This window comes from Maribacter aquimaris (genome assembly GCF_014596745.1).
Lineage (GTDB): Bacteria > Bacteroidota > Bacteroidia > Flavobacteriales > Flavobacteriaceae > Maribacter_A > Maribacter_A aquimaris.
The window spans coordinates 57,672-115,342 of the sequence record NZ_JABTCF010000012.1; the positions used below are offsets into that span (position 1 = coordinate 57,672).

The 57,671-nt window shown below is 40.4% G+C and carries 48 protein-coding genes (2 of these 48 cut by a window edge); 29 read left to right on the forward strand and 19 right to left on the reverse strand.

What is annotated here, in order from left to right; translation table 11 throughout:
* Positions 1–647, reverse strand: the 5' end (the start) of a protein-coding gene (locus HPE56_RS16665) for an adenosylcobalamin-dependent ribonucleoside-diphosphate reductase (protein ID WP_188244889.1). The gene continues 1,897 nt to the left of window position 1, outside the view; the window shows 647 of its 2,544 coding nt (coding positions 1–647); its start codon is at positions 645–647; its stop codon lies beyond the left edge, outside the window.
* 288 nt (positions 648–935) lie between these two features.
* On the opposite strand from HPE56_RS16665, the gene HPE56_RS16670 reads away from it, so the two are divergent.
* Genes HPE56_RS16670 through HPE56_RS16685 form a run of 4 tightly spaced genes read left to right on the forward strand, consistent with a single transcriptional unit; the run spans position 936 to position 4,995 of the window.
* Complete coding sequence (locus tag HPE56_RS16670) at positions 936–2,075, forward strand: SPFH domain-containing protein (RefSeq protein ID WP_188244890.1); 1,140 nt, start codon at positions 936–938, stop codon at positions 2,073–2,075.
* Between the two features lie 59 nt (positions 2,076–2,134).
* Positions 2,135–3,217 (forward strand): DNA helicase PriA, encoded by a 1,083-nt coding sequence (locus HPE56_RS16675; protein ID WP_188244891.1) that lies wholly within the window; start codon positions 2,135–2,137, stop codon positions 3,215–3,217.
* On the forward strand, positions 3,214–3,939 hold the full coding sequence (locus HPE56_RS16680) for a metallophosphoesterase (RefSeq protein ID WP_188244892.1): 726 nt from the start codon (positions 3,214–3,216) through the stop codon (positions 3,937–3,939). The genes HPE56_RS16675 and HPE56_RS16680 overlap by 4 nt, the downstream gene beginning before the upstream one ends.
* Before the next feature lie 60 nt (positions 3,940–3,999).
* Entirely contained in the window at positions 4,000–4,995 is a 996-nt protein-coding gene (locus HPE56_RS16685) for an acyl-ACP desaturase (RefSeq protein WP_188244893.1), read from the forward strand.
* A 43-nt stretch (positions 4,996–5,038) separates the two neighbouring features.
* Here HPE56_RS16685 and HPE56_RS16690 read toward each other — a convergent pair whose 3' ends face one another.
* From HPE56_RS16690 to HPE56_RS16715, 6 genes are all read right to left on the reverse strand, one after another.
* Entirely contained in the window at positions 5,039–5,611 is a 573-nt protein-coding gene (locus tag HPE56_RS16690) for a hypothetical protein (RefSeq protein ID WP_188244894.1), read from the reverse strand.
* Between the two features lie 26 nt (positions 5,612–5,637).
* Positions 5,638–6,543, reverse strand: a complete 906-nt coding sequence (locus tag HPE56_RS16695) for an OmpA family protein (RefSeq protein WP_188244895.1) — start codon at positions 6,541–6,543, stop codon at positions 5,638–5,640.
* Positions 6,544–7,193: 650 nt separating this feature from the next.
* Positions 7,194–8,747 carry an L-piperidine-6-carboxylate dehydrogenase gene (amaB, locus tag HPE56_RS16700; RefSeq protein WP_188244896.1) on the reverse strand — a complete coding sequence of 518 codons (1,554 nt, stop codon included), beginning with the start codon at positions 8,745–8,747 and terminating at the stop codon, positions 7,194–7,196.
* 101 nt (positions 8,748–8,848) lie between these two features.
* Positions 8,849–9,211, reverse strand: a complete 363-nt coding sequence (locus tag HPE56_RS16705) for a DUF1304 domain-containing protein (RefSeq protein WP_188244897.1) — start codon at positions 9,209–9,211, stop codon at positions 8,849–8,851.
* Between the two features lie 3 nt (positions 9,212–9,214).
* Positions 9,215–9,754: a 3-hydroxyanthranilate 3,4-dioxygenase gene (locus HPE56_RS16710; RefSeq protein ID WP_188244898.1), complete on the reverse strand. Its 540-nt coding sequence runs from the start codon at positions 9,752–9,754 to the stop codon at positions 9,215–9,217.
* 105 nt (positions 9,755–9,859) lie between these two features.
* On the reverse strand, positions 9,860–10,336 hold the full coding sequence (locus HPE56_RS16715) for a CAP domain-containing protein (RefSeq protein WP_188244899.1): 477 nt from the start codon (positions 10,334–10,336) through the stop codon (positions 9,860–9,862).
* Positions 10,337–10,673: 337 nt separating this feature from the next.
* On the opposite strand from HPE56_RS16715, the gene HPE56_RS16720 reads away from it, so the two are divergent.
* Positions 10,674–16,193 carry an alpha-2-macroglobulin family protein gene (locus tag HPE56_RS16720; RefSeq protein WP_188244900.1) on the forward strand — a complete coding sequence of 1,840 codons (5,520 nt, stop codon included), beginning with the start codon at positions 10,674–10,676 and terminating at the stop codon, positions 16,191–16,193.
* Between the two features lie 50 nt (positions 16,194–16,243).
* On the opposite strand, the gene HPE56_RS16725 is transcribed toward HPE56_RS16720, so the two are convergent.
* Together HPE56_RS16725 and HPE56_RS16730 are read right to left on the reverse strand one after the other, a co-directional pair.
* Positions 16,244–16,696 carry a hypothetical protein gene (locus tag HPE56_RS16725; protein ID WP_188244901.1) on the reverse strand — a complete coding sequence of 151 codons (453 nt, stop codon included), beginning with the start codon at positions 16,694–16,696 and terminating at the stop codon, positions 16,244–16,246.
* Between the two features lie 407 nt (positions 16,697–17,103).
* Positions 17,104–17,613 (reverse strand): CvpA family protein, encoded by a 510-nt coding sequence (locus HPE56_RS16730; protein ID WP_188244902.1) that lies wholly within the window; start codon positions 17,611–17,613, stop codon positions 17,104–17,106.
* A gap of 140 nt (positions 17,614–17,753) precedes the next feature.
* On the opposite strand from HPE56_RS16730, the gene HPE56_RS16735 reads away from it, so the two are divergent.
* The 3 genes from HPE56_RS16735 (at position 17,754) to pbpC (ending at position 20,879) form a co-directional block, all read left to right on the forward strand.
* Complete coding sequence (locus tag HPE56_RS16735) at positions 17,754–18,110, forward strand: hypothetical protein (protein ID WP_188244903.1); 357 nt, start codon at positions 17,754–17,756, stop codon at positions 18,108–18,110.
* Positions 18,111–18,214: 104 nt separating this feature from the next.
* Entirely contained in the window at positions 18,215–18,517 is a 303-nt protein-coding gene (locus HPE56_RS16740) for an antibiotic biosynthesis monooxygenase family protein (RefSeq protein WP_188244904.1), read from the forward strand.
* Positions 18,501–20,879 carry a penicillin-binding protein 1C gene (pbpC, locus tag HPE56_RS16745; RefSeq protein ID WP_188244905.1) on the forward strand — a complete coding sequence of 793 codons (2,379 nt, stop codon included), beginning with the start codon at positions 18,501–18,503 and terminating at the stop codon, positions 20,877–20,879. The genes HPE56_RS16740 and pbpC overlap by 17 nt, the downstream gene beginning before the upstream one ends.
* A 64-nt stretch (positions 20,880–20,943) precedes the next feature.
* Here the strand turns inward: pbpC and HPE56_RS16750 are convergent, their stop codons facing one another.
* The gene (locus tag HPE56_RS16750) at positions 20,944–21,945 is read right to left on the reverse strand and encodes an NAD(P)H-dependent glycerol-3-phosphate dehydrogenase (protein WP_188244906.1); all 1,002 of its coding nucleotides are present in this window, start codon (positions 21,943–21,945) and stop codon (positions 20,944–20,946) included.
* A 200-nt stretch (positions 21,946–22,145) separates the two neighbouring features.
* Here HPE56_RS16750 and HPE56_RS16755 point away from each other — a divergent pair, with 200 nt between their 5' ends.
* Positions 22,146–23,069, forward strand: a complete 924-nt coding sequence (locus HPE56_RS16755; protein WP_188244907.1) for a nicotinic acid mononucleotide adenyltransferase — start codon at positions 22,146–22,148, stop codon at positions 23,067–23,069.
* A 235-nt stretch (positions 23,070–23,304) separates the two neighbouring features.
* On the opposite strand, the gene HPE56_RS16760 is transcribed toward HPE56_RS16755, so the two are convergent.
* Positions 23,305–24,153, reverse strand: coding sequence for an AraC family transcriptional regulator (locus tag HPE56_RS16760; protein ID WP_188244908.1), 849 nt, complete (start codon positions 24,151–24,153; stop codon positions 23,305–23,307).
* A 141-nt stretch (positions 24,154–24,294) separates the two neighbouring features.
* Here HPE56_RS16760 and HPE56_RS16765 point away from each other — a divergent pair, with 141 nt between their 5' ends.
* Positions 24,295–25,269 (forward strand): phytanoyl-CoA dioxygenase family protein, encoded by a 975-nt coding sequence (locus HPE56_RS16765; protein ID WP_188244909.1) that lies wholly within the window; start codon positions 24,295–24,297, stop codon positions 25,267–25,269.
* An 80-nt stretch (positions 25,270–25,349) separates the two neighbouring features.
* Positions 25,350–26,927 carry a SulP family inorganic anion transporter gene (locus HPE56_RS16770; RefSeq protein ID WP_188244910.1) on the forward strand — a complete coding sequence of 526 codons (1,578 nt, stop codon included), beginning with the start codon at positions 25,350–25,352 and terminating at the stop codon, positions 26,925–26,927.
* A 64-nt stretch (positions 26,928–26,991) separates the two neighbouring features.
* On the opposite strand, the gene HPE56_RS16775 is transcribed toward HPE56_RS16770, so the two are convergent.
* The 3 genes from HPE56_RS16775 to HPE56_RS16785 form a co-directional block, all read right to left on the reverse strand.
* A complete protein-coding gene (locus HPE56_RS16775) occupies positions 26,992–27,471 on the reverse strand; it encodes a c-type cytochrome (protein ID WP_188244911.1) in 480 nt (159 codons plus the stop codon).
* A 75-nt stretch (positions 27,472–27,546) separates the two neighbouring features.
* A complete protein-coding gene (locus HPE56_RS16780; RefSeq protein ID WP_188244912.1) occupies positions 27,547–28,506 on the reverse strand; it encodes a YheT family hydrolase in 960 nt (319 codons plus the stop codon).
* 26 nt (positions 28,507–28,532) lie between these two features.
* The gene (locus tag HPE56_RS16785) at positions 28,533–29,507 is read right to left on the reverse strand and encodes an NAD(P)H-dependent flavin oxidoreductase (RefSeq protein ID WP_188244913.1); all 975 of its coding nucleotides are present in this window, start codon (positions 29,505–29,507) and stop codon (positions 28,533–28,535) included.
* 120 nt (positions 29,508–29,627) lie between these two features.
* Between HPE56_RS16785 and HPE56_RS16790 the strand changes: the two genes are divergently transcribed.
* Positions 29,628–30,104: an acyl-CoA thioesterase gene (locus tag HPE56_RS16790; protein ID WP_188244914.1), complete on the forward strand. Its 477-nt coding sequence runs from the start codon at positions 29,628–29,630 to the stop codon at positions 30,102–30,104.
* Here HPE56_RS16790 and HPE56_RS16795 read toward each other — a convergent pair.
* Both HPE56_RS16795 and HPE56_RS16800 read right to left on the reverse strand, forming a co-directional pair.
* Positions 30,088–30,981: a DMT family transporter gene (locus tag HPE56_RS16795; RefSeq protein ID WP_188244915.1), complete on the reverse strand. Its 894-nt coding sequence runs from the start codon at positions 30,979–30,981 to the stop codon at positions 30,088–30,090. The two genes, HPE56_RS16790 and HPE56_RS16795, sit on opposite strands and share 17 nt — an antisense overlap.
* Positions 30,978–31,331 (reverse strand): arsenate reductase family protein, encoded by a 354-nt coding sequence (locus HPE56_RS16800; protein WP_223170355.1) that lies wholly within the window; start codon positions 31,329–31,331, stop codon positions 30,978–30,980. The genes HPE56_RS16795 and HPE56_RS16800 overlap by 4 nt, the downstream gene beginning before the upstream one ends.
* A 100-nt stretch (positions 31,332–31,431) precedes the next feature.
* Between HPE56_RS16800 and HPE56_RS16805 the strand changes: the two genes are divergently transcribed.
* Positions 31,432–31,899 carry a DinB family protein gene (locus tag HPE56_RS16805; protein ID WP_188244916.1) on the forward strand — a complete coding sequence of 156 codons (468 nt, stop codon included), beginning with the start codon at positions 31,432–31,434 and terminating at the stop codon, positions 31,897–31,899.
* 2 nt (positions 31,900–31,901) lie between these two features.
* Here HPE56_RS16805 and HPE56_RS16810 read toward each other — a convergent pair whose 3' ends face one another.
* Positions 31,902–32,645 (reverse strand): DUF3298 and DUF4163 domain-containing protein, encoded by a 744-nt coding sequence (locus HPE56_RS16810; RefSeq protein WP_188244917.1) that lies wholly within the window; start codon positions 32,643–32,645, stop codon positions 31,902–31,904.
* An 88-nt stretch (positions 32,646–32,733) separates the two neighbouring features.
* On the opposite strand from HPE56_RS16810, the gene HPE56_RS16815 reads away from it, so the two are divergent.
* From HPE56_RS16815 to HPE56_RS16830, 4 genes are all read left to right on the forward strand, one after another.
* Positions 32,734–33,888: a cystathionine gamma-synthase gene (locus tag HPE56_RS16815; protein WP_188244918.1), complete on the forward strand. Its 1,155-nt coding sequence runs from the start codon at positions 32,734–32,736 to the stop codon at positions 33,886–33,888.
* A gap of 179 nt (positions 33,889–34,067) precedes the next feature.
* Positions 34,068–35,411 (forward strand): NADP-specific glutamate dehydrogenase, encoded by a 1,344-nt coding sequence (gene gdhA / locus HPE56_RS16820; RefSeq protein WP_188244919.1) that lies wholly within the window; start codon positions 34,068–34,070, stop codon positions 35,409–35,411.
* A 110-nt stretch (positions 35,412–35,521) separates the two neighbouring features.
* Entirely contained in the window at positions 35,522–36,241 is a 720-nt protein-coding gene (recO, locus tag HPE56_RS16825) for a DNA repair protein RecO (RefSeq protein WP_188244920.1), read from the forward strand.
* Entirely contained in the window at positions 36,225–38,654 is a 2,430-nt protein-coding gene (locus HPE56_RS16830) for a TonB-dependent receptor plug domain-containing protein (RefSeq protein WP_188244921.1), read from the forward strand. Before recO ends, HPE56_RS16830 begins: the two co-directional genes overlap by 17 nt.
* A gap of 610 nt (positions 38,655–39,264) precedes the next feature.
* On the opposite strand, the gene HPE56_RS16835 is transcribed toward HPE56_RS16830, so the two are convergent.
* Positions 39,265–39,645 carry a hypothetical protein gene (locus HPE56_RS16835; RefSeq protein ID WP_188244922.1) on the reverse strand — a complete coding sequence of 127 codons (381 nt, stop codon included), beginning with the start codon at positions 39,643–39,645 and terminating at the stop codon, positions 39,265–39,267.
* A 224-nt stretch (positions 39,646–39,869) separates the two neighbouring features.
* Here HPE56_RS16835 and ileS point away from each other — a divergent pair, with 224 nt between their 5' ends.
* The 4 genes from ileS to HPE56_RS16855 all read left to right on the forward strand — a co-directional run bounded on the left by ileS (position 39,870) and on the right by HPE56_RS16855 (position 45,017).
* Positions 39,870–43,274 carry an isoleucine--tRNA ligase gene (ileS, locus tag HPE56_RS16840; RefSeq protein WP_188244923.1) on the forward strand — a complete coding sequence of 1,135 codons (3,405 nt, stop codon included), beginning with the start codon at positions 39,870–39,872 and terminating at the stop codon, positions 43,272–43,274.
* 2 nt (positions 43,275–43,276) lie between these two features.
* Positions 43,277–43,660: a TraR/DksA family transcriptional regulator gene (locus HPE56_RS16845; protein WP_109648652.1), complete on the forward strand. Its 384-nt coding sequence runs from the start codon at positions 43,277–43,279 to the stop codon at positions 43,658–43,660.
* Positions 43,661–43,733: 73 nt separating this feature from the next.
* The gene (locus HPE56_RS16850; RefSeq protein ID WP_223170356.1) at positions 43,734–44,324 is read left to right on the forward strand and encodes a DUF4097 family beta strand repeat-containing protein; all 591 of its coding nucleotides are present in this window, start codon (positions 43,734–43,736) and stop codon (positions 44,322–44,324) included.
* Between the two features lie 33 nt (positions 44,325–44,357).
* A complete protein-coding gene (locus HPE56_RS16855) occupies positions 44,358–45,017 on the forward strand; it encodes a lipoprotein signal peptidase (RefSeq protein WP_188244924.1) in 660 nt (219 codons plus the stop codon).
* Here HPE56_RS16855 and HPE56_RS16860 read toward each other — a convergent pair.
* The gene (locus HPE56_RS16860; RefSeq protein ID WP_188244925.1) at positions 44,996–45,562 is read right to left on the reverse strand and encodes a 5-formyltetrahydrofolate cyclo-ligase; all 567 of its coding nucleotides are present in this window, start codon (positions 45,560–45,562) and stop codon (positions 44,996–44,998) included. The two genes, HPE56_RS16855 and HPE56_RS16860, sit on opposite strands and share 22 nt — an antisense overlap.
* 549 nt (positions 45,563–46,111) lie before the next feature.
* Between HPE56_RS16860 and uvrC the strand changes: the two genes are divergently transcribed.
* The 8 genes from uvrC to HPE56_RS16900 form a co-directional block, all read left to right on the forward strand.
* Positions 46,112–47,899, forward strand: coding sequence for an excinuclease ABC subunit UvrC (gene uvrC / locus HPE56_RS16865; protein WP_188244926.1), 1,788 nt, complete (start codon positions 46,112–46,114; stop codon positions 47,897–47,899).
* A 21-nt stretch (positions 47,900–47,920) separates the two neighbouring features.
* On the forward strand, positions 47,921–50,194 hold the full coding sequence (locus HPE56_RS16870; RefSeq protein ID WP_188244927.1) for a patatin-like phospholipase family protein: 2,274 nt from the start codon (positions 47,921–47,923) through the stop codon (positions 50,192–50,194).
* A 187-nt stretch (positions 50,195–50,381) separates the two neighbouring features.
* On the forward strand, positions 50,382–51,524 hold the full coding sequence (hppD, locus tag HPE56_RS16875; RefSeq protein ID WP_188244928.1) for a 4-hydroxyphenylpyruvate dioxygenase: 1,143 nt from the start codon (positions 50,382–50,384) through the stop codon (positions 51,522–51,524).
* 318 nt (positions 51,525–51,842) lie between these two features.
* Positions 51,843–52,622, forward strand: a complete 780-nt coding sequence (locus HPE56_RS16880) for a DUF3108 domain-containing protein (protein WP_188244929.1) — start codon at positions 51,843–51,845, stop codon at positions 52,620–52,622.
* Positions 52,623–52,629: 7 nt separating this feature from the next.
* Positions 52,630–53,601: a tryptophan 2,3-dioxygenase family protein gene (locus HPE56_RS16885; RefSeq protein ID WP_188244930.1), complete on the forward strand. Its 972-nt coding sequence runs from the start codon at positions 52,630–52,632 to the stop codon at positions 53,599–53,601.
* Positions 53,601–54,884 (forward strand): peptidoglycan DD-metalloendopeptidase family protein, encoded by a 1,284-nt coding sequence (locus tag HPE56_RS16890; protein WP_188244931.1) that lies wholly within the window; start codon positions 53,601–53,603, stop codon positions 54,882–54,884. Before HPE56_RS16885 ends, HPE56_RS16890 begins: the two co-directional genes overlap by 1 nt.
* A gap of 1 nt (position 54,885) precedes the next feature.
* A complete protein-coding gene (gene pgi, locus HPE56_RS16895; RefSeq protein WP_188244932.1) occupies positions 54,886–56,523 on the forward strand; it encodes a glucose-6-phosphate isomerase in 1,638 nt (545 codons plus the stop codon).
* Positions 56,524–56,695: 172 nt separating this feature from the next.
* Positions 56,696–57,671, forward strand: partial view of a TonB-dependent receptor gene (locus tag HPE56_RS16900; protein ID WP_188244933.1) — the 5' end (the start) only. It continues 1,634 nt past the right edge of the window; the window shows 976 of its 2,610 coding nt (coding positions 1–976); the start codon lies at positions 56,696–56,698; its stop codon lies beyond the right edge, outside the window.

Sequence of the window (57,671 nt, forward strand, 5' to 3'; positions counted from 1 at the left end):
ACCTTGCCTTGTTCCATCTTGGCATCGATAAAATCCTCTGCATCGGGATGATTGATGGAAACCGATAGCATTAAGGCTCCCCTTCGGCCATCTTGGGCCACTTCCCTTGTCGAATTGGAGTAACGCTCCATAAAAGGAACAAGTCCGGTTGAGGTCAAGGCCGAATTCTTAACGGCTGATCCCTTAGGTCTGATGTGTGAAAGGTCATGACCAACCCCACCACGACGTTTCATTAGTTGTACTTGTTCTTGGTCAATTTTCATGATTCCACCATAGGAATCGGAATCCCCTTCGTTTCCGATCACAAAACAATTGGACAGGGAAGCGATTTGGTAAGGATTACCAATGCCGGCCATGGGACTACCTTGGGGAACGATGTACTTAAAGTTCTTGATTAAATCATAAACCTCCTTTTCCGAGAGGGGATTTGGATATTTTTTTTCAATACGACTTATTTCCTTGGCGATTCTGCGGTGCATATCGTCGGGATTAAGTTCGTAGATATTCCCTTCGGAATCTTTAAGGGCATATTTGTTTACCCATACTTGGGCTGCTAGGTCATCGCCTTTGAAATAGGCCAAGCTGGACTGGTAGGCTTCTTCTTGGGAAAAAGTTTTCCTACTGGACTGGACTGTTTTTAATTGCATTTGTGGATAATATGGTTTTAAGTGCTTAGAAAGAAAGTGTAAAAGTATGTAAAAAGAAAAGAATCGAATTATGACAGATATCATAAAGTGTACAAGAAAAAGTATCTAAAACCCTGTTATACAGTAAAGTAAAAATTTATCAACAAAAAGAAGTTAACAAATTTATTTAATTTTCTTTATTTTTTGGCATTCGACGAAACACTGTTGTTTTCTAATATTTATTGTGTTTTCCCCTTTGGAACATATAAAGAATTCCTTATCTTTTAACAAAATAAAAACACTGACAACATGAGCTTATTTGATGAAATAAAAAACAAATTAAGTCACGAATTTATCGATATCATCGAATGGATGGATACTTCAAACGATACGATCGTACATCGATTTGAGAGATATCAGAATGAAATAAAGAATAATGCGAAGCTTATTGTTCGCGAAGGTCAAACGGCAGTTTTTGTAAATGAAGGGCAATTGGCCGATGTCTTTACACCCGGCACATATACCTTGAGTACGAAGAACCTTCCCATTCTAACAACGTTAAAAGGATGGAAATACGGATTTAACAGCCCATTTAAGGCAGAGGTGTATTTTGTGAACACCCGATTGTTCACAGATGAGAAATGGGGTACTAAAAATCCCTTTATCCTCAGCGATGAGCGTTTTGGTTTGGTCGAGATAAGAGCATTTGGAACCTATAGTTTTAGAATCAACGATCCAGGTAAATTTGTGGTCGATGTCGTTGGTACCGATGGTAATTTTACCAACTATGAGGTTAATGAGCACTTGAAAAGTTTAATTGTCACCCGTTTTACCGACACTGTGGGAGAGGCCAATTTGCCCATTGAGTTGTATGCCGCCAACACCAGTGAGCTTTCTGAAACCTGTCAGGATGTGATGCAGCCCGAATTTGGTCGTGTGGGTATTGAATTGGAGAAATTCTATATAGAGAACGTTTCCATGCCCGAAGAGCTCAAAAAAGAAATCTTTGAGTATAGTAGGTTGGATAAACTTGATATGACCAAGCTTGCACAATTTAAGGCCGCCAAGGCCATGGAGGCCGCCGCCAAGAACGAAGGAGGTACGGCAGGTGCCGGTATGGGCATGGGTATGGGATTTGTGTTGGCACAACAGATGGGCAGCATGATGGGTCAGCCAACATCACAGCAACCTTTTGGGGGTCAACCCCAGCAAGTGGCTTCAGTGCCGCCACCAATGCCTACACAGGTTTTGTACCACTATGCCGTAAACGGGCAACAGGGTGGTCCGGTTACTTTTGATAAATTAAAGGAACTTTTTGCTAGTAGAACTATCAATAGGGATACCCTTATTTGGAAACAGGGTATGGCCGATTGGGTCGCCTTAAAGGATGTTGAGGAATTGAAGGTGTTCTTGGGAGGTAATACCCCACCGCCATTACCAACCGCTTAAACAGCCATATAGCTATTTATTGAATTTTCACATATTTGTGGAAAATGCAACATTTGTTTATGGAAAAAACCCTTAATTCCGAAGTTAATAAATCCTGTGCCAATTGTGGTGCGGAACTTAAATTCAAACCAGGTTCGCACCAGCTTACCTGCGAGTATTGCGGTTATGAGGAGTTTATTGAACAGGCCAAAAGCAGTTTTGAAGAGCTGGAACTTGAGCACTATCTTAAGGTAGTCGGGGAAAATGCCTATACGGAAACCATAGATTTGCTGCACTGCAAAAACTGTGGGGCCAACCAACATGTTGAGGAAAATTATAAGTCACTCCAATGTGTCTACTGTGGGGAACCCTTGATTCGTGAGGATATAGAGAAAGAAGGCTGGATCCTCCCCGGGGCATTGGTGCCTTTTCAATTGGACACCAAAAAAGCCCGATCGATCTTTAAGAAATGGGTGGGTCAAATCTGGTTTGCACCCAATAATCTAAAGCGGGCCGCCCTGGACCCTGAAAGTATGCGGGGGCTGTATATTCCTTATTGGACCTTTGATGCGAACATGTTTGCCGACTATCAAGGAAAACGTGGGGATTATTATTACGAAACACAAAGGATTAGAACCAAAAATGGAATGCAGAACCGACAGGTTCGAAAGACAAGATGGTCGTCGGCCACTGGTACGGTAAATGGTTTTGTAGATGATATTCTCATAAATGCCTCAGAAAAAAAACGAAGGGAGATTCCCGGTAAGATCGCCTATTGGAATTTAAAGGAATTGGTTGTTTTCAATTCAAAATATTTGGCAGGTTTTGTTACCGAGAAATATACGATATCGTTGAAAGAAGGCCACCATCAATCTTTCCAAAAAGCCAAGGAAATTGCATATAGTTGGATCCGTAGGGATATCGGTGGGGACACCCAACGCATCAACCATGCCGATATTAAGTTGACCGATGAGACTTTTAAGCACATATTACTTCCTGTGTATATTAGTTCGTACCGGTTTAACGGAAAGGAATTCCTTTTTTATATCAATGGGCAAACAGGGGTTTTGAGTGGTACAAGACCCTATTCGTTCTGGAAAATTTTCTTTTTAGTGCTATTTATTCTTGTAATAATAGCGCTTATTGCGATTTTTGCACAATGAGGACTTTAGTAATAGGTGACATTCATTCCGGATTAAAGGCGCTCGAACAAGTATTGTCCCGAGCCAAGGTTTCACGTACCGATAAATTGATTTTTTTAGGGGATTACGTTGACGGGTGGAGTACCGCCGTAGAAACAATTGAATTTTTAATCGGTTTGGAACAGACCCATGATTGTATTTTTATAAGGGGAAACCATGACGAACTTTGTTTAAATTGGCTTCAAACGGGGGAAGATAATCCTGTTTGGTTGCAACACGGGGGGGCATCAAGCGTAGCATCCTATGCAAAGGCCAATACATCGACTATTGATGCGCATATGGGGTTTTTCAATCGATTGGTCAACTATCACTTGGATTCGAATAACCGCATGTTCCTTCATGCTGGCTTTACGAATATCAAAGGGGTCGAACACGAATATTTCACAAAAACCTTTTATTGGGATCGAACCTTATGGGAATTGGCACTTTGTTTAAATCCCTTACTACATAAAGACCACCCATACTATCCAAAAAGGTTAGTGCACTACGATGAAATATTCATTGGACATACCCCGGTAACACGCATAGGGGAAACCACACCCCAAAAGGCGGCCAATGTTTGGAATATTGATACGGGAGCTGCTTTTGATGGACCTCTGTCAATCATTGATGCACATACCAAAGAGGTCTGGCAAAGTGATCCAGTACATACTTTTTATCCCAATGAAAAGGGCAGGAACTAAAATTTAGGACAACTTTATCTAAATATTATTGATATAATTGTACATTAATAAAAAGAAAATATGGTAAAGAAGAATATAAGATTAGAGGTAATGCAGTCTATTGAGCCTAAAGTTGGGGAGTTTATGGACTCATTTTTAATCCCCATCGATGATATTTGGCAACCATCTGATTTTCTTCCAGACCCTAAAAGTGATAGTTTTTTGAATGATATTGAGCAATTGCGTGAAGAATCCAAGGAATTGGGATACGACTTTTGGGTAACCATGGTAGCCGACACTATTACGGAGGAGGCCTTACCTACCTATGAAGCGTGGTTGATGGATGTTGAGGGGGTAAACCAACATGATGGAAAACAAAATGGTTGGTCTAAATGGGTGCGGGCCTGGACCGCAGAAGAAAATCGCCATGGTGACGTCCTGAATAAATATTTGTATTTGTCTGGGCGCGTTAATATGCGTGAAGTGGAAATTACCACACAGCATTTGATTGCCGATGGTTTCGATATTGGCACCGATAGGGATCCCTATAAGAATTTTGTCTATACCTCATTTCAGGAATTGGCGACCAACATATCACATAAACGGGTCGGACAAATGGCTAAAAAAAGGGGTAACGCCCTTTTGGGTAAGATGTGTACCATTATTGCCGGTGACGAAATGCGACATCATTTGGCGTATCGTGAGTTTGTGAAGCATATTTTCGGGGAAGATCCCTCGGGAATGATGTTGGCTTTTGCCGATATGATGAAGAAAAAAATTGTTATGCCCGCACATTTTTTGCGTGAATCTGGTGGGAGTATAGGTACGGCCTTTGAGAATTTTTCCAATTGTGCACAACGTCTAGGGGTTTATACGGCACAGGATTATATCGATATTCTTAGGAAATTGAATTCGTATTGGCAATTGGATACTGTCAGGCATCTTAATGATGAGGCTGAAAAGGCCCGTGATTATTTAATGAAATTACCAGATAGATTACAACGTATTTCAGAGAGGATGTCATTTCCTGAAGATCAATACCATTTTAAATGGGTTGAGGCCAACGGAACTTTATAGCATAAAAAAAGCCCTGATAATTTTATCAGGGCTTTTTGTTGATTTATAGTTTTCCATGGTCGTGTTCATCTTGCCACTTGGCGAGTTCCTTCCATTTACCTTCGTAACACATTCTAGCTTGCATAGGCCATGAGGCGGGATCGTGAACCTTATAACGATCACCCCCACCATTAAGGATTTTTTGACAATCCGAAACTGCGGTCTCAGAAAGGGCTTTCCATGTTTTGATACCCGCATCATTGAACATTCCTGATATTTTAGGGCCTATGCCTTCAACAACTTTTAAATCATCTTTCTTAATGACTTTCCCTATGGCGGCTTTTGCGGCAGCCGCATCAAAAGGAATTTCCTTTTCTTTTACGGGTTCAGAGGTTAATGAGGCAGCGGCTACGGCCCCACCAGCTGCGGCCATTGCGGCACCGGCTGATAATTTCCCTTTACAGGCATCCAAATCGGCTTTAAGTTTTACATTTTTATCCTGCAATAGTTTCAAATCCTGGGAATTGTCTATCGTCTTGGTATTGCCCTTACCTATAAGGTATCCGAAATAGGCACATAGTAAGCCCACCAATAGCGGAATTAACCAGCACCAAATATTCATTGTTGAAAAATCCATTTTTTTTATATTTTTAGGTTAGTGATTTAATTTAAAGTAATTACTGTTCGTCTGTTCTGTGCTTTTCCTTCTTCGGTTGCATTGCTGACCAATGGTTCATCCGGGCCTTTTGAAGTGGCGTTTATTTTACTTTCGGAAATTCCATTGCGCATCATATAGGCTTTAGCGAAATCAGCCCTTTCTTGACCTAATGCGATGTTGGTTGCCCGCTGCCCGGTATTGTCTGTATGGCCCACAACATTTGCCGTAGCACCTTCCACCTTGTCTAAATAGGTAGAGATATCGGCAAATTTTTGACGCTGTTCCGATGAGAGGTTTATAGAAGCCTCGGCGGTATTGAACTTAAGTGTTAATGGGTTGCTATTGATACGGTTGTATAGCGCTTTCAATTTGTCATCGGCATCTTCGGGCCTTTCGGTAAGGTTATATCCTAAAGGTCCCAGATAGATATTTCCCTTAGGAACAAGTTCGTTCTTTAAGGTTCCATAGATGTTTATTAACCTGGAAGGAATGCCCTTGGAGACAAAATAATTCTTTACCGCATTGGCACGTGCCAATCCTAAATTAGGGAAGGCAGAGTCATTTTCCTCATCACTTTTATAATATCCGGTGACATCCATCACTTTATTCGGATTTTCGGTCAGGAAGGAGTTCAAACGGCCTATACCGTCTTCAATATCTTGGGTGACCGGCATAAGGATGGTCGATGAAGATGGATTGAAGTTAAAGTTGTTGTTTGAACTGTACGCAAATTCACCTTCGTTAAAAGCAAACGGATAGGACGTAGCCTCATCTGCTACCGGGGCCATTACTTCTTTGTCGGGTTCTTTTTTGGACGACATTCCACATTCACTGCAACAGGTAATGTAAAAATACGTCCCCGCCAGAATAGTAATGATTATCCCTAGTAGGTTTGTAGTTTTTTTTGTCATTGTTTATAATGATTTAGTGTTTAGTTTACAATGTATTAAAAAAATCTTAAAATTTTTTATAAAGCGGACACTAAATCCTCAAAATCAACAAGGTAGAATCGGGTTTTCCGGACCATGCATAATGCATTCATGCAGATGTTCGAATCATAGGTGGCTTTAATGTACAGGTTGTGCCAAAATATCAGGATTAAACCCACTCCTTCCGACAAGGTTCCGGCATCGCAATAGGCATCGGGTTTATACAAAGAATGCCAAAAAGAGGGTTAAACATGACATTTATACAAAAGGCGTAACCACTTGTACATAAAAACTTGATTTCAGGCAATTGAACTAGTAAATTTAAGTATTCAGTAATGTTAGAACGCATCATTATGAAAGCAAGAATAAAAAACATTATCACCTTTTGTTGTATGGTAATTGTCTTGGGTACCCAGGCTTTGCTTGAAGGTAGTTGGAAAGTGGAGCCGCATGAAAGCAACAACTTGGAATCTTGAGCTATAAGGTGATGATCGGAACAGTGTAACTTTTATTTATTTCTTTATAATTTGGGTTAGTTAGTTTAGTTGGTTATTAAAACCCGCTGACGATTTTGGGATGGTCTCACCTATGGCAAGACGGATTCCTTGAACGGTCAGCGGGTTTTTTACGTACTATAAATCAAATTTAATCCCTTGGGCCAAAGGTAGTTCGGTGGTGTAATTTATGGTATTGGTTTGTCTTCGCATATATACTTTCCATGCATCGGAACCCGATTCACGGCCTCCACCAGTTTCTTTTTCGCCCCCAAAAGCACCTCCGATTTCAGCACCGGAAGTACCAATATTCACATTAGCGATACCACAGTCGCTACCCGCACAGGAAAGGAAATTTTCAGCTTCACGCAAATTATTGGTCATTATGGCTGAAGATAAACCTTGAACCACCCCGTTTTGTATTTCTATGGCATTATTGACATCCCCTGAATATTTAAGCAGATACAATACGGGCGCAAAAGTTTCATGCTGTACTATTTCGAAATCATTATTGGCCTCGGCAATGGCTGGTTTTACATAACATCCACTTTCATAGCCTGCTCCATTTAAAACCCCTCCCTCTACAATCAATTTTCCACCTTCTTCCACAACCTTGGTTAAGGCACTTTGATAATTGGCAACAGCATCGGTATCGATTAAAGGTCCTACGTGATTCTTTTCATCCAAGGGATTTCCAATCCGCAATTGGTTGTAAGCTTTCACTAGTGCTTCTTTGACGGTCTCGTACATTGATTCATGTATGATCAATCGACGTGTTGAGGTACACCGTTGTCCTGCAGTACCTACGGCTCCAAAGACAGCACCGATTACGGTCATTTTTATGTCGGCGTCAGGAGTTACGATAATGGCATTGTTCCCGCCAAGTTCAAGTAATGATTTGCCTAATCGGGCGGCTACCGCTTGCGCTACGATCTTCCCCATTCTTATGGATCCCGTTGCAGAGATCAAAGGTATACGCGGATCTTGGGTCATCATTTGCCCAACTTTATAATCACCGTTGATCAGACATGAGATTCCCTCGGGAAGCCCATTGGATTTAAGTACCGAAGCTGCTATATGTTGACATGCAATACCGCATAATGGTGTTTTTTCTGAAGGTTTCCAGATACATACGTCTCCACATACCCAAGCCAAGGCAGTGTTCCATGCCCATACGGCAACCGGAAAATTGAAGGCTGAGATAATACCGACCACTCCTAAAGGATGGTACTGCTCATACATACGGTGGCCGGGACGCTCGGAGTGCATGGTCAAGCCGTGGAGTTGCCTTGAAAGTCCGACGGCAAAATCACAGATATCGATCATTTCCTGAACCTCGCCTAAACCCTCTTGGTAGCTTTTCCCCATTTCATAGGAAACCAATTTACCTAGGGGTTCTTTAAGTTCACGTATCTTATTGCCAAATTGCCTAACAACCTCACCACGTTGGGGGGCGGGCATTTTTCGCCAAGGTTTAAAGGCTTGGGTAGCGGTAACCATGGCCTGCTCATAGTCGGTTTTTGTGGTGCTTTTTACTTTCCCGATAAGGGCGCCGTCTACAGGTGAATGTGAGGCAATAACCTCGCCAGATCCAAAATTGTTTGAGCCCGTAGAGGTACCTTGATTGATATCCTGGATGCCCAATTTTTTAAGGGCATCGTTGATGCCGAATTCCATTGCTATTTTTGACATAATATAACTTTTTAACCACGAATTGTTAAATATATGACAAAGCTACGAATAATCATGCGGTTTGTCATTGGGCGGGTTTTAATATAAAGGGTTTACGGGAACTATTTGACCAAGAGTAGGATTATTGCTATCATCGCAGGTGCTGCCTGGAAAAGGAATATTTTTTTATCTGCTGTCATTGCCCCGTAAATACCGGCAACGGTGACGCATCCTAAAAAGAAAAGGGCAATATTCGATTTCCATATGGGATCTGTGATAAAAAAGGTCCATAGGAGTCCAGCTGCCAGAAAGCCATTATATAATCCTTGATTGGCTGCAAGGGGTTTTGTAGGCTCGAATAGTTCCGGCGGAAAATTCTTAAAGATCCGCTTACCCCGTGTTGTCCAGGCAAACATTTCGAACCAAAGGAAATAGAGGTGCAATATTGCGACCAGACCTACAAGAATGTCTATAGCTGTTCCCATGGTTTAATCCTCCGAAGTAAAACGTTCATCAACGGGCATTACCGTGCCACAATTGTCACAGGTGCGTAATTCCTTGGAACCGTAAAAGTGTTTAAAGTGTGCTAAAAAATCCTTTTCTATGTCGTTCAAGGTAAAATATGCCTCGTATAATTTGTGGTTGCAATTGTCACAGAACCATAGCAAGCCATCATCAACGTCCATATTGGCCCTTTTACGTTCAATGACCAATCCTATCGATCCTTCATGCCGAACAGGGGAATGTGGTACTTTTGCTGGGTGTAGATACATGTCGCCCGGTCCAAGCTTCATGGTTTTTTTTTGTCCATTTTCTTGAATATGGACTTCTATATGGCCTTCCAATTGGAAGAAAAGTTCCTCGGTTTCATTGTAATGATAGTCTTTACGGGCATTTGGCCCAGCAACGATCATTACAATATAATCACCTGATTCCTTATACAGATTCTTATTCCCTATGGGGGGTTTTAGTGAATCCCGATTTTGTTCGATCCACTTTAATAGATTAAAAGGGGGTGAAATGGCCATAATTAAAATTTGAATATTAATAACTAGCCCGTTGGATCCCACACCAAACTTATACAAGCCAGTAATTCAAATGTAAGAAAAGAAAATTGGACTTTAGGCTATCTTTTATCGATAGAAGAGCTGCGTAAAGTATAAATGGCCTTCATTATCTTTTTTAACGCTAACCGCTGTATGGGTAAAGTTGCCTTCCATGGTTTTTTTATGTTCGGTACTGGCCAACCATTTTTCAAATGCCTCATAAGCGGACGCATAGTCCTTGGCAACATTTTCGGCAACCATTTCGGCATTGACCTCGGAAGAGATACTTGAGGCCCTAGAACTAAAACCATCGTGGCTAAGACTACCGGTCGCTATCATGTGGTCGTTGTGTTGGTTGGCGTACTCATAGGCAATGGCACTGAATTCCATGGAGGAATAGCCCATAGACAGCCTGTGGCCATTTACAATATCCAAAAGGTCATTCTCTACTTCAATGGCATTCTTTGCCTCGATAATATCTGTATCATCCAATGATTCTTGTGAACAAGAATTTAGAATTAAAACAGATATAATGAGGAATGCTTGTGACAATCTCATTTTCATACAATGTTCTAAATTGTAAGTAGGTGTGTTCTTAAATAAGTAGGTGGAGAATTGGGGTCTCGTGTTCTAAAGTCGAATGGGGTGTCTCAACTGCCGTAATGATAGAAAATTTTGTGGTAACAACCTACTAGAAGATGTTTTTTTTCGATGAACTGCAACCTACTTTTGGATATATGTTATTAGTTGAGCCTGTTTTTTGTCAATTTGTAATTAAATAGGGGCTATATGGAAAGGAATTTTCACTCTTTTTCATGTATGATATTTTAAGCTCGAATTTTATTCTTTTAGAATTGGTTTTTATAAAATCCCTATTACTTTTATGGTAAATATCCATTTTATGAAATTTGCCCATTTAGTGCGTTTGGCACTTCTTTCAATACTACTTGTTGGATGTACCTCTAAAAAGGAATCTTCCATTGAACAATTCGATGATCTTAGCAAATACCAATCGTATATATCCGAGGTAACCCATGGTATTATTTCCGCAAAAAGTGATGTTCGGGTTGTGTTGAACCAACCTGTTGGATCTTGGGAAAATGGTGATGGATTGGACAATGGCCTACTTAAGGTAAACCCCAAGGTAAAGGGAAAGGTGGTTGCATTGAACAATAGGACAATAGCTTTTGTTCCCGAAGAAGGTTTTGATCAGGATACGGATTACACATTTACCTTGGCGTTGAAGGGTATTATAGACGAAGTCCCAAAAGAACTGAAGACCATGGTTTTCGGCGTAAAAACGCAAAAGCAACAGTTTAATGTTTACACGGAGCCATTGCAGTCCTATTCCAAAGACTTACAATACATAACCGGTCATGTGCGAAGTTCTGATATCATGCCTTTACAGGAATTGAAAGAGCTCATATCGGTAAGGCAGAACGGGAAGGATGTAAAACTCAAATTTGAAGGTGCGGTAACAGAAGGCACGCAGTTTTTTTTTAAGATCGACAGTATACAGCGATTTGAAGAGGATTCGTCCCTGGAAGTTGTCTGGGATGGAACAAAAAAAAATATCGAAAGCTCAGGCAAGAATACCATAAAGATTCCTGGTAAGAACAACTTTACGGTTTTGGAAGCCTTGGTACAAACCGGAGAAGATCAATTGGTTTTGATCAATTTTTCCGACCCCATAAAAAAAGGTCAAAATTTAAAGGGCTTGGTGGTTTTGGAAGGAGCTTCCAATCCAAGATTGGTCGTAGATGGCAATGTTTTGAGGGTCTATCCCAACCAAGAAATTAAAGGAACGGCATTGCTAGAGGTTTTTGATGGGATCCAAAGTGCCGATGGGTATAAACTCATGTCCAAATTTGAGGAGCGTGTGGCCTTTGAACAGATTAAACCTGAAATACGGTTATTGGGCAATGGAACAATATTACCATCATCGAACAACCTAAAGATAAATTTCGAAACGGTAAATCTTAAGGCTGTGGACATATCTGTTTTGAAGATTTACGAAAACAATGTCCTTCAATTCCTTCAGGGGAATACCATTGACGGCAATAATAACTTGCGCTCGGTAGCCCGTCCCATCGTCAGAAAGAAAATCAAACTACAAACCCAATTATCAAATACCAATGAGAAATGGACGGCACATGCGTTGGATCTTAAAACTTTGATAACACCCGATCCTGGGGCCATTTATAGGGTAGAGTTCAATATTAAACCCTCATACAGTTCTTATAAATGCAGCACTACCAATTTTGATTCTGATTCGGAAACAGTCGAGGATTTTGATGAAGCACAGGAAGATAGTTCCTGGGATGGTATAGAAACCTATTATGAGGACTACTATTATAACTATGACTGGAACGAGCGAGACAATCCATGCCATACGTCCTATTACTACAATAAAACTGTCGGCATCAATGTTTTGGCCAGTGATCTTGGTGTTACGGTAAAAAAGGGAGTGAATAACAGTTATTTTGTGGCTGTCAATGATATTTTAAATACGAGCCCTGTTCCTGGGGCAAAGGTTACCTTCTATAATTTTCAACAACAACCCTTGGGGAATGTCGTTACCGATGCTGATGGCACATCTATTTTCGATGCCGAAAAGCTGGCTTATTTTGCCATTGTTGAGAAAAATGGACAGAAAACCTATGTTAAACTCAACGATGGTAATTCCCTGTCGGTGAGTAAATTCAATGTATCTGGGGTACAACTGCAGAAAGGCATTAAAGGTTTCATTTTTGGGGAACGCGGGGTATGGCGTCCTGGAGATCAAATCTTCCTTTCGTTTTTGTTGAATGATAATGCGAATAAATTACCTGACAATCATCCCGTTAAACTTGAGCTATTGGACCCCTACAATAAAGTGGTCTTGCGTGAGGTCCGAACTTCCGGCCTGAACAATTTTTATCATTTTACGATCAAGACCGATGAAAATGCACCGACGGGCAATTGGTTGGCAAAAGTGTCGGTTGGTGGGGCAACCTTTACGAAGTCCATCAAGATTGAGACCATTAAACCCAATAGGTTAAAGATAAAGACAACATTCAAGGAGGAGGTACTCTCCAGTGCCAAACCTATTTTGGGCAATTTGGAAGTGAAGTGGCTCCATGGGGCTATTGCCAAGAATCTTAAAACAGATGTTACGGCTAAGTTCAATGCACAGAACACAAGTTTTAAATCCTTCCCAGGTTATGTTTTTGATGACCCAACAAGAACCTTTACTTCGGAAGAACAACGTGTTTTTGATGGTAGATTGAATGCAGAGGGCAAGGTGGATTTCAGTATGAATGTCCAATTATCGAATAGGGCGCCAGGAATGCTCAATGCCGCTTTTATAACAAAGGTGTATGAAAATGGAGGCGATTTCAGCACCGATGTATTTGTAAAACCGTATTCCCCATATGCAACCTACATTGGATTGAATACCCCCAAAGGGGATAAAAACAGGGGGATGTTACTGACAGATACCAAGCATCTTTTTGAAGTGGTATCGGTTGATGAAAAAGGAAATCCGAAAGCCGCCAAAAACCTTAAGGTGACCATCCACAAAATTAATTGGAGATGGTGGTGGGATACTTCTGCGGATAATCTTAGCAATTTTAGCAGTAGTAATTACCGTGAGAAAGTTTTTGATAAGACAATAAGCACCAATGCCAAAGGGATTGCCACCTTTGATTTTGAATTGAAATACCCTAATTGGGGTCGCTATTTAGTGCGTGTAGAGGATGTCAACGGAGGCCATGCAACCGGAAAGACCATTTATATCGACTGGCCAGGTTGGGCTGGTAAATCAAGGAAAAATGATCCTTCGGCGGCTACCATGTTGGTCTTTTCCGCGGATAAGGAAGTTTATAATGTAGGGGAAAAGGCCAAAGTGACTTTTCCTAGTTCCGAAGGGGGAAGAGCCTTGGTTACCATTGAAAATGGCAGTGAAGTCTTAGAGTCCCTCTGGGTAGAAACCACCAAGGGAGAGACACAATTCGAGTTGCCCATAAAGGATCTTTATACGCCAAACGTATTTATCCATATTTCATTATTACAACCGCACGCTTCAACCCTGAATGATTCCCCGCTTCGATTGTACGGTCTAATACCCATTTCGGTAGAGAATCCCACTACCAAATTAGAGCCTGTTATTGCGATGCCCGAGGTGTTGCGACCAGAGGAGAGTATCACATTAAAAGTAAGTGAGGCGAACAAAAAAGCAATGACCTATAGTGTTGCCATTGTAGATGAAGGGTTATTGGACCTAACCCGTTTCAAAACCCCTAACCCATGGGATACATTTTATGCCCATGAAGCCCTAGGGGTAAAAACATGGGATGTCTATGATGATGTTATTGGTGCTTTCGGCGGTCGTATAGACCAAGTGTTTGCTATAGGGGGTGATAGTGAATTGGCGGGGGCCAAGAACAAAAAGGCAAACAGGTTTGAGCCTATGGTCGTTTATTTGGGACCTTTTGAACTAAAAGAAGGTCAAACACGTTCACATAAGATTAAAATTCCAAAATATGTAGGGTCGGTCCGAACCATGATCGTCGCAGGGGAAAATACCAATGGGGCTTATGGCAGTGTAGAGAAGACCACTCCGGTTCGAAAGCCATTGATGGTATTGGCTTCTTTGCCCCGAAAAATAACACAAGGTGAAAAAGTAACCCTTCCGATAACGGTTTTTGCGATGGAAAAGAAGGTGCGTAATGTCACCGTTTCCATCAAAGGGGATCAAGCGTTCACCATCGAGGGAGCGGCTTCCCAAACCATTTCGTTTGCCCAGCCCGATGAGAAAATGGTCTATTTTAAGTTAAATGTGTCCGATTTTAAGGGTATAGGGAAAGTAAGGATAGAAGCTACGGGCAATGGGGAAAAGGCTTCGTTTGAAATTCCGATTGATGTGGTCAATCCCAATCCGATGACCTCTACGGTACAGGATTTGGTCCTTGATGCCCAAGGCAGTCAAACGTTGGATCTTCAAACTTTTGGAATTGCAGGAAGCAATTCGGCCCAAGTAGAATTTTCGACCATACCACCGATGAATTTCAATGGGCGTATGAAATATTTGATTCGGTATCCCCATGGTTGTGTAGAGCAGACCACTTCGGCTGCTTTCCCCCAACTGTTCTTGTCGGATATCTTTGATTTGGATGCCAATCGTAAAAGCCAGGTGCAAAAGCACGTAGAAAGTGCCATTCAGCGATTGGGAGGCTATCAATTGCCTAACGGGGGATTCCCGTATTGGCCTGGAGAGGGAAGGGTCAACGATTGGGGTACTTCCTTTGCCGGTCATTTCTTGATCGAGGCCGAAAGCAAAGGCTATGTGTTGCCTATTGGGTTTAAGTCGAGCTGGGTAAGTTACCAACAACAGGTTGCGAAACAATGGAGAAGTGGTTCGGAAAATTCTGATTTGGCACAGGCCTATCGTTTGTATACCCTCGCTTTATCGGGGAATGCCGATGTAGCTTCAATGAACCGTTTAAGGGAGACCCGTGGACTTACCAACGAATCAAAATACCGCCTAGCCGCAACCTATGCCTTAATCGGTCAAAAGCGGGTTGCAGAAGAGGTGCTTTCCAATACCAAGATGGATTTTACGAACGATGAATACAACTATTATACGTTTGGTTCCGAAAGTAGAAATAGAGCTATGGCTTTGGAAACATATGTATTGCTCAATGATAAATCCAAGGCAAGGGAATTAGCCAAAACCGTAGCCCAACGATTGGGGGAAAAACAATGGATGAGTACGCAAAGCACTGCTTATAGTCTCTTGGCAATGGCCAAATTCGCTGGCATGGTAGGAGGCAAAGGCATCAAGGCCAAATTAACGGTAAATGGTGCGATAACAGATGTAAATATGGCTAAGACCTTGGCAGAACATGAATTGAAAATCAAAGAAGGTAGCAATAGTATTGTGATATCAAATTTGGATCGGAACACATTGTATGTTTCAATTGTGAATAATGGAAAACTACCGGTAGGTGAGGATCGGGAATTTCAGCGAAACCTTAAGGTTAGTTCGGTATATAAAGGAAGGGATGGTTCGCGTATCGATATTTCGAGAATCATGCAGGGCACCGATTTTGTAGCCGAGGTTACCTTGACCAATACCACGGGAAATAAGATTGAAAATGTGGCTTTGACACAAATATTCCCAAGTGGGTGGGAAATTGTAAATACACGATTTACCGATTTTGGGGCGTTTGAACAAAATCAAGTAGACTATACCGATATACGGGACGATAGGGCTAATTTCTATTTTGATCTCAATAAGAATGAAACAAAAACCTTTAGGGTGTTATTGAATGCCTCTTATTTGGGAACTTATTATTTGCCTGGGGTACAGGCAGAGGCCATGTATGACAATGATTATGCTGTAAGGACCAAGGGAAGATGGGTCGAGGTGGTACAATAAAGAAGGAGTGAATGTGCTCGGAATGGGGATACTGTAAAAGGTCTAAAAAATTAAAGGGAAACCCTCTTTTTCTTGGATTTCAATACTTCGGTATTCGAAATTTTATCGACCCAGATTATGGAATCCTCTAGGGAGTTGAACCAACGTGATTTTGTGTTCACGAACATTCTTTCGAGCATGGCATTAAAATAACCTGTCTTGGTATGGCTTATGATTCCGTATGCTTTTAGGTTATAACTCAATTTAAAAAATATCTTCCAATCGGTAGGCACCAAGGAATAGTCGTTCACCCTATTCGAAATGTAGATGATATCCTTACCGTTATTATCATATAAATTAGACAATTCCTCGGCAATCATCTTTCCGTGTTCTTTCCAAGAAACATGGACATTATCATGGATTTCACCTACGACAAAAGTGTCAAATAGGTAAAAATCACCGAAACTATAATTGATTTCGTGAATTGCCCTATAATAATATGGAGTATCTTTTAATTTTTTCAATGCGTCATCATTACCTCGTTAACACTTACAAAAGAATACAATCTGATTTAACCTAAGGTTTTAAATCGTTAAATAGCCATTAAAATCCCTAAACTGTATTTATTAGTGTTCTTCAATCATTCGTAAATTAAATGTCATTCAATATTTCGGGCCTTAACGTAGACCAAGGTCATGGTTGCTGGATGGCCTGACCGAGTGGTTAAAAGATATGGCTTAGCGACAATTTACTTCAATATAACGAATAGTGGGGCAAGGAAAACACTATTATTTACAGACTATTCCCTTGGTTTAGATAAGGTTTGGAAGTATAGGGGTTTGGTTTCCCCTAAATTGATGGTATTTGAATATGGCAGTAGGGGTCTTTTTAGGAAGGAATATGGCCTTATTATATTCAAAGTAATGACGCCCTATTCTTCTTGGGATTCGTTTTCATCCTTTTCCTTCAAGACCTTGGAGAAGACCAAGGCACCTATTTCCTTTACGGGTTCATAGAGTACGGACTCTTCCAACGTTTCGTTTTTCACCAAATTAACCGAGGAGTTGGCACGTTCAAAGAATACCAAAAGAGCACCAATGATCACAGCTACTTTTAAAGCGCCAAAAATAGCCCCTGCCAATTTGTTCAACAGTCCCAACATGGCAAAATTAGCGATTTTGGTCAGGAATTTTCCGGCTAGGTGCACTATAATGACAATGATGATAAAGGTGATGATAAACGCGGTAATATTCATATAACGTTCATTCCACTCCATGTTTGAAGAAAGGTAATCCCCTGCTATATATGAGAAATGTATCGCGCCATACAGTCCGGCAACCAATGCGATGATTGAGGCGATTTCAACAAATAGGCCGTTTATAAAACCTTTATAAAGTCCGTAAACCAATAATAGCCCCAAAATAATATCCAATACTCCCATCCTGATTGTTTTTAAAAAGAGACCCCAAACGTGGTCTAGGGAAACACAATTGTTTTAAGCGGTAGTCAATAAATAGCAAAACAAGTTTCATCAACAAATATAAAACATTGATTTGTACCTTTGAACCAGAAAACAAATCTATGTCAAGAGACCTACAATTAAAGGAACGATGGGAGCAATTGGTTGAAAAGCTTTCGAATCAATTTGCCGATGGGGATGCATTGGAGTTAGATGCTATCATTTATTTGGTGGGCATACAAGAATTGGGTCAATACCAAAATACCTTTAAAAAGGATGAGAAATTGAATCTGATGCATATTGCGATCTGTCGTTTATTGGAACCTTATGGTTATTATGAATTTGAATATTTTGATGAAGAAGGATGGCCCCATTATACGATTAAGGAAGAATTACCGGCATTGAAGGCAGGTGAACAATCCGTTCTTATGAAAGAGGCCATTGTATCGTACTTTTTGGAAAGGGAGTATATATATTGATGGTTATTAAACGCTAAGTATAGGTTAAGAACTTGATCTAGGGTAATGGGAATCCAATGAACCCTCTAGATTTGGGTCTTCTTACAACTTGACAACAACGAAATATGACAAAGCCCTATTATGCCGTGATTTTTACGAGCAATAGAACCAGTGGAGATCATGGGTATGTTGCGATGGGCCAAAAAATGGAGGATTTGGCCCGACAACAACCTGGTTTTTTAGGTTTTGAAAGTGCCCGGGATGAAATAGGTATCTCTGTAAGTTATTGGGAGAGCCTGCAGGATATTGCCCATTGGAAATCGAATACCGATCATTTACTGGCACAGGAAAAAGGTAGATCCGATTGGTATGCAAGGTATAAGGTCAGAATTTGTTTGGTAGAACGGGAATATGGGTTTGATCAATAATATAATTCCTTTTAAACGTGGGGGTATTAAGGAATGGATTAAAAAGCATCCCGGGAAAGTATTGGTTTTCGCGGTTCTATTGCTTGCTTATTATTTTTGTTTGCCCAAGGATCTTTTTGTAGACCCTACTGCCACGGTAATCGAAAGTAAGAATGGGAAACTTTTAGGGGCTATGATCGCGGATGATGGGCAATGGCGGTTCCCTGAGGTTGATAGCGTGCCATTTAAGTTTAAAACCTGTATTATTCAGTTCGAGGATGCTTATTTTTATCAGCATCCAGGCTTTAATCCCATTTCCATGGCGAAAGCCGTGGCAGCGAATATTAAGGCGGGGAAATCTGTTCGGGGAGGGAGTACCTTGACCCAACAGGTAATTCGTTTGTCCAGAAAAGGGAAAAAACGCACCTATTGGGAAAAGGCTATTGAATTGGTTCTGGCGACCCGATTGGAACTTGGCCATACCAAGGAAGAAATTATAGGTCTTTATGCAAGTCACGCCCCTTTTGGGGGAAACGTCGTAGGGCTCGATGTGGCCGCTTGGCGCTTTTTTGGGTTGCAGGCCCATCAATTATCCTGGGCCGAATCGGCTACTTTAGCGGTTTTGCCGAATGCCCCTAGCCTTATATATCCTGGGAAGAATCAAGGGCAGTTGCTTCAAAAAAGAAATCGATTACTGAGAAAATTGTTCGAAAATGGCATTTTGGACCATACGACCTATGAGATGGCGTTATTGGAAAAATTACCGCGAAAACCATACCCACTTCCAAAATTGGCACCCCATCTCGTGCACTATTTGGCAAGAAGCCATAGAGGCGAACGGATTACTTCGACCATTGATGGAAATTTGCAATCCAATGTCGATGTTATTTTAAACAAGCACTATCAAAATCTAAAACAAAACCAGGTGCATAATGCCGCAGTATTGGTGTTGGATGTGCATACCAGACAAGTACTGGCCTATATAGGAAATACGCCAACGGATAAGAATCATCAAAAGGATGTGGATATGGTCCAGGCCATTAGAAGCACAGGAAGCACATTGAAACCATTATTATATGCCGCGATGATGGATGCTGGGGAATTATTGCCCGATATGTTGGTGCCCGATGTGCCAACACAGATTGCCGGGTATAGACCAGAGAATTTCAATGAGGATTACAGTGGGGCCGTTGAGGCAAAAAAGGCTTTGGCGCGTTCCTTGAATATTCCTGCAGTTCGATTGTTACAAAAGTATGGGTTAGAGCGTTTTCGAGATCAATTGAATGCCTTCCATATGAGAGGTATTGATAAACCTGCCGATTACTATGGACTTACATTGATTTTGGGAGGTGCGGAAAGTAATCTATGGGATCTTTGCAAAACCTATGCTTCAATGGCGTCAACCATCAATCATTTTAATACTTCATCAAGTGAATATTTTGATCAGGAATTCGCAAATCCGAGTTTGATCAAAGGTCATACAATTGATTTTGGAAAAAAATCCACCGAAAAAACCATTTTTGATGCGGGCAGTATATACCTGACATTTGAGGCTATGAAAGAGGTGAACCGACCCCAAGGCAATGAATCTTGGGAGTTTTTCGATAGCAGTAAGGAAATCGCTTGGAAAACTGGGACGAGTTTTGGCAATAAGGATGCATGGGCCATAGGAACCACAAAAGACTATGTTGTCGGTATTTGGGTAGGTAATGCCGATGGCGAGGGTAGACCGAATGTTACAGGGGTTTCGAGTGCCGCCCCTATACTTTTTGATGTTTTCGATGTGCTTCCGAAATCTGATTGGTTTGAAAAACCGTTGGATGAATTCGTATCGGTGGAAGTTTGCCGAAATAGTGGTTTTTTAGCCACTAAGGATTGTCCGAAAAAGACAATTTCCATTCCGGATAAGAACAATTATGTTGAGGTCTGTAAGTATCATAGGATGGTTCTTTTAGACCAACAAAAACAATTTCGGGTTAATTCCTCCTGTGCCGATATATCCGCCTCCTACCGGGAACCTTGGTTCGTGCTTCCACCCCTAATGGCGTTCTATTATAAAAAAAGTCATCCTACCTATAAGAATTTACCGCCCTTTAAGGAAAATTGTAAAAACGCTTTGGAGCCTACTATGGAGTTTATTTATCCAAAGAACCATGCCCAAATAAGTTTAACCAAAAATTTTGAGGGTAATTTGAATGAACTGGTGCTGAATTTGGCACACACGAAACCTGAAACATCGGTTTATTGGTATTTGGATGAAAAGTATCTGGGTCAAACCAATAATTTTCATGAATTGGGCATATTGCCCACCACCGGAAAGCATATCATAATTGCTATTGATGAACTCGGGAACGAGGCTAAAATTAACATTAACGTAAAATAAGTACTGGATGCTGAATCCAGCACGCTCCAAATCGGTTTATTTGGGCCTGGTTAAGCCCTAGAGCTTAGTCTATCTTGTTGGTCAAGGCTGCGAAAGTGCTTTTGGCATTTTTACCAAGATAGAGTACGTCATATACCGCATCGATAATCGGTGTACGTACCTTACTTTTAAAATCCGCTTTTTGTTTGTAGGCGCTTTTGGTGGCATAATAACCTTCGGCTACCATGCTCATTTCCATCATCGCACTTTTGACGGTATACCCTTTTCCAATCATATTCCCGAACATTCTATTTCGACTGAATGTAGAGTACCCTGTGACCAATAAATCACCCAGATAGGCAGAATTGTTAATGTTGCGTTTCATTCGGTGTACGCGTTTAATGTAGCGTTTCATCTCTCGGATACTATTGCTCATAAGCACACTTTGAAAGTTGTCCCCATATCCCAAACCATGGAAGATACCTGCGGCAATTGCATAAATATTCTTTAACATTGCAGCATACTCCGTTCCGATAATATCATCGGAAATCTTGGTTTTGATGTAGTCACTTTTTAACGAATCGGCCACCAATTGGGCTTTTGCTTTGTCAGCACAGGCGATGGTGAGGTATGAAAGACGTTCCAAGGCAACTTCTTCAGCATGGCAAGGTCCTGTGAGCACACCGATGTTCCCAATAGGGATATTGTACATCTTATGAAAGTGTTCACCCACGATCAAACCTGTTTCCGGAACGATTCCTTTAATCGCGGAAAATATGATTTTATCCTTTAGTGAAACTGTCAATTTCTTCAATTCGGTATCAAGAAATGCCGAAGGTATGGCGAAGATGAGCACATCATTGTCCATTACGGCCGCATTCAGATCGGAGGTTAGGTTCAATTGATTGGTATTGAATTCAACCGAACTTAAATAATTGGGATTGTGTTTTTGGGTTTTAATATGGGCTATGGCATCTTCATTACGCATGTACCATGTGATTTGTTGAAGGTTCTCAGTGAGCATTTTAACTATAGCTGTTGCCCAACTTCCGCCACCGAATACCGCAAATCGAAAATCTTTTTCCATATGAAATTATAATTGACACCAAAAGTAAATAAAATTAGAACAATAATCTAAATAGCTGTAATACAGTAAATTGTGATTTATGGCACGGTGCTTGGTCGGTGTAAGTTGAACAAACACAATCAGATAAAGGAATAAGCCGAAATAATTTTCGCTCTGCACCGAAAGGTTATTTGGCACATTGTATTTAAAAAGTGGAACATATGAAAGCTATAAAACTTCACCTTGGATTATTATTGATAGGAATCTTAATGTCTTCTTGTTATACGGAAGTGATACTCGAGGATGAATTCATAGAGGAATCCGGTTTTAATACGGCCCAGGTATTGCAATCATTTGACCTTTGGTATATCGATATCAATGAGACGACAGGAAATGGGGAGGTTCCTTTTCTTCAACGAGCCTTTACCATTTCCTTTGATAATGGCAACGTATATGCGAACAATAATATCGCAGGACTTGGAAAGACCGGAAATGGCTATGGGATCCAAATTGGTTATTTTAATGCCTTTCCTGGAACTTTGGAAATAGACCATGATGTTGATGGGCGGTGGTTATTGGATGTGTTTGCAGTCAATGGTAACACATTGGAATTGTACGATTCCAACTCTAACACCTCCTATTATTTAAGAGGCTATCAGTTGAACCGTTTCGATTTCGATTTGGTATTTTATGACAACATAAAATATTTATTACAGGAATATGATGTATGGGAGAAAACGTATACCAGTGAAGTAGGGGCATTGAATGAATTTGATAGGGAGAACTTTCTACAGTTTTTTGAGAGTGGCCAGAATGATGTTTTTAAATCGTCCATTGACCCGATAGGCAGTGCCATAAACAACCTTCAATGGGATTATGAAGGGGATTATACCGTTTATGATGTAGAAAACGATGAAACGCTTAAAACTTTAAAGTTGGGGTATGATTTCATGGGCAATGATTACTTTGAGTTGTACGTTATTAATGATAGTACCATTGAATTGTATCACCCCAGCAGTGGAACGGTGTATAGGTTTAAGGGAAGGGGTTACATTCAATACCTGAAATCCGATAAGACTTTGGACGGGAAGAAACGAAAGAAAACGATAAACCCAGTGATGCAGGTGAAACGAAGTAGGGAATAATATAATCAACGCTTTAATGCAGTTAATGCGTTGATCAAATAAGGACTTTTTGGTTGGTTATTAAGTTAAGAACCGCCCTGATCAAAACGATTGGGGCGTTTTTTTTGGGGATACAAAGAAGGGCTAAACACAAATGGAATGCTATAGGGGTCTCTCTTTTGGATCAATCCGTGCACACCTTTTGGGACTGACCCGTCTATTGGTCTAAGAAATGTACTGATCCATACATCAAGATTCAATGATTCAAGTGCCTCCTTCTGAATTCTGAAGGATTTTCATCGGTTATCTTCCTAAAGGTGCGATTGAAATAGGATAAACTTTCAAAACCGCAAGCGTAACAGGTTTCACTTATATTTTTTCCGGTCAAAAGCAATCTTTTTGCTTGACTGATGCGATATTGGTTCAAGAATCCGACAAAAGTGGTTCCTGTTGTCTTTTTGAAATAACGGCAAAATGCAGGCTTGGTCATATGGCATAAAGTCGCAACCTCATCCAATGATATTTTATCCTGATAGCGCTCATCGATCAGACCATGGATTTTACGAAGGCGGCCTTGCTCCTTTTTACGGTATTTGTTGATAAAGGGTTTTTTATGGAGCAACTCAAATTCCTTGCTCTGCGAAAGTAGTTTTAGGATGGTGACGACCTGCATAAAGAAATCAAAAGGCGATAGGGTGTGGAGCGTTTTCATAAGTTTACCGATTTCGGTTTTTGTACTGCCCGTAAATGCAATGCCATATTTTGAAAGTTCCAAAAGGTGCTCCAAGGATTGTAGTTCGGATGTTTGCTCAATAAAGTCCGTTTTAAAGGAGGGTTTAATATGCAATACTTCTTTCAAATAGGGGGTTTTTACACCATGATCAAAATTCAAATGCGGAATATTTGATCCAATAAGTACCAAATCATTGTTTTTGTAGTGTGATATATGGTCACCTACATGGCGCTTTGCACTGGCTCCCTCAATATAGACCAATTCAAATTCCGGATGAAAATGCCAGTAATACAGATGGTTCAATTTAGGGTCATGTAGCAACCGGAAGGGACTTTTGGTTGGCTGGTCGAAGGTTTCTAGTTGGATTTTCATACGTAATAGACAACAAAATTATCCTAATATGGATATAAATGGAGTTTAATTATCAATATAGTTCAAATATAGATCAATATCAAGGTAGATTAATGCCGTTTCGTTAAATAGTTTTACCCTATTATTTCTAAATCCTTTATCATGAAGAATACCCAAGCAAAATTTGGAAGGGCCAATAAGGGCCATGAGGATATTCCTGGAAATCCATCCATGGCAACCAGTAGTAACATAAAATTAAATGACCGATCCAATGGAAGACCGTTAAGGGTTTTGAGCGAAGCCGATTGGGATTTCTGGATGCATAATGGGTATGTAATTATTAAAAATGCCGTTCCCAGGGAACAAGTTCAAAAAACCGCTGAATTTCTATGGGAATTTGAAGAGAAGGAACCAGGCGACCCAAATTCTTGGTATCCTCCACCAAGGGCAGAAATGAAAATGAAAGAGCTTACTGGTACGGGAATGGTAGAGGTATATAATCATCAGCATTTATGGAACAATAGGCAAATGCCACGGGTTTATGATGCGTTTGTGGATATATGGGGCACCGAAAAATTATGGGTAACGATCGATCGGGCCAATTTAAATTTTCCGAATAGGCCCGGTCATGAACAAAAAGGCTTCATACATTGGGATTACGACCCAGAGACCCGACCACAGAATGTACAGGGGGTTTTGGCGTTGGCCGACCAGACCGATGACCAAATGGGAGGTTTTCAGTGTATACCATGGCTTTATAGAAATTATGAAACTTGGAAATCGACACAACCTAAGGACAGGGATCATTTTCAACCTGATATTAATGGTCTCGAAGACAAAATCGTAAAGGTGAAACTAAAAGCCGGTGATTTATTGGTTTTCCATAGTGCACAGCCACATGGCATTCGGCCGAACAGGTCAAAGGATAAAGTACGCATGGCCCAATATATTTCTATGATGCCGGCAGAAGAGGATAATAGGGAATTAAGACAATGGCGTATGATGTCCTGGAAGAACCGAATTGCTCCTGAGGGATATGCTTTTCCGGGGGATCCCAGAAATTGGGAACAAACGAAATACGATACAGCCAATTTATCCCCTCTTGGTGAAAAATTGTTGGGATTAAAGTCTTGGTAAGTTGTTAAATCCTTAATAATTTCGTGTTTTAAGGTCATCCCAACTATTAGCACTATTTTTGCGCCCTTTAATTATAGGGTATGAGGAAGTATTTGAATATATTCGATTTTAAACAGAAAGTAGATTATAAAACAGAGATCTTATCAGGTCTTACGGTGGCCTTGGCTTTGGTGCCTGAGGCAATTGCTTTTGCTTTGATTCCTGGGTTCTCTCCTTTAACGGGTTTGTATGCTGCCTTTGTTTTGGCCTTGGTGACTTCTATCCTTGGAGGTAGGCCAGGTATGATATCGGGGGCTACTGGGGCTGTTGCCGTTATTTTCATTGGGTTGATCTTAGAACTCAAAAATACATTTCCGGGTATCGAACCAGAGACTATTTTACATTATGTTTTTGCGACGGTGATCATTGCTGGAGTATTACAGGTAATTGCTGGGTTTTTGCGTTTGGGTAAATTTATTCGATTGGTACCCCACCCCGTAATGTTCGGATTTGTAAACGGTCTTGCGATTATCATATTTATGGCCCAGTTCCCGAATTTCTATCAAAAAGGAACGGATGATCTTTTAACAGGTGCTTCCATGTATACCATGTTGGGGCTAACCTTTTTGACAATGTTGATCATTTGGGGGGTTCCAAAATTGACAAAGGCCATTCCTTCTTCCTTATTGGCCATTGTAGTGGTTTCAGCAATCGTAATTGGCTTTAATGTTGATACGCTTACCGTAGCGGACACCATGAAAGAGGGACAAACCATTCAAGGTGGTTTTCCACCATTATCCATTCCGAATATACCATTCACTTTGGAAACCTTGAAAATCATTTTCCCATTTTCCTTGATTGTAGCGGTCGTAGGATTAACAGAAAGTTTACTTACCCTGAATATCATCGATGAAATAACCGAAACACGTGGTAGTGGTAACAAGGAGTGTGTTGCCCAAGGAACGGCTAACATCCTTTCCGGATTTTTGTCGGGCATGGGTGGTTGCGCTATGATCGGTCAGAGTTTGATCAACACTTCTTCGGGAGCACGTGCAAGATTGTCGGGAATTACCGCTGCTGTCATGTTGTTGGTTTTTATAATGTTTGGATCTAGCCTTATCGAGCGTTTGCCTATGGCGGCTTTGGTCGGACTTATGTTCATGGTAGCTATCGGTACATTTGAATGGGCAAGTTTCAAGACCTTTCGAAAAATGCCCAATTCCGATGTTATTGTGATGGTCTTGGTAACCTTGATTACAGCCGTTACGCATAATTTGGCCGTCGCCGTATTATTTGGAGTAGTCATTTCCGCATTGGCGTATTCTTGGGAAAATGCAAAACGTATCCGGGCTAGGAAATATGTCGATGAGCAAGGGATTAAGCATTACGAGATTTATGGTCCGCTATTCTTTGCCTCTACTACGTTGTTCAATGAAAAATTCGATGTTCAAAATGATCCTGAAGAAGTCATCATTGATTTTCGGGAGAGCCGTATTGTGGATATGTCCGGTATTGAAGCTTTGAATAAACTTACCGAACGCTATGCCAAAGCAGGGAAGAAAATCCATTTAAAACATTTAAGCAAAGATTGTATTCTACTTTTGGAAAATGCGTATGATATTATCGATGTGAATGTATTGGAAGATCCAACATATAAGGTAGCTGTTGACAAGGTATAAAAGAATGGTGATACCTTTTCCTATGGATAGGGTAACACCACTGGAAACTTGTTATGGGCAACGCTTAAAGTGTACGCAAATACTCCGCAATAGCTCTTGCGTCATCCTTACTTAGGTTTTGGTTCAGCATTATGGAATTATTGTATTCTTTCAAGAGGGCTTTTGCGATAGGATCTTCTTTAAGCATACCATCGGGGTTTAAGATCATATTCATCACCCATTCAGGACTTCTCTTATTATAAAGGCCCTTCATGGCAGGTCCGATCATTCGTTGTTCGGCCATATGACAGGCAACACAAATGGTCGAATAGAGCTTTTCTCCTTTGGCGGCCAATTCGGTATCTATTTCCGTACCGAATTCGACCGAGGTAATTGGTCCAACCCCTTTGTTGTTTAAATCAACGGGAACTTCCCCAGTGGTTTTTTCCGCTTTGATTTCTTTTTTGGCGCGGTTCATTTCAAAACCACCTTTCTTCTCCTCTTTTTTTTCGCCACAGCCAATAATAAGGCTTCCAACAGCCAAGACAGTAAGTATTTTCTTCATATTGTTCTATTAAGCTGGGGGTAACCTGACAGCTATCGATTTTCAATTTACTAAGATAAGGTTTAGTGGTGAAATTTATAAGTCAGCAAAGAATTTTAGGGCTCTTTTTTCGGTATATGTGGTATTCTGACTTCCGTAAAAACCTACATGTCCACCCGAGTTTGGAATCTCTAAAAAAATCGAGTTGTTTTCTTCCGCTTCCTTGTAGGGATAACAGTTAGGGCCTAAAAAAGAATCGTTCTTGGCGTTGATAATGAGTGTGGCAATATCAATCCCAGGCAAGAACTGTAACGAACTACATGTTTTGTAATAGTCGAGAGCATCTTTGAAACCGTGTGCCCTGCTTGTGTAAATATCATCAAAATCTTTGAGGGTTTTGATATTGGCAATATCGGCATCTGATATTTTTGAAGGAAATACTTTTTGTTTCAGTCTCAATTTGGCAATTAAATGATCTTTGAAACGTTGGCTGTAGAGATAATTTTTTGGAAGCAATAATTGTTTTAGTGAACTATGTAGGTCACATGGGGCAGAGACTGCCACGACCCCCTTTATCTGTTTGGGTAGGTCTCGACCCTCCCCAATATATTTAAGTGCCAGGTTTCCGCCTAAGCTAAAACCCTTGATAAAGATTTTGCCATAGGTGTTTTTTTTCAAAAGATGTTGTACAACGGCATCCAAATCTTCCGTGGCTCCAGAATGATAGGAGCGATACAAGGTGTTGGTCACCCCGCTACATCCCCTATAATTAACGGCGCAAACATCATAACCTTGGGCGCTGGCCAATTTGGCACTTCCTGTGATATAGGGTCTTTGGGCACTACCCTCTAGCCCATGAAGCAAGATGAGTACTTTGCGGCTCGGTTGCAGGGAATATGTCCAGTCCAAATCCAAAAAATCCTGATCGGGAAGCACGATTCGTTCCCGTTCTTGATGTACTCCGGAAACCGTTCGTATAACGCCGGAGTATACGGTGGAGAAATGTCCGTTTTTAAAAAGTAATGGAGGGTTGTATTCCGATGCGATTATGGGCATGTTGTTGTATGATAGGATTATTCTTTTTATTTGGGAAAGGTGTCCAATACTTTTATCTGTTCCTCTATGGCAGTCTTAAATTCTATTTTTAGATTGTCGACCAATTTGGCAACGGGTACGACATTTTCTATGGTTGCTACCCCTTGGCCTGCGGACCATATTGTCTTCCAGGCCTTGGCCTCGGTATCCAGTTCTTTTCCAAAATCTATTTTCCTATCTTTTTTCAAATCTTCCTCCGTGATGCCAGCCGCCTTGAGGCTGGCCCCCAGGAAGTTGGCGTGTACCCCGGAAATAGAGGCCGTATATACCACGTCACTGGCCCCGGATTCAATGATCATATTTTTGTACTCATCCGTAGCCTTACTTTCCTCAACATTGATGAAACGGGTACCCATATAGGCCAAATCGGCACCCATTTGAAGGGCCGAGGCAATATCCCTTCCTGTAGTTATACAACCGGAAAGAATAATGGTTTTGTTATAGAATTTTTTGATTTCCGCCACTAAGGTCATGGGATTTATGGTCCCTGCATGGCCACCTGCCCCGGCTGCGACTAAAATGAGTCCGTCAACACCGGCCTCTGCAGCTTTTTGGGCGTGTCTTTTTTTAATGACATCGTGGAATACCAGTCCACCATAACTATGAATGGCATCCACGACTTGCGAAACCGCACCAAGAGAGGTGATGATCAGAGGTACCTTATGTTTGACACAAAGTTTTATATCGGCTTCTAACCGTGGGTTGGTCGGGTGTACGATAAGGTTGACCCCAAAAGGAGCCGCCTTTTTCCCACTTTCTTTCTCAAAAGCCTCCAATGCACTTTTTATCTCTTTCAACCATTCCTCAAAACCCTCACTAGTGCGCTGGTTTAAGGCGGGAAAAGTGCCCACAATGCCATTTTTGCAACATTCGATTACCAATTTCGGTCCAGAGATTAGGAACATTGGAGCTGCAATTACGGGTAAGGAAAGGTTTTTGATGAAGGGTGCTGAGGTACTCATAACTTTAGTTTTAAAGTTTTAAAAGTAGGAATTATTTTTTGGGATTGTTATCTGCAGTTTTCCAAAACTATGGTATTTTTGTGATTCTTATGCATGCATAATAAAATAATTCATAAAAGAATGTTTCTAAAAGAGTTTGAAGTTCGTTGGAGTGATGTAGATGCCAATCGCCATTTAGCCAATTCGGCCTATATTAATTTTATGAGCCATACCCGTATGGCCTTTTTATTGGATTTGGGCTTTGGTCATGAGGTTATGGTCAAAAACAGGATAGGCCCTGTGGTTTTTTATGAGCACATGTACTATTTCAAAGAGCTCTTTCCAGGTAAGCCGGTTAGGGTTTCATTGGAGGTAATGGGGATGAGTGAGGACGGTTGTTTCTTTGAATTCCATCATAATTTTTACGACAGTAAGGGTAAGAATGTTGCCCATTGCGAAATGATGGGTGCTTGGATCAGTTTGGAAACAAGGCAGCTTACACCATTGTCCAAAGAATTATTGTCACGTTTTGACCAGATAGAAAGACCGGAAGGCTTTCGTGTCCTAACGAAGGAAGATACCCGTAAGTTTGCTAAAAAGCCTAAGGATTTGGTTTAGTTTTTCGACTCGATAAATACACTCCCAAGAAAACCAATAAGGCGGCAAGAATCTTCGTGGCGGTTAGGACATCCTTACCAACGGCAATGGCGAAGAGGATGCCTATTAGTGGTTGTACATAGACAAAAGCACTTAAGGTAGATGCTTTTAGTTGGGTGAGTGCAAAAATATTGAACAGGTACGTGCAGAATGTGGTTCCCAGGATTACAAAGGCAATTCGCCAAATAATATCAAAGGGTAAAAGGGACCATTCTATCGCTATAAGTTCATGGTACCCCAATGGCAGACAAATAAGGATTCCCATTGAAAACATCCATTTCATAAAGGTGAAAGGGTGGTATTTTGAAATCAGGATTTTAGCCAGTATCAAATAGGTTCCATAGAAAAAGGAATTCAACAGGATCAAAAAATTACCCATTGGGATATTTGGGGCATCTTGCCGTAGTTCGGTTCCGAACAGTATTAAGCCCATGGCCCCAAGAAGTCCGACGAATATCCCAAATACTTTTCTGCCCGATATTTTTTCCTTGATAAGAATGGCCGAAAGGATCAAAACGATAATAGGCGTGGTGGTAATTAAAACAGCACTGTTTATTGGTGTCGAAAGGGATAATCCTTTAAAGAAAACCAACATGTTCAATCCCATTCCGAAAATGGCGCAAACAACGATTCGTAAGTAATCCTTCTTTTCTATTTTCTCCTTGGGGCCAAAAAGCGAGGCACCCCAAAACAATGCAGCGGCACCAATGACCCTTAATACGACAAAACCATAGGCCCCGACATAATTGGGCATTACCCCTTTGGCTATGGTGTGGTTTATTCCATAGATGATAGTGGCCCCAATGGCGGCTAAAATGGCTAAAGTACGTTTACTCAAGGATGTATGGTTTCTTTTGCGGTTTCGACCACTTTTTTGCTGTTTCCCACAAAGATTTTGTCATTGAAAATGATCACTGGGCGCTTTAAAAAAGTATAGTGTTCAAGAATCAATGTTTTATAATCCTCTTCGCTGAGGCTTTTTTGGGCCAATCCCTTTTCTTTATAAAGTCGTGCCCTTTTGCTGAAAAGGGATTCATAACTACCGGCCAATTTATACATTTCCTCTATTTGGGAAAGGGTTATGGGTGCTGTTTTAATATCCTGTAATTTAAAATCATCCAACGGATTCAAGTCGTTCAAAATCCTTCTACAGGTATCACAGGTACTTAGGTAGTATATTTTTTTCATGTTTGGGGTGTTTGGGTTTCCTTGCATATAATGGTATACAAAGAAACCCAATTCCATTGGAATTTTTCTATTTTTACAGCTACTTTATAAATTAGATCCATTGGAAAGATTAATTAACATTACACTACAGAACCGAAAGGCACTTTATTCGGTACTCACCAAGACACCAAAAGAATTGTTGTTGAAAATCCCTAGTGGATATCGTAACAATATCTGGTGGAACATCGCCCATGTGGTTGTTACCCAGCAGTTATTGGTTTATAAATTAAGTGGTTTGGACATGAAGGTTCCCGATGTGTTGGTCGATAAATTCAGAAAAGGTACGGTGCCCGATGGTAAGGCGACCGATGAGGAATTGGATATCATCAAAGGATTTTTGTTTTCTAGCATTGAATGGACCCAGGAAGATTATGAAAATGGAGCTTTCAAGAATTTCAACGAATATACCACTAGTGCCAATGTTACCTTAAAGAACGTAGAGGATGCCATTGCCTTCAATTTGTTTCATGAAGGGTTGCATTTAGGGGTAGTGCTATCGTTGGAAAAAGTATTGTTGGCCGAGGATTAAAATTACAATCCGATTTTATGGATCAAATAGTTTTTTGTCTCATTGAAGGGTAAAACCAATGTAATGGCACCATCGGCATAGGACGCCACTTCGTACTGGTTATAGAGCAAGACTATTCCTTCTTCGGTAAATCCGATGTTTTCAGGGAGGTAGAACGTATCTCCTTCGAACATAAAACCTGTACTATTGATAGGTTCCTCTAGGGGAATATCCTCTTGTATCCTAAATTTTGTCTCCGCAAAGTGCTCAAAATCCTTGCGGTCTTTGAACAGTTCCCGATTTTCAATTTCCATTCCTTTGTTTTTGTCAAAATTCAAGAATCGTCGGGTCGTATAGCCATGGGCCCCTCCAGTGAATAAATAGGAATTAAGGGCAATGGTCAGTATGTTCTTGTTCTCATATGAAACAGTGCCTGTAATTTTGGCCTCCCATTTTACGGTTTCATCGGGGTATAGCTTTTGTAATTCATTATATCCGTTTTTAAAGGATTGAATGGCTTCGGATACGGTTGTTGCTTCCATCCCATCATCATAGACCAATAGGGAGATCAATTCTTCGTCAAGAGCCGTGTTAATGGTCTCTGCAAGTTTGGTTTGATCCAAAACCTTTGGTACTTCAATCGAAATTTCAGGACATTCTTCACAGGCTTCATCGGTAATCGTTTGGGGTTCAAAGGTGAGTTTGCCATCATCCTTACATCCAAGAAATATTAAAAGGCAAAGCAATATGGTGATTGGGGCTTTCATTTATTTGTTGTGTTTCTTAGTTACAAAATTACGGCTTCATTGCAATCTCCGAAAGATAACAATACTTTTATATGATAAAATTTAATGTATGGGCAAAAAAGACTTAAAATTCAACAGTAAAACCATCCACGGCGGACAAGAACCGGATAAGGCCTATGGTGCGGTAATGCCTCCAATATACCAAACCTCGACATATGCCCAAACCACACCGGGAGGACATAAGGGTTTTGCGTATTCACGCAGTGCCAATCCAACCCGTACGGCATTGGAAAATGCTTTGGCAAGTATTGAAAATGGGAAATATGGACTAGCCTTTGCAAGTGGCCTGGCGGCTATTGACGCCGTTATCAAATTATTGGACCCTGGCGATGAGGTACTATGTACGAGCGATCTTTATGGGGGTAGTTATCGACTCTTTAAACGTATTTTTGAAAGATATGGCATCGTGTTTCACTTTGTCGATATGCATGCTACTGGGGATTTGGTTGGTGTTATCAACAAGAAAACAAAATTGGTTTGGGTAGAGACCCCTACCAACCCAATGATGAACATTATAGATATAAAGGCAGTTGCCAAAATTACGGAAAAGTACCAATTGCTCTTGGTTGTTGATAATACTTTTGCGACACCCTATTTGCAACAACCGTTGGATTTAGGGGCCGATATTGTCATGCATTCGGCAACCAAATACCTAGGCGGCCACAGCGATGTCGTTGTTGGTGGATTGGTGGTAAAAGACAGGGCATTGGCCGATAAATTGTACTTTATTCAAAACGCAAGTGGGGCTGTTTGTGGGCCCATGGATAGTTTTTTGGTGGTGCGGGGAATAAAAACACTACATGTGCGCATGCAAAGGCATTGTGAAAACGGTATGGCTGTTGCCCATTATCTGGAAAATCATCCTAAAATTGAGCGCGTCTATTGGCCAGGGTTCGAAGGACATCCGAATCACGATGTGGCAAAAGAGCAAATGAAAGGCTTTGGCGGTATGATTTCCTTCATACCCAAAGGAAGTAATCTAGAGGATACCATTCGAATTGTCGAAAAATTAAGGTTGTTCACTTTGGCAGAATCATTGGGAGGTGTTGAGAGTTTGGTGGGCCACCCAGCAAGTATGTCGCATGCCGGTATTCCCAAAGAAGAACGGGAAAAAAGTGGTGTTCTCGACACATTGATTCGCCTGAGTGTCGGTATAGAGGATAAGGATGATCTTATAGCGGATTTAGAACAGGCATTAAGTTGATGTATACGTAAACTTGGGAGGTTCTGGTTGGAAGGCGATTGCATAATGTGCAGATTGCAGTCCTTAAATTGAAATTAATTACAGTATTTTTAGAAAAACAAAGTTTAAATTATAGGAATAGTATAATTTTGGGATAATATTCTAAAGTCAATATAGACAAAAAGCATAATCAGTACTATATGGAGGCAAAAATCAAAGCATTCATGGATGAGGTAAAGACCAGAAACGGTCATGAGCCTGAGTTCATACAAGCAGTACAGGAGGTCGCCGAAACAGTGATTCCGTACATTGCGAGTAATGGGATTTATAAAGGAAAGAGCATTCTTTTGAGAATGGTCGAGCCAGAAAGATTGATTTCATTCAGGGTGGCTTGGGTAGATGATAAAGGTAAAATTCACGTGAATCGAGGTTACCGTATTCAAATGAACTCCGCGATAGGTCCATACAAAGGAGGATTGCGTTTTCATCCTTCAGTGAATGCCAGCATTCTTAAATTCCTTGCCTTTGAACAGGTTTTTAAAAATAGTTTGACCACCTTACCCATGGGTGGTGGTAAAGGTGGTTCTGATTTTGACCCGAAAGGAAAATCAGATGATGAGGTAATGCGTTTTTGCCATGCATTCATGCTAGAGCTGAACAGGCATATTGGACCAAATACGGATGTACCTGCGGGTGATATCGGCGTGGGGGCCAGGGAAATCGGATTTCTTTTCGGTATGTATAAGAAAATAAGAAACGAGTTTACCGGGGTTCTTACAGGAAAAGGCTTGTCTTGGGGTGGTTCTAAAATTCGTCCAGAGGCTACTGGCTATGGTACAGTATACTTTGCACAAAATATGCTAAAAACCAAGAATAATGATGTTAGCGGTAAAACCGTTGTTATTTCCGGTTCAGGGAATGTAGCCCAATATGCAGCGGAAAAGGTTTTACAACTCGGAGGAAAGGTAGTGACCATGTCGGATTCCAGCGGATTTATCCACGATAAAGATGGTATCGATGAAGATAAGCTGGCTTTTATCATGGATTTAAAGAACAACAAGCGTGGTCGTATTTTTGAATATGTAGACACATATTCCTCTGCTACCTTCCATAAAGGTGAAAAACCATGGGGAGTTAAGTGCGATATCGCATTTCCATGTGCGACCCAGAACGAACTGGACCTTGAGCACGCAAAACAACTTATGAAAAACGGCTGTATCTGTGTGGTCGAAGGTGCCAATATGCCTTCTACAGCAGATGCGATCCATGCTTTTCATAAAGCGAAGATATTATTTGCGCCAGGTAAAGCCTCCAATGCGGGTGGTGTAGCCACTTCTGGTTTGGAAATGTCCCAGAATTCGTTGCGTATCAGCTGGACAAGGGAAGAGGTAGATGAGCGTCTAAAAGGAATTATGTCTGATATTCACGATTCCTGTATCGAATTCGGAAAAGAGGATGATGGCTATTGCAATTACGTAAAAGGGGCAAATATTGCCGGTTTTGTAAAAGTTGCCGACGCTATGCTCGCCCAAGGGATCATATAACATTCGACCGTTTCAAAATAATCATAAGGCCTTCCTAATTTTAGGAAGGCTTTTTTTATACGGGTAATCATTTTGATAGTTTTATCTTTGAAAACCGCTAAGAGAACATCATGCAAGTAACTACCAAGGCTATTGTTTTATCTACCTTAAAATTTGGGGATACTAGTTTGATCGTAAAGGCTTTTACGTTTTCCGACGGATTGAAATCCTATTTGCTCAAAGGGGTTTTGGCATCCAAAAAAGGGAAGTTGAAATCTGCCTATTTTCAGCCACTTACCCAATTGGAGATAGTCGCCAACCATAAGAATAAAGGTACTTTGGAGACGATTCGTGAGGTTAGGGTCTCCTATCCATATCAATCTTTGCATTTCGATATATCCAAGAATGCCATGACCATGTTTTTGGCTGAGATGTTAACGAACAGTATTCAGGAAGAAGAATCCAATGAAGGGCTTTTTTACTATGTGGAAAGTGCGCTTCAATGGTTGGATACAAACAACCAAATTACCAACTTCCATATCTATTTCTTATTGGACCTGACCAAGTATTTAGGCTTTTATCCCGATGTAACCCACATTTCGAGGGCGTACTTTGATTTACTCGAGGGGGAGTTTATCGACATAGCCAATTTAAACCCGAATATTTCGGGGGAAAATATAAATTATTTTAAAAGGTTCTTAGGCACAAATTTTGATGCAATTCATAACGTCAAGATGAAGAAGGTAGATAGGCAGCAGCTACTACAAACAATAGTCCTTTATTTTGAATTACATTTGCAGGGATTTCGAAAACCCAAGTCTCTGGCTATTTTAAATGAAGTTTTCAGTTAATATGGATAAGGTAGTATTCCTTCTGTTTTTTATATTTTTAAATGCTGTTACCGCACAAGAAATCAGGGTACTGGACTATTATTCGAAAGAACCTATCGTAAATGTCGCGGTCTATAACCAGGATAAGTCAAAAGCGGCACTTTCGGATCTTGAAGGGGTTTGTGATATTTCCGTTTTCTCGGACAATGAACGAATTACCTTTAAGCATCTTAGTTACGAGATTCATAAAGCCACAAAAATCCAGTTATTGAGGAATGGTGCAGAGGTCTATTTGGTAATCAGGCCGGAAGAACTCGATGAGGTGGTTATGTCTATATCAAAATGGGAACAACAAAAAAAAGACATACCCCATAAAATTGTTGCGTTGAATGCAAGGGCTATCGCATTTACAAACCCACAAACCTCGGCGGATCTCCTCCAAAACAGTGGTAAGGTATTTGTGCAAAAAAGCCAACTTGGGGGTGGTAGTCCTATGATAAGGGGTTTTGCGACCAATAGATTGTTGTTGACGGTTGATGGTGTTCGTATGAACAATGCCATATTCCGAGGGGGTAACCTACAGAATGTCATTTCAATAGATCCTTTTAATATTGAGAAGACCGAAGTGATTTTTGGTCCAGGTTCTGTGATCTACGGCAGTGATGCCCTTGGTGGGGTCATGAATTTTTACACCAAAAGAGCCATTTTCTCCCATAAGGACAGTCTTGAGGTTTCTGGACACTCGAATCTGAGATATGCCTCGGCCAACAATGAAAGAACGGGCCATTTTGATATTAACTTGGGCAAAAAAAAATGGGCCTTTCTAACCGGTGTGTCCTATAATGATTTTGATGACTTGAAAATGGGTTCCCATGGTCCGGATTCATATAAAAGGAATAATTACGTCACTACCGAAAATGGTCTCGATGTCCTTACGACAAATAGCGACCCTAGAAAGCAAGTAAGTACCGGTTACGACCAGTGGAATTTTATGCAGAAAATCACTCACAAACCTAATAATAATTGGGGATTGGACATGGGATTGTTTTATTCCGAAACTTCTGATTATTCGCGTTACGATAGGTTGATCCGACCCGATAAGGAAGGGTCGGGACTGCGGTCTGCCGAATGGTACTACGGCCCCCAGAAATGGTTCATGGGGAATGTGCAGTTGAATAAAAAAGGGAAAGGGAAGTTCTATGACGGACTTAAAATAACAACGGCATACCAATATTTTGAGGAAAGTAGGAACGATCGGGGATTTCAAGACGCCATTTTATATTCGACAAGGGAAATGGTTCATGCGTTCTCGACCAATGTTGATTTTGAGAACAAGAAAATTGGGGATCTTCGATTGTATTATGGAACGTCATATGTTTTAAACAAGGTGGGTTCCGATGGTAGCCAGAAGGACATTACCACAAATTTAATAGCAGATGCGCCATCGCGGTATCCTGATGGGTCATCATGGCAAACGGCTGCGGCCTATTTAAACGGGGAGTATAAGGCAAAACCAAACTTCAGTCTGCTTTCAGGACTGCGATATAGTCATGTTTGGATCAATGCTGATTTTGATAAAACCTTTTATCCTTTCCCTTTTGATGATGCGAATCTCAGTACGGGGGCACTCACGGGTAGTATAGGTTTTAGTTGGTTTCCAAGGGCCAATTTACAAGTAACCTTAAATGGATCTACAGGGTTTAGGTCGCCCAATATCGATGATGTAGGAAAGGTTTTTGATTCGGAACCGGGTTCCGTTGTCGTGCCGAATCCTGATTTAGAACCGGAATATGCCTATAATATGGAGTTGGGTGTACAAAAAAACTATAATGACAAGGTCGTCTTTAAAGGGGCCGCGTTTTACACCTATTTGGTCGACGCCTTGGTGCGCAGGGATTATCTGTTCAATGGGGAATCACAAATTGAATACAATGGCGAATTGAGTACCGTTCAGGCCATGCAAAATGCTGCCAAGGCTTATGTATATGGATTCGAATTCGGATTGGAGGCCTTTTTGACAGAAAATATATCATTGGTTTCCAATTTAACGTTGACCGAGGGTATTGAGGAAGAAGAAGATGGCACCGACAGTCCGTCTAGACATGTGCCCCCAACCTTTGGTGACGTTCATTTTGTGTTTAAAAATCAGAACCTAAAGACCGATTTCTTCCTGAATTTTAATGGGGAAATAGCAAATGACGATCTAGCAACCTCTGAGCAGGCGAAAACATATATGTACGCGGAAGATGCAAATGGGTTACCCTATAGCCCTTCTTGGTATACGTTAAACCTTCGTACCCAATATCGATTGAACAAAGGATTTGCGATTACCTGTAGTCTAGAGAATATGACAAATCAGCTTTATAGGTCGTATTCTTCAGGTATAGCGTCTCCAGGAACCAATCTTATTTTGGGGGTCGACTATAGTTTTTAAATAAAAAAACCCTGACATTCATCGTCAGGGTTCAATTTTATCGGTCGTATCCTTCAAGTATAGCGTCTCCAGGAACCAATCTTATTTTGGGTGTCGACTATAGTTTTTAAATAAAAAAAACCCTGACATTCATCGTAAGGGTTCAATTTCGTCGGTCGTATTCTTCAGGTATAGCGTCTCCAGGAACCAATCTTATTTTGGGGGTCGCGACTATAGTTTTAAATAAAAAAAACCCTGACATTTATCGTCAGGGTTCAATTTCGTCGGTCGTATTCCTTAGGTATAGCATCCCAGGAACCAATCTTATTTTGGGTGTCGACTATAGTTTTTAAATAAAAAAAACCCTGACATTTATCGTCAGGGTTCAATTTTATCGGTCGTATTCTTCAGGTATAGCGTCTCCAGGAACCAATCTTATTTTGGGGGTCGACTATAGTTTTTAAATAAAAAAAACCCTGACATTCATCGTCAGGGTTCAATTTTATCGGTCGTATTCCTCAGGTATAGCATCCCAGGAACCAATCTTATTTTGGGGGTCGACTATAGTTTTTAAATAAAAAAAACCCTGACATTTATCGTCAGGGTTCAATACTCTTAATGTGAAAAACGCTTAGTTTTTGATAACGTCTTTTACTTCAGCGGCTTTTTCTTTAGCCTTATCAGCAGCATCAGTAGCGGCATCTTTAACATCGGCGCCAGCTTCTTTAGCTTTGTCAACGGCAGCACCAGCAGCGTCTTTTACACCTTCGGCTGCATTTTCACCAGCTTCTTTAGCACTGTCAACAGCGTTTCCGGCTTTGTCCATAGCACCTTCAGCAGCTTCACCAGCGGCATCGGTAGCATTTTCGATTGCTTCACCAGTAGCATCAGCAGCTTCGTCAATGGCTTCACCTGCAGCATCGGCAGCTTCGCCCATGGCTTCACCAGCTTTTTCTGTGGCTTCACCAGCTTTTTCGGCAGTTTCTCTACATGAAACGAATGATACGCTCATAGCGATCATTAAAATTGCACTAAAAATTAATTTTTTCATTTTGGATATATTTATTTGATTTCAATTCAAAGGATATACGTAACAGATTGATTTTTGGATGCTTTATTTTAACATTTATCCAATATACCCCTAACTCGCTGTATTTCATTTAGTATAATATGAAATAAATTCAATCTAAATTTATAATTTTGCAGCCTTATTAAAACAGCAATACCAGAGACACAATGAAGTTTGCCGGATATAAAGGTTTGGATTTACCAAGAGTTGCAAAAGAAGAACTCCAGTACTGGAAGGAACACTCGATTTTTGAAAAGAGTATTTCCACCAGGGCGGGAAATCCCAGCTATGTATTTTATGAAGGCCCCCCTTCGGCAAATGGTATGCCGGGTATACATCATGTGATTGCCAGGACTATAAAGGATATCTTTCCCCGCTACAAGACCATGAAGGGTTTTCAGGTCAAACGAAAAGCTGGATGGGATACCCATGGACTCCCTATTGAATTGGGTGTTGAAAAGGAATTGGGCATCACCAAGGAAGATATCGGGGTAAAGATATCCGTTGAAGATTATAATGCAGCCTGTAAAAAAGCTGTGATGCGATATACCGATGTTTGGAATGAAATGACCGAGCGTATTGGCTATTGGGTAGATATGGATGATCCCTATATCACTTATAAGTCCAAGTATATGGAGTCGGTTTGGTGGTTGTTAAAGCAGATCTACGACAAAGGATTGATTTATAAAGGGTACACCATACAGCCTTATTCGCCCAAAGCGGGAACAGGGTTGAGTTCCCATGAATTGAATCAACCTGGTACGTATCAAGATACAACCGATACCACGGTTACTGCACAATTCAAAGTGTTGAAAGAAACGCTTCCAGAGGCTATCAAAGGAATTGAGGGGGATATCCACATGTTGGCGTGGACCACTACACCTTGGACACTTCCTTCGAATACGGCACTGACCGTCGGGGCCAAGATCGAGTACGTTGTAGTGAAAACATTCAATCAATATACCTTTGAACCTATTCAAGTGGTGCTTGCCAAAAATCTTGTAGGCAAACAATTTAGTGGTAAGTTTTTCGAGTCAGGTGAGGAAAGTGATTTTTCAAACTATACAAGTGCAGATAAAAAAATCCCATACAAAATAATTGGAGAAACAGTAGTAGGTAAGGATTTGTTGGGAACCCGTTATGAACAATTGTTGCCCTATACCCTTCCTTATCAAAATCCGGAGAATGCCTTTAGGGTCATTATCGGTGATTTTGTTACAATCGAGGATGGTACCGGTATAGTGCATACGGCACCTACTTTTGGGGCTGACGATGCCTTGGTAGCGAAACAGGCTACGCCAGAAGTACCACCGATGTTGGTTTTGGATGACAATGGCAATCCCGTGCCCTTGGTCGATTTGCAGGGTAAGTTCAGGCCTGAGATGAAAGAGTTGGGAGGTAAATATGTCAAGAATGAATATTATGATGACGGTACTGCACCTGAACGTTCGGTCGATGTTGAAATAGCAATTAGACTAAAGGAAGAGAACAAGGCTTTTAAAGTGGAAAAATATGTCCATAGCTATCCCAACTGTTGGCGTACGGATAAGCCTATATTATACTACCCATTGGATTCATGGTTTGTAAAGGTAACCGATGTTAAGGATCGTATGTTCGAACTTAACCAAACCATTAATTGGAAACCTAAGGCAACTGGCGAGGGCCGGTTTGGGAACTGGTTGGCCAATGCGAATGACTGGAACCTTTCCAGATCGCGATATTGGGGTATTCCTTTACCTATTTGGCGTACAGAGGATGGTACTGAGGAAATGATCATAGGTTCGGTTGGGGAACTCAAGGCTGAAATGGCTAAAGCTGTTAAGGCGGGAGTTTTGGAAGCTGATATTTTTGACGGGTTTGTCGTTGGTGATATGAGTGAGGAGAATTATGAAAAGATAGACCTTCATAAGAATATTGTAGATCAAATCACCTTGGTTTCCGCTTCGGGAAAACCCATGAAAAGGGAAAGTGATTTGATAGATGTATGGTTCGATAGTGGTTCAATGCCCTATGCCCAATGGCATTATCCTTTTGAAAAAAAGGATTTGATCGATAAGGGCCAGACCTTTCCTGCGGATTTCATTGCGGAAGGTGTGGATCAAACCCGTGGGTGGTTTTATACCTTGCACGCCATAGCAACAATGGTTTTTGACTCGGTGGCTTATAAGAATGTAGTATCCAACGGTTTGGTACTCGATAAGGAAGGCAAAAAGATGTCGAAACGATTGGGCAATGCTGTTGATCCCTTTGAAACTATGGATCTTCATGGGCCTGATGCCACAAGGTGGTATATGATTTCCAATGCCAATCCTTGGGATAATCTTAAGTTTGATATCGACGGTATCGTTGAGGTAAAACGAAAATTCTTCGGGACCCTTTATAATACGTATTCATTTTTTGCCTTATATGCGAACCTTGACGATTTTAAATATGCCGAGGATGACATTGCATTAAAGGAACGTCCAGAGATAGACCGTTGGATTCTGTCGGAATTGCACACCTTGATCAAGAAAGTCGATGAGGCCTATGCGGATTATGAGCCTACCAAGGCAGCTCGTGCCATTTCTGATTATGTACAGGAAAACTTAAGTAATTGGTACGTTCGTTTATGTAGAAGACGCTTCTGGAAAGGGGAGTATGGGCAGGATAAGATTTCGGCCTACCAAACCTTGTATACCTGTTTGGTCACGGTAGCTAAATTATCGGCCCCGATAGCACCATTCTTTATGGATCGCTTATATAAGGATATGGCAAATACGACCCATAAGGATGCTTTTGAAAGTGTGCATCTGTCGCGTTTTCCTGAGTATGATGACACTTTTGTAGATAAAGAATTACAGAGCAAGATGGCTAAGGCCCAGACGATTTCGTCATTGGTGCTTTCGATACGCCAAAAAGAAAAAATAAAGGTTCGTCAACCCTTGCAGAAAATCATGATTCCGGTTCTGGATGATCAACAGCGACACGAAATCGAAGCTGTGGCCGACTTGATCATGTCGGAGGTCAATGTAAAGGAAATTGAATTATTGGACGATGCATCCGGTATCCTTGTGAAGCAAATAAAACCAAATTTCAAGGTTCTAGGACCAAAATTCGGTAAGGATATGAAATTGATTGCACAGGAAGTAAGGGCTTTAGGACAGGAGGATATCCAAAAAATCGAACAAGAGGGCGAAATAACATTACAAATCAATAATAAAAGTATTAAATTACAGTTACAGGATGTAGAGATAACCTCCCAGGATATAGAAGGTTGGTTGGTTGCCAGTCAAGGCCCGCTTACAGTGGCTTTGGACGTAACCATCGACGAAAATCTTAAAAGGGAAGGTATTGCCCGTGAACTGGTAAATAGGATTCAAAATATCAGAAAAGAGTCCGGTTACGAAGTTACAGACAGAATTGACATAAGGATTTTGAGAGACGGCCTAGTAGAAAACGCGGTTGAGAGCAACCTTGATTATATTAAGACCGAAACATTAACAGCAGATCTTGTCTTTGAGGACACTTTGGAAAATGGCACGGCTATTGCTTTTGACCAAGTGAACACAAGATTGTTTATTGAAAAACACTAATTATGGCAGAAGATTTAAAAGTAAGATATTCCGATAAGGATTTGGCAGAATTCAAAGCTTTGATAGAGGAAAAGATTGTCAAAGCCAAAAGCGATTTGGAGTTGTTAAGGAGCTCCTATATGAACGATGGTAATAATGGCACCGATGACACCTCGCCTACATTCAAGGCTTTCGAGGAAGGTTCCCAGACCATGAGTAAGGAGGCAAATACGCAGTTGGCCATCCGTCAGGAGAAGTTCATTCGCGATTTGAAGAATGCCTTGTTGCGCATAGAAAACAAAACCTATGGTATCTGTAGGGTAACGGGGAAATTGATCAATAAGGATCGATTGAAGTTGGTGCCCCATGCCACGCTGAGTATCGAGGCTAAAAATATGCAAAAATAATACGAACGCCCTTTTGGGCGTTTTTTTTCGAATGATTGGTAGATCCAGAAACATTTTTATTGTTTTTATACTGATGGGCATCACTGTGTTGAACGCCCAAAAGATAGTAAGGAAATCCGTTCTTGACCCAGAAACATCATTTCTGATAATAGATGCGGATAACTGCTTTAGAGTGGAGTTGGCAACCTCGGAATCAAAGGAGATTGTGGTAGAGGCACATATAGACGGCGAGTATCGTGATGATCTACTGGTCAAATTGGAGCATAATGGTCCTATCGTGGAACTAAGTGCTGGTTTTTACCCCGATTTTATTCAACCCAATGATAAATTAAGCGCCCATAAGGTAATTTCCATAGCACTCCAAGTACAAGTTCCAAAGAATATGAGGATTAGCATCTTGGGTACTGCTACCAATGTCTTTGCAAAAGGGACTTATGATCGTTTAAAGGTTGTTTTGGATGATGGAAATTGTAATCTTGATTTGTTTTATGGTACTGCCAAAGTAATCACCCGTAGTGGGGATATCAACGTGAGAACAAAGTCCGCAATGTTTAAAACAAAGACCGGTTTTGGGAAAATTGAAAGTGATTCCATTCCTAAGGGGGAAGATTTTTATGATATAAGCACCACCACAGGCGATATACATTTAATGAAAATGGAATAATATACCTATTTTTGGCAACCTATATTTTATCCGATGAATATTAAAAAATCCGTACTGATAATAATCTTGGTCCTGCTTGTTGACCAATTAAGTAAGATCTATATCAAAACACACTTCGTCCTAGGTGATTCTTATGTGGTTTTTGATTGGTTCAAAATCCATTTCATTGAAAATTCAGGAGCTGCATGGGGTGCAAAACTAAATGATTTCTTACCGATTTCCGAGCACACCGCAAAACTGATATTGACGGTATTTCGACTATTTGCGGTTGCAGGTATCGGTTATTGGCTTTACGATAGTATCAAGAAACAATTTTCCGGAACCTTGGTTTTTGCGGTTTCGTTGATTTTTGCTGGAGCTTTGGGAAATATCATCGATTCTGTCTTTTATGGTATGCTCTTCAATGAGAGTATTGGCCAAGTTGCGACGATATTCTCCGATGAACCTTACGGTGGATGGTTTTTTGGAAAGGTGGTAGACATGCTCTATTTTCCAATGATCGACACCACGTGGCCGAATTGGATTCCTTATTTGGGGGGTAAAAGCTTTAGCTTTTTCGATCCGGTATTTAACATAGCGGATATGTCAATCAGTACGGGGGTTGGTATTCTATTGGTATTCAATAAGAAGGCGTTTGCACACAAAAAGGAAGACGATGCGATTGAAGAAAATCAGGATACTGGGAATGAATAGGTTTTTAATGGAGTGATACAGTAGTCCAAGGGGATATCATCTTCAAAAACATCCTCAATCTGTTGTTCTGCCTCAAATAAGGATAAACCGACTTTAATTACATCGGGCCTGCATTGTTGTAAGAACCTATCATAATATCCCTTGCCATAACCCACCCTGTTCCCTTTTTTATCATAGGCAAGTAAGGGCATGAAAACTACATCGATTTTAGAAGGTTGTATGCCTATGCCATCAACGGGTTCAGGAACATTCCATTTATTTGGTTGAATTTTGGTGTTGTCGGTAAGTAAAAAATGGATTAATGTATCACCTTCCATCTTTGGAAGAACGACATGTTTGTCCCTTCCCTGTAAAATGGATAGTAAAAATTCGGTTTCGATTTCTTTTTTGCCAGGAATTGGCAAGAAAATGTGGTAAAACTCAAATTCCCAAATAGGGAGTTCTAAAGTTTTGTTTGCAATCAATAAACTCAAATCAGAAATTTTACCAGAAGGTATTTCATTTCTTAATTTGGAATAACACAATCGTAAATCTGACTTCATCATATAAGAAGATCGAATATTTACGATTAAAGATAATAAGTCGTTTTTATTCTTTTGCAGCTACGGCAATATAAATTTTAAAAAACAACATTAATATCAAATAAGTACCGAGGGTTATAATATAATTGTCCATGCGAATTTTGATTTTGATACTTTAAATATAGGTAAAAAAATTATTAAAATCCTATTAAGTGCGCTTTTTTATCGATGAAATGCACTAATTGTGTCAAAATTTAACATTTTGATAAAGAATAGTCGTTGAACGACCACCGAGGAATATATATAAGGGTGGTTATGAACAAGAAGAAAAACGAGGTACTTTTGTAAAGTGGAACTTTACGAATAAGGCTAAATATACCGAAAATAGCAAAGTGATGCCCTTTTGGGAATGCATTTTATTTTCTTGAGGTATTGTTTTCGGGAATAGACGTTGTACGGTCCATGGTTTTATTGTGTCGCGTAGTAGCGAATAATATCGAAACACCTTTTATTTGATTGAAAAGCGTAGTAAATTAACGGATAACTTAGAATCTAATCCTCTTTCGAGCATCAATGACCCAATTGCCCTTAAATATACAGATCAGCACATTGCCGAATAGTCCTGGGGTATATCAGTTCTTTGATGGGGAGGATAAGATTTTGTATGTAGGCAAGGCCAAAAACCTTAAGAAAAGGGTGTCTTCTTATTTCAACAAAAACCACGAATACGGAAAAACCCGTATTCTCGTAAAGAAGATCAAGAATATACGTCATATTGTGGTCTCCACGGAATCGGATGCTTTACTGTTGGAGAATAATCTAATAAAAAAGTATAGGCCGCGATATAATGTACTGCTTAAGGATGATAAGTCCTATCCCTGGATCTGTATCAAAAAAGAACGTTTCCCGAGAATATTCACGACCCGTAGGATGATTAAGGATGGGTCAGAATATTTTGGTCCCTATACAAGTATGTATACGATCAAAACCTTGTTGGATTTGATTAAGAATATTTATCCCATTAGAACCTGCAATTACGATTTATCCGAAGCGAAGATCAGGGCTGGTAAATATAAGGTATGCCTTGAGTATCATTTGGGGAATTGTCTAGGCCCATGTGAGGGTTTTCAAAGTAGTGTTGAATATGATAAACAGGTCAATGAGGTTCGCGATATATTGAAAGGTAATTTTAAATCCTCGTTACATTCTTTCAAAAACAAAATGAGGCTGCTTGCAGATGAAATGCGCTTTGAGGAAGCGCAGCAATTCAAGGACAAGATCGAGGTGCTTGAGAATTACCAGTCGAAAACGACCATCGTAAATCCGAAGATCAATAATGTTGATGTCTTTTCCATCATTACCGATGACGCTTTTGCCTACGTTAACTTTTTACAATTGTCCCATGGCTCGATCATTAGGTCGCATACCATGGAAATCAAAAAGAAATTGGAAGAGAAGGACGAGGACTTGTTGCAATTGGCGATCTTTGAGCTACGGCAACGTTTCAATTCAGAATCCAAAGAGGTCTACCTCCCTTTTAAGGTGACTGTTGAACCCCATTTAAAAGTAACTATCCCCAAATTAGGGGATAAGCGCAAGATCTTGGATCTTTCTATACGGAATGCCAAATATTTTAGGCAGGAAAGATTCAATCAGATTAAGATCATGGATCCGGAACGCCATACGAAAAGGATCATGGCACAAATGAAAAAAGACTTGCGATTATCAAAAGAACCACGTCATATAGAATGCTTTGACAATAGTAATATACAGGGTAGTAATCCCGTAGCAGCCTGTGTGGTTTTCAAGAACGGAAAGCCTTCCAAAAAAGAGTATAGGCATTACAATATAAAGACGGTCGAAGGTCCTGATGATTTCGCTTCAATGGAGGAGGTCGTTTTCAGGCGTTATAAAAGATTGTTGAACGAAGAGCAACCTTTACCACAATTGATCGTCATAGATGGGGGTAAGGGGCAGTTGTCCTCTTCCTTAAAGAGTTTGGATCTTCTTGGGTTAAGGGGTAAAATTGCGATTGTAGGTATAGCCAAAAGATTGGAGGAAATTTATTTCCCTGGGGATTCCGTACCCTTGTATTTGGATAAAAAGTCCGAGAGCCTAAAGATTTTGCAACAACTCCGGAATGAGGCACACCGATTCGGAATTACCTTCCATCGGAATAAAAGAAGCAAGGCGGCCATAAATTCGGTTTTGGAAGGTATTGATGGGGTGGGTGAGAAAACAACGAGGGATCTACTGAAAAAATTCAAATCGGTGAAAAGGATCAAAGAAGCATCACTCGAAGATCTATCCGCCGTGGTAGGAAACGCCAAGGCAAACAAGATTTATAAAACATTTCACTGAAAATCACGACCTAGTATAGATATGAAAACATTGACTCCCTTATTATTTCTCCTTTTTGCCGTTCAGGTCTTTGCCCAAGACCAAAATCAAAACCAAAATCAAGAAAAAGAGATAAAGATAGGTTTGGTTTTGAGTGGTGGCGGTGCTAAGGGTTTGGCCCATATCGGGGCACTTAGGGTAATTGAGGAGGCTGGCATTAAAATCGATTATATCGCGGGTACGAGTATGGGAGCCATTGTTGGGGGGCTCTATGCATCGGGCTATTCAGCATCCCAACTCGATTCAATATTCCGGAGTATCGATTTTACAAGTCTCATTAATGACAATCTTCCCAGGAGCGCAAAGACATTTTATGAAAAGGAAGATTCTGAAAGGTATGCCATAAACTTACCGTTTAACAATTTTAAGCTTTCCGTACCCCAAGGATTTTCTGGAGGTCAGAATATTTATAACGAACTGGTGAAACGTTTGTACCATGTAAAGGATATCCACGATTTTAGTAAACTACCCATCCCTTTTGTGTGCATTGCCACCAATGTGGAAACAGGGGAGCAGATCAAACTTGATAAAGGGTATTTGCCAGAGGCGATCATGGCTTCGGGTACCTTGCCCTCTTTGTTCGAGCCCACAACAATTGATGGCAAGGTGCTTATTGATGGTGGTGTTGTTAACAATTATCCTGTAGAGGAAGTTAAGGAAATGGGGGCCGATCTAATAATCGGTGTTGATGTACAACACGGATTGAGGGATAGGGGTAGTCTTCTTTCCGCTACCGAAATATTGTTGCAGATCAGCAATTTCAGGACGGTGAAGAATATGGTCGAAAAATCGGCAATGACAGATGTTTATATTAAGCCGGATATGATGAACTATTCGGTGATGGATTTTGACCTGGATGATGAAATCATCGAAAAAGGGAAGAAGGCCGCCGAGGAAAAATATGATGAACTAAAAGTTGTTGCCTCAAAACAAACCTCGGAGTACAAATCAAAGAAACACATAGCGCCTGTAGATAGTTTGTTGATTACCAGGTTAGTGATCAGGGGTGATGTAGACAACTATACCCGTGGGTATGTGAAGGGAAAACTTAGATTTAATTTAGGCGACAAGACCACTTTCCAAAAACTGCAGCAAGGGGTCAGTAATTTGGCGGCAACGGGGAACTTCACTTCAATTCGGTATGAGCTATTATCGGATGGGGATGGGGAAGACCTTATTTTGAAGTTGAATGAATCCCCAAACAAGACATTCCTTAAAATCGGGGCCCATTATGATGACCTGTACCATAGTGCGGCGCTTATCAACCTTACACGAAAGAACCTTTTTTTCGGCGACGATGTGGCTTCCTTCGATTTGATTTTAGGAGATCAAGTGCGTTACAATATGCAGTATTATATTGATAAGGGTTCCTATTGGAGCTTTGGAGTAAATTCAAGGTATAATAATTTTGGAAAGGAGATCAATTTTGACTTGATCAAAAACAATTTTCAAATTCCTTCCGGTATCAATATCAACACTTTGAATATGGATGTTTTGGATGTGACCAACCAAATCTATGTACAGACTGCACTTCAGGAGGAATTTGGCATTAGTTTGGGTATCGAACATAAGTTTTTAAAATATAGTACCAAAACATTGGGGGCCATGGCTGATGAAGGGGGTGAATTATTCGCAAATTCCACAGAGGACCGTACTTATTTTGAAAAAAGCAATTTTTACAGTGCTTATGGCCAATTGAAGTTAGATACTTATGACGATACCTATTTTCCGACACGTGGACTGTTTTTTGATGGGGATTTCCATTTCTACCTTTTATCATCTGATTTCAATGATAACTTCAAGGAGTTCTCGATTGCCAAAGCAAGGATGGGTGCCGCATTTTCCTTGACCGAAAATTTATCGTTGAATATAGAAACCGAGGGTGGTTTTAAGTTGGGCACATCGGGGGTTACCGCTTTTGATTTTGTTTTAGGGGGGTATGGTACCCATCTGATCAATAATTTTACGCCTTTTATCGGATACGATTATTTGTCCCTTCCCGGTAATAGTTATGTTAAGGCCTATAGTCGACTGGATTGGGAAATAGCAGCCAAAAACCATTTTATGCTAGTGGCTAATTTTGCCAACGTGGACGATGATCTTTTTAGGACTGGGGAATGGTTTGATGTACCCAAATATTCGGGATATGGTATAGGCTATGGTCTTGAAACCTTCATGGGCCCCTTGCAAGTGATGTACTCTTGGTCCCCAGAGGGTAACAATAGGTTCTTTTTTAGTTTAGGATATTGGTTTTAAACAACTTAAGACTTCATAACTGGATTTTTACGATATTTGTCCAAGCGCATATTTCGCATGATAAAAAAGAGAATTGATATAACTGCCCATTTGAGGGCGATGTGGTAAGACCAAAAGGTTCATTTTCCCAATAACCTTAGGTTTAAAAAAAACCATTTTTCATTATCACCATAAAAATTCCAATATCATGTCAACTTTAGATAATACATCCTTAAGATTACCAAAAGAAAATCCAGGCGCGGAAGATTTCCTGCCTTTGTTGGGTACTGATTTTGTTGAGCTGTATGTTGGAAACGCCAAACAGGCCGCGCACTATTATATTTCTGCATGGGGTTTTCAGCCTTTGGCATATGCCGGTTTGGAAACCGGTTTAAAGGATAGGGTTTCCTACGTTTTAGAACAAGATAAAATACGGATGGTCCTTACTTCCCCCTTAAAGTCGGGCGGGCCCATCAATAAGCATATCGACGCCCATGGCGATGGGGTAAAGGTCATTGCCCTTTGGGTCGATGATGCCACCCATAGTTATAAGGAGACAACTGCCAGGGGCGCAAAAGGATATATGGAGCCTAATCGGGTAAAGGATGAAAATGGGGAGGTTGTTTTTTCAGGTATACATACCTATGGGGAAACGGTACACCTATTTGTGGAACGATTTAACTACAAGGGGGTGTTCTTGCCTGGTTATGTGAAATGGGATCCAAGATATAAAGCTGCTTCAGTTGGTCTAAAATATATAGATCATATGGTTGGCAATGTCGGTTGGAATGAAATGGATAAATGGTGTAAATTTTATGAAGAAGTCATGGGGTTTGCACAATTGATTTCCTTTGATGACAAGGATATATCAACGGAATATACCGCTCTAATGAGCAAAGTGATGAGTAATGGTAATGGCAGGATAAAATTTCCGATAAACGAACCTGCCGAAGGTCGAAAGAAATCCCAAATCGAGGAGTATATCGAATTTTACAATGGGGCTGGGGTTCAACACATGGCTTTGGCTACGGATAACATCATCGAAACGGTAACGGCATTACGGAATAGGGGTGTCGAGTTTTTGACCGTTCCCCCAAGTTATTATGAGGATGTTTTGGATAGGGTTGGTGAAATAGACGAAGACCTTAAGCCTTTAAAAGCGTTGAGTATCCTCATTGATAGGGATGAAGAGGGGTACTTGTTGCAAATATTCACCAAACCGATATTGGATAGGCCTACCATGTTCATAGAAATTATACAAAGAAAGGGGGCCAAGTCTTTCGGAAAAGGAAATTTCAAAGCACTTTTTGAGGCTATAGAAAGGGAGCAGGAATCAAGGGGAACACTATAAACGGATGGTATATTTCTTAACGATTTCCCAATTTTCAATAAGCTTCCCTTAATAACTGTTAAGGGTTTAGTTAAAGTACGTTAAAAGGGTTTTGGGTACCATGGGGATGTATTAAATTTGCTCATGTAAGGGGTGGTTCCCTTACAACTTTAAGTATTGGTTTTTCATAATTTAAAGTTTGGTTGGTTATTTAGGAAAAGCCCAGTTGTAAGACTGGGCTTTTTTTTTATACAATACTTTGGAACAAATATTGTTTAAGTAATTATAAATATGCAATTGGATTAATTCTCTTTTAGTAGATTTACTAAATCTTAAAGTATGAGATTATTACTAACAATATTATTTTTGACCATTTCATTTGGCTTGAATGCACAAAGTAATGAGTCGGTTTTTGAACCTGGGGAATGGTTGAAATTCCGTATGCATTACGGTTGGTTGAATGCTAGTTATGCTACATTGCAGGTTAAATCGGCCAAAATAGAGGGTAAGGAGGTCTATCATGTAGTGGGCAGGGGCAAGACCACGGGTTTTGCGAGTATTTTCTTTAAGGTAGATGATACCTATGAAAGCTATTTTGACAAACAAGATGGTAAGCCCTATCGGTTTGTTCGAAAAATAGATGAAGGTGGTTATAAAAAGGATGTTGAAATCAATTTTGACCATAAAAGGGATAAAGCCATCCTGAATGATAAAAAAAACAAGAAAAAGATTAATTTTGCACTCCAAGATAGCATTCAAGATCTTATTTCCGCATTTTACTACCTCAGGAACAATTATGAGCCGGAGGATTTAGTAAAAGGGGAAGCCATAAAATTGAAATTACTGTATGATGATGACGGTATTTTCGATTTTCAATTAAAATATTTGGGTAATGAAACCATTAAGACCAAATATGGAAAGGTTGAATGTTATAAGTTTAGACCTTTGGTGCAATCCGGAAGGGTGTTCAAGGAAAAAGAGAGTCTGACACTTTGGGTTTCCAAAGATGAAAATAGGATTCCCATCCGAATCAAGGCCGACTTGGCGGTAGGTTCGATAAAAGCCGATCTTGATGGCTATAATGGACTAAAATACCAGTTTAAAATACTAATGGATTGACCCTATAATGGATAATAAAGAGAAGATCGAGTCCCAAATATCAAAACTAGAGGAAAAATATAAGGATTCTGGTCAAGATCTAAGTTCTTATTTAGACGGACTCCTTCATCAACGTTATCTTACGTATTGGGACTATATCCATTTAGATACCCTATTAAGTCTTCAGGTACCACGAACTTATTTTCCCGATGAGGAAATCTTCATTATGTACCACCAAATAACCGAGTTGTATTTTAAGCTTATACTTCATGAGCAAAAACAGTTTGTAGACCATAAGGCGCAGGATGTTGATTTCTATATAGAAAAGGCCAGGCGAATCAATAGTTACTTTGAGGCCCTGATATCCTCCTTCAGCATTATGATCAAAGGCATGGAACGGGAACAGTTTCTGCAATACAGAATGGCTCTTTTGCCAGCAAGCGGATTTCAATCGGCCCAATATAGAATGATCGAAATTTATGCCACCCCTCTAGAAAATCTGGTACACCATAGTGAAAGGGACCGATTTTCGGATAAAAATCCCATCGAGGATCTTTATGAGCGCATCTATTGGAAGAAAGGTGCGACTGATTTGGCCACGGGTGAAAAGACATTGACCTTAAAGCAATTTGAATACAGATATACACCAAGATTGATTCGAATTTCCAAACAAGTGAAGCACAGTACCATATATCATAAATATTTGGAACTTCCTGACGATAAAAAGAATAATAAAGGGCTGGTCAAAGCGTTAAGGACATTGGATATAAATGCGAACATTAACTGGCCGTTAATGCATATGGGTTCTGCCCATAGGTATTTGGGAAAAGAAAGTGGCGGGATAGAGGCTACAGGAGGCACAAATTGGAAGGAATATTTGCCGCCAAGTTTTCAAAAAGTCGTATTTTTCCCTGAATTATATACACTAGAAGAATTAAACGATTGGGGGAAACAATGGGTAGACCATTTGTTCAATCCGAATAAAACCATAAAACAATAATGCAAAAGTATTGGGGCATCTTTACAGCAGCATTGCTACTATTTGTATCCTGTAAGGAAGAAAAAGAAAAAGATTCCATCAAAAGTGATGCGAATGAAATGGCAATTGTTCAAGAACAGACCATTGTAAAGCGATATGGTTTTAACTTTGATGACTTTACGGTCCAGCACGACACGGTGCGAAGAGGGGATAGTTTTGGTGAACTGATGTTGAGCAATAAGGTAGATTATCCTAAAATTGCCAAAATCTCCCAGGATTTCAAAGATACTTTCGATGTGCGTAAAATCCGTGTGGGCAAACCTTATGTTATTCTGAAATCAAAGGATACCACCGAAACAGCACAAGTCTTTATCTATGAAAACGACGCCATAAATTATACCGTGGTTGACCTAAGGGATAGTGTCGTGGCATATAAAGATAAGAAGGAAGTCAAATATGTGGAGCGGGAAGCTTCCGGTATTATAGAAACATCGTTGTCGGAAGCCATACTGGATCAAGGTATCGATTATAATGTGACGAATAACTTATCCGAGATATATGCTTGGACCATTGATTTCTTTAGACTTCAAAAAGGGGATCGATTCAAGGTGATTTATAAGGAAAGGTATATCAATGACTCTATTTATGCCGGTGCTGAGGCTATTGAAGCGGCTTACTTTGAGCATAATGGCAGGCCTATTTATGCCTTTGCCTATGAAAATGATTCCCTAAAAAGGTTGGTTGATTATTTTGACGAAGAGGCCAATAATCTGAGAAGGACCTTTTTGAAGGCACCCGTTAAGTTCAGTCGGATATCTTCAAGATATAATCTTAAAAGAAGAATTCGATATTATGGATATAAAATACGACCCCATAAAGGAACCGACTATGCGGCACCGATCGGAACGCCCATAATGGCTACCGCAGATGGTACGGTTACCGAATCTACCCGAAGGGGGGGTAACGGTAAATATGTAAAAATCCGTCATAATGGTACATATTCCACACAGTATCTCCATATGAAAAACCAGAATGTCAAGAAAGGACAATTCGTACGACAAGGGGATGTCATAGGTTGGATAGGAATGACCGGTAATACGGGAGGGCCACATGTATGCTACCGTTTTTGGAAAAACGGAAGTCAAATCGACCCATTAAAAGAAGAATTGCCACAGGCAGAGCCTTTGGCTGAGGAGTTAAGGCCTGATTATTTTGCTTTCATTGCCCCATTAAAGGAGCAATTGGATTGTATTGAATATATTGAAAAACAAAAGGAAGAAGAACTGCTAACACTTAACGAGTAACATGGCACTACAAAGTATTGACCCAACAAAAACACAAGCCTGGAAAAAACTAATCCAACATTATGCAACTACGAAGAGCGATCACTTAAAAGGGTTGTTCACTGCGGATAGTGATCGGGCGAATAATTTCAGTATCCAATGGAGTGATTTTTTATTTGATTTTTCAAAGAACAGGATTACCAAGGAAACGTTATCATTATTGTTGGAGTTGGCCGATGAGGTTAATTTGAAGGATGCCATTTCAAAATATTTTGATGGTGAAGCTATAAACCAAACCGAAAATAGGGCGGTTTTGCACACAGCCTTACGGGCCAAGAAATCCGATAAGGTTTTGGTCGATGGTGTCGATGTGATTCCCGAGGTCTATGAAGTAAAGGAACATATAAGGTCTTTTTCAAAATCGATCATCTCCGGGGAGAAGAAAGGATATACGGGGAAGGCTTTTACCGATGTCGTCAATATAGGGATCGGGGGTTCTGATTTGGGGCCCGCTATGGTGGTTGAGGCCTTGAAATTTTACAAAAACCATTTAAGGACCCACTTTGTGAGTAATGTAGATGGTGATCATGTGTATGAGGTTTTAAAGGAATTAAATCCGGAAACGACATTGTTTGTCGTGGTGTCAAAAACGTTTACCACCCAAGAAACCTTGACCAATGCCACTACGATTAAAAATTGGTTTTTAAAACAGGCTACCCAAGAAGATGTAGCCAAGCATTTTGCCGCCGTTTCTACCAATACGGAGAAAATATCCGAATTTGGGATAGCTGCTGAGAATGTGTTTCCTATGTGGGATTGGGTCGGTGGTCGTTTTTCATTATGGAGTGCGGTTGGGATTACCATTGCACTGGCGGTAGGCTATGAAAATTTCGATAGCCTTTTAAAGGGGGCCAATGCCATGGATGAACATTTTGAAAGCACGGAATTCGATAGTAATATTCCGGTGATCATGGCATTGCTTAGTGTTTGGTATAACAATTTTCATAAGGCTGAAACCGAGGCAATTATTCCCTATACCCAATATTTGAGTAGGTTCTCTGCGTATTTGCAACAGGGTATTATGGAAAGTAACGGTAAGAGTGTAGACCGTAACGGTAACCCTGTCGATTACCAAACAGGAACGATTATATGGGGAGAGCCGGGTACGAATGCCCAGCATGCCTTCTTTCAATTGATCCATCAAGGGACTAAATTGATTCCTGCAGATTTTATCGGTTTCAAGGAATCCCTTCATGGCGATACCGACCATCACAATAAGTTGATGGCCAATTTTTTTGCACAGACTGAAGCTTTAATGAATGGCAAAACGGTTGAAGAGGTTCGCAGTGAACTGGAAGGGAAGAATCTTTCTAAGGAAGAAATCTCAAAATTGCTTCCTTTTAAGGTTTTTGCGGGTAACAAACCCACCAATACCTTTTTGATAAATAAACTCACCCCACAGAGTCTTGGGGCTTTGATCGCGGCATATGAGCACAAAATTTTTGTGCAGGGTGTGATTTGGAACATTTTCAGCTATGATCAGTGGGGGGTTGAACTGGGAAAACAATTGGCAACAAATATCCTTAAGGATATCGATAGTTTGGAAATATCCGATCATGATAGCTCTACATTGAATCTTTTACAATTTTTTAAGAAATAATCCATCTTATTTTCATTTCTTAATAAAGGTTGATAACTTATTGTCTGTCAGCTCGAATTAGTGTTTTTTTATGTTAATTTTAACACGCTAAATTTAACATAGGCTTAATATACGGTCCATTAAAAAAGATCACATTTGCACTTTGTATTAAACCAAATTAAACACTCAAAAAATGAAAAAAATGTACATGGTCTTGGCAGCATTTTTAATGACTGCTATGGCATTTTCACAAGAAACGATCACCGGTACAATATTGGACGGTGAGACAAGTGACCCACTACCGGGTGCCAGTATTGTTGTAAAGGGAACAACAAAGGGCGCAACCACGGATTTTGATGGTAAGTTTTCTTTAAGTGTTACTGATGGTTCAGGAACATTGGTTATTTCTTACATGGGTTATGTGACCAAAAACGTAGCTTTTAAAAGTGCTGGTAGTTTAGGTTCAATCTCATTGGAACCGGATGCTGAGCAACTAGGGGAAGTTGTTGTTGTTGGTTCGGGCATTATTGACCTTGCGGGGTCCCGGCAAACACCAATAGCCGTTTCAACTATTACTGTGGCGGAAATTCAAACAAAAGGTGTGGGTAACGTTGAGTTTCCTGAGATAATGAAAAACACTCCAAACGTATATGTTTCCAATCAAGCAGGTGGTTTTGGAGATTCCCAAATGTATTTAAGGGGTTTTAGTCAATCAAATACTGCTTTTCTTTTGAATGGTCAACCTATAAACGGCATGGAAGATGGGAAAATGTATTGGTCTAACTGGTCAGGGATGACCGATGTTGCCAATGCCGTGCAGGTGCAAAGAGGTTTAGGTTCTTCTAAATTGGCAATCTCTTCTGTAGGAGGAACAATTAATATTGTTTCTAAATCTTTGGATAGGGAACAAGGTGGTTTTGTTCGTTTCATAACAGGTAATGATAGTTATGCTAAAACTACGGTTTCTTATGATTCGGGACTTCAAGGTAAATGGGCTTATTCTATCATGTTGGATCATTGGCAAGCACATAGGAAATATGCAAGTGGTACTAGCGGGCAGGGGCAAAACTACTTTTTTTCTGTAGGGTATGTTCCTAATGAGAACCATACAATTAACTTTTTGTTGACTGGTGCTCCACAATGGCATGGTCAAAACTATTCCAAAGATT

What these genes read in the sequence shown, in the direction of transcription:
- HPE56_RS16670 (WP_188244890.1), top strand. Translation starts at nt 936, where the DNA reads ATGAGCTTATTTGATGAAATAAAAAACAAATTAAGTCACGAATTTATC.
- HPE56_RS16675 (WP_188244891.1), top strand. Translation starts at nt 2,135, where the DNA reads ATGGAAAAAACCCTTAATTCCGAAGTTAATAAATCCTGTGCCAATTGT.
- HPE56_RS16680 (WP_188244892.1), top strand. Translation starts at nt 3,214, where the DNA reads ATGAGGACTTTAGTAATAGGTGACATTCATTCCGGATTAAAGGCGCTC.
- HPE56_RS16685 (WP_188244893.1), top strand. Translation starts at nt 4,000, where the DNA reads ATGGTAAAGAAGAATATAAGATTAGAGGTAATGCAGTCTATTGAGCCT.
- HPE56_RS16690 (WP_188244894.1), bottom strand. Translation starts at nt 5,611, where the DNA reads ATGGATTTTTCAACAATGAATATTTGGTGCTGGTTAATTCCGCTATTG.
- HPE56_RS16695 (WP_188244895.1), bottom strand. Translation starts at nt 6,543, where the DNA reads ATGACAAAAAAAACTACAAACCTACTAGGGATAATCATTACTATTCTG.
- amaB (WP_188244896.1), bottom strand. Translation starts at nt 8,747, where the DNA reads ATGTCAAAAATAGCAATGGAATTCGGCATCAACGATGCCCTTAAAAAA.
- HPE56_RS16705 (WP_188244897.1), bottom strand. Translation starts at nt 9,211, where the DNA reads ATGGGAACAGCTATAGACATTCTTGTAGGTCTGGTCGCAATATTGCAC.
- HPE56_RS16710 (WP_188244898.1), bottom strand. Translation starts at nt 9,754, where the DNA reads ATGGCCATTTCACCCCCTTTTAATCTATTAAAGTGGATCGAACAAAAT.
- HPE56_RS16715 (WP_188244899.1), bottom strand. Translation starts at nt 10,336, where the DNA reads ATGAAAATGAGATTGTCACAAGCATTCCTCATTATATCTGTTTTAATT.
- HPE56_RS16720 (WP_188244900.1), top strand. Translation starts at nt 10,674, where the DNA reads ATGAAATTTGCCCATTTAGTGCGTTTGGCACTTCTTTCAATACTACTT.
- HPE56_RS16730 (WP_188244902.1), bottom strand. Translation starts at nt 17,613, where the DNA reads ATGGGAGTATTGGATATTATTTTGGGGCTATTATTGGTTTACGGACTT.
- HPE56_RS16735 (WP_188244903.1), top strand. Translation starts at nt 17,754, where the DNA reads ATGTCAAGAGACCTACAATTAAAGGAACGATGGGAGCAATTGGTTGAA.
- HPE56_RS16740 (WP_188244904.1), top strand. Translation starts at nt 18,215, where the DNA reads ATGACAAAGCCCTATTATGCCGTGATTTTTACGAGCAATAGAACCAGT.
- pbpC (WP_188244905.1), top strand. Translation starts at nt 18,501, where the DNA reads ATGGGTTTGATCAATAATATAATTCCTTTTAAACGTGGGGGTATTAAG.
- HPE56_RS16750 (WP_188244906.1), bottom strand. Translation starts at nt 21,945, where the DNA reads ATGGAAAAAGATTTTCGATTTGCGGTATTCGGTGGCGGAAGTTGGGCA.
- HPE56_RS16755 (WP_188244907.1), top strand. Translation starts at nt 22,146, where the DNA reads ATGAAAGCTATAAAACTTCACCTTGGATTATTATTGATAGGAATCTTA.
- HPE56_RS16760 (WP_188244908.1), bottom strand. Translation starts at nt 24,153, where the DNA reads ATGAAAATCCAACTAGAAACCTTCGACCAGCCAACCAAAAGTCCCTTC.
- HPE56_RS16765 (WP_188244909.1), top strand. Translation starts at nt 24,295, where the DNA reads ATGAAGAATACCCAAGCAAAATTTGGAAGGGCCAATAAGGGCCATGAG.
- HPE56_RS16770 (WP_188244910.1), top strand. Translation starts at nt 25,350, where the DNA reads ATGAGGAAGTATTTGAATATATTCGATTTTAAACAGAAAGTAGATTAT.
- HPE56_RS16775 (WP_188244911.1), bottom strand. Translation starts at nt 27,471, where the DNA reads ATGAAGAAAATACTTACTGTCTTGGCTGTTGGAAGCCTTATTATTGGC.
- HPE56_RS16780 (WP_188244912.1), bottom strand. Translation starts at nt 28,506, where the DNA reads ATGCCCATAATCGCATCGGAATACAACCCTCCATTACTTTTTAAAAAC.
- HPE56_RS16785 (WP_188244913.1), bottom strand. Translation starts at nt 29,507, where the DNA reads ATGAGTACCTCAGCACCCTTCATCAAAAACCTTTCCTTACCCGTAATT.
- HPE56_RS16790 (WP_188244914.1), top strand. Translation starts at nt 29,628, where the DNA reads ATGTTTCTAAAAGAGTTTGAAGTTCGTTGGAGTGATGTAGATGCCAAT.
- HPE56_RS16800 (WP_223170355.1), bottom strand. Translation starts at nt 31,331, where the DNA reads ATGAAAAAAATATACTACCTAAGTACCTGTGATACCTGTAGAAGGATT.
- HPE56_RS16810 (WP_188244917.1), bottom strand. Translation starts at nt 32,645, where the DNA reads ATGAAAGCCCCAATCACCATATTGCTTTGCCTTTTAATATTTCTTGGA.
- HPE56_RS16815 (WP_188244918.1), top strand. Translation starts at nt 32,734, where the DNA reads ATGGGCAAAAAAGACTTAAAATTCAACAGTAAAACCATCCACGGCGGA.
- gdhA (WP_188244919.1), top strand. Translation starts at nt 34,068, where the DNA reads ATGGAGGCAAAAATCAAAGCATTCATGGATGAGGTAAAGACCAGAAAC.
- recO (WP_188244920.1), top strand. Translation starts at nt 35,522, where the DNA reads ATGCAAGTAACTACCAAGGCTATTGTTTTATCTACCTTAAAATTTGGG.
- HPE56_RS16830 (WP_188244921.1), top strand. Translation starts at nt 36,225, where the DNA reads ATGAAGTTTTCAGTTAATATGGATAAGGTAGTATTCCTTCTGTTTTTT.
- HPE56_RS16835 (WP_188244922.1), bottom strand. Translation starts at nt 39,645, where the DNA reads ATGAGCGTATCATTCGTTTCATGTAGAGAAACTGCCGAAAAAGCTGGT.
- ileS (WP_188244923.1), top strand. Translation starts at nt 39,870, where the DNA reads ATGAAGTTTGCCGGATATAAAGGTTTGGATTTACCAAGAGTTGCAAAA.
- HPE56_RS16845 (WP_109648652.1), top strand. Translation starts at nt 43,277, where the DNA reads ATGGCAGAAGATTTAAAAGTAAGATATTCCGATAAGGATTTGGCAGAA.
- HPE56_RS16850 (WP_223170356.1), top strand. Translation starts at nt 43,734, where the DNA reads ATGGGCATCACTGTGTTGAACGCCCAAAAGATAGTAAGGAAATCCGTT.
- HPE56_RS16855 (WP_188244924.1), top strand. Translation starts at nt 44,358, where the DNA reads ATGAATATTAAAAAATCCGTACTGATAATAATCTTGGTCCTGCTTGTT.
- HPE56_RS16860 (WP_188244925.1), bottom strand. Translation starts at nt 45,562, where the DNA reads ATGATGAAGTCAGATTTACGATTGTGTTATTCCAAATTAAGAAATGAA.
- uvrC (WP_188244926.1), top strand. Translation starts at nt 46,112, where the DNA reads ATGACCCAATTGCCCTTAAATATACAGATCAGCACATTGCCGAATAGT.
- HPE56_RS16870 (WP_188244927.1), top strand. Translation starts at nt 47,921, where the DNA reads ATGAAAACATTGACTCCCTTATTATTTCTCCTTTTTGCCGTTCAGGTC.
- hppD (WP_188244928.1), top strand. Translation starts at nt 50,382, where the DNA reads ATGTCAACTTTAGATAATACATCCTTAAGATTACCAAAAGAAAATCCA.
- HPE56_RS16880 (WP_188244929.1), top strand. Translation starts at nt 51,843, where the DNA reads ATGAGATTATTACTAACAATATTATTTTTGACCATTTCATTTGGCTTG.
- HPE56_RS16885 (WP_188244930.1), top strand. Translation starts at nt 52,630, where the DNA reads ATGGATAATAAAGAGAAGATCGAGTCCCAAATATCAAAACTAGAGGAA.
- HPE56_RS16890 (WP_188244931.1), top strand. Translation starts at nt 53,601, where the DNA reads ATGCAAAAGTATTGGGGCATCTTTACAGCAGCATTGCTACTATTTGTA.
- pgi (WP_188244932.1), top strand. Translation starts at nt 54,886, where the DNA reads ATGGCACTACAAAGTATTGACCCAACAAAAACACAAGCCTGGAAAAAA.